The 57,671-nt window shown below is 58.8% G+C and carries 55 protein-coding genes and 1 pseudogene (1 of these 56 running past the window's edge); 15 read left to right on the top strand and 41 right to left on the bottom strand.

Translation table 11 applies throughout. The features are described 5' to 3' along the window. The 6 genes from AC07T0_RS28415 to AC07T0_RS28390 all read left to right on the top strand — a co-directional run. A protein-coding gene (locus AC07T0_RS28415) for a GNAT family N-acetyltransferase (protein WP_495004297.1) crosses the window boundary here: on the top strand, positions 1-24 show its final stretch. 435 nt of this gene lie to the left of the window's left edge; 24 of the gene's 459 nt are visible here — the last part of the coding sequence; the start codon falls outside the window, past its left edge; the stop codon is at positions 22-24. A gap of 289 nt (positions 25-313) precedes the next feature. Continuing rightward, complete coding sequence (locus AC07T0_RS28410) at positions 314-970, top strand: DedA family protein (RefSeq protein WP_495004296.1); 657 nt, start codon at positions 314-316, stop codon at positions 968-970. A gap of 4 nt (positions 971-974) precedes the next feature. Then, positions 975-1,787: a M90 family metallopeptidase gene (locus AC07T0_RS28405; protein WP_495004295.1), complete on the top strand. Its 813-nt coding sequence runs from the start codon at positions 975-977 to the stop codon at positions 1,785-1,787. Positions 1,788-2,078: 291 nt separating this feature from the next. Next, positions 2,079-2,606, top strand: coding sequence for an inorganic diphosphatase (ppa, locus tag AC07T0_RS28400; protein WP_495004294.1), 528 nt, complete (start codon positions 2,079-2,081; stop codon positions 2,604-2,606). Positions 2,607-2,833: 227 nt separating this feature from the next. Next, on the top strand, positions 2,834-3,592 hold the full coding sequence (locus AC07T0_RS28395) for a LexA family transcriptional regulator (RefSeq protein WP_495004293.1): 759 nt from the start codon (positions 2,834-2,836) through the stop codon (positions 3,590-3,592). A 612-nt stretch (positions 3,593-4,204) separates the two neighbouring features. Next, the gene (locus AC07T0_RS28390; protein WP_495004292.1) at positions 4,205-4,420 is read left to right on the top strand and encodes a HoxN/HupN/NixA family nickel/cobalt transporter; all 216 of its coding nucleotides are present in this window, start codon (positions 4,205-4,207) and stop codon (positions 4,418-4,420) included. A 215-nt stretch (positions 4,421-4,635) separates the two neighbouring features. Here AC07T0_RS28390 and AC07T0_RS28385 read toward each other — a convergent pair whose 3' ends face one another. The 10 genes from AC07T0_RS28385 to AC07T0_RS28340 form a co-directional block, all read right to left on the bottom strand. Then, a complete protein-coding gene (locus AC07T0_RS28385) occupies positions 4,636-7,752 on the bottom strand; it encodes an autotransporter domain-containing protein (RefSeq protein WP_495004291.1) in 3,117 nt (1,038 codons plus the stop codon). 40 nt (positions 7,753-7,792) lie between these two features. After that, positions 7,793-8,611, bottom strand: coding sequence for a sulfotransferase family protein (locus tag AC07T0_RS28380; protein WP_495004290.1), 819 nt, complete (start codon positions 8,609-8,611; stop codon positions 7,793-7,795). A 39-nt stretch (positions 8,612-8,650) separates the two neighbouring features. Beyond that, the gene (locus AC07T0_RS28375; RefSeq protein ID WP_495004289.1) at positions 8,651-9,139 is read right to left on the bottom strand and encodes a GNAT family N-acetyltransferase; all 489 of its coding nucleotides are present in this window, start codon (positions 9,137-9,139) and stop codon (positions 8,651-8,653) included. A gap of 21 nt (positions 9,140-9,160) precedes the next feature. Further along, positions 9,161-10,264 carry a hypothetical protein gene (locus AC07T0_RS28370; RefSeq protein ID WP_495004288.1) on the bottom strand — a complete coding sequence of 368 codons (1,104 nt, stop codon included), beginning with the start codon at positions 10,262-10,264 and terminating at the stop codon, positions 9,161-9,163. 621 nt (positions 10,265-10,885) lie between these two features. Next, positions 10,886-11,611, bottom strand: a complete 726-nt coding sequence (locus tag AC07T0_RS28365; RefSeq protein ID WP_495004287.1) for a phosphocholine cytidylyltransferase family protein — start codon at positions 11,609-11,611, stop codon at positions 10,886-10,888. Then, positions 11,608-12,210, bottom strand: coding sequence for a gamma-glutamyl-gamma-aminobutyrate hydrolase family protein (locus tag AC07T0_RS28360; RefSeq protein WP_495004286.1), 603 nt, complete (start codon positions 12,208-12,210; stop codon positions 11,608-11,610). Before AC07T0_RS28360 ends, AC07T0_RS28365 begins: the two co-directional genes overlap by 4 nt. Beyond that, positions 12,207-14,570, bottom strand: a complete 2,364-nt coding sequence (locus AC07T0_RS28355) for a PEP/pyruvate-binding domain-containing protein (RefSeq protein WP_495004285.1) — start codon at positions 14,568-14,570, stop codon at positions 12,207-12,209. Before AC07T0_RS28355 ends, AC07T0_RS28360 begins: the two co-directional genes overlap by 4 nt. Before the next feature lie 77 nt (positions 14,571-14,647). After that, positions 14,648-15,958: an ATP-grasp domain-containing protein gene (locus AC07T0_RS28350; protein ID WP_495004284.1), complete on the bottom strand. Its 1,311-nt coding sequence runs from the start codon at positions 15,956-15,958 to the stop codon at positions 14,648-14,650. A gap of 16 nt (positions 15,959-15,974) precedes the next feature. Next, a complete protein-coding gene (locus AC07T0_RS28345; protein WP_495004283.1) occupies positions 15,975-16,592 on the bottom strand; it encodes a CDP-alcohol phosphatidyltransferase family protein in 618 nt (205 codons plus the stop codon). 34 nt (positions 16,593-16,626) lie between these two features. Further along, entirely contained in the window at positions 16,627-17,928 is a 1,302-nt protein-coding gene (locus AC07T0_RS28340) for an MFS transporter (protein ID WP_495004282.1), read from the bottom strand. A gap of 468 nt (positions 17,929-18,396) precedes the next feature. On the opposite strand from AC07T0_RS28340, the gene AC07T0_RS28335 reads away from it, so the two are divergent. Continuing rightward, on the top strand, positions 18,397-19,827 hold the full coding sequence (locus AC07T0_RS28335) for an aminotransferase-like domain-containing protein (RefSeq protein ID WP_495004281.1): 1,431 nt from the start codon (positions 18,397-18,399) through the stop codon (positions 19,825-19,827). 72 nt (positions 19,828-19,899) lie between these two features. Here AC07T0_RS28335 and AC07T0_RS28330 read toward each other — a convergent pair whose 3' ends face one another. The 10 genes from AC07T0_RS28330 to AC07T0_RS28285 all read right to left on the bottom strand — a co-directional run bounded on the left by AC07T0_RS28330 (position 19,900) and on the right by AC07T0_RS28285 (position 29,285). Further along, positions 19,900-20,700, bottom strand: coding sequence for an N-acyl homoserine lactonase family protein (locus AC07T0_RS28330; RefSeq protein WP_495004280.1), 801 nt, complete (start codon positions 20,698-20,700; stop codon positions 19,900-19,902). Positions 20,701-20,714: 14 nt separating this feature from the next. Further along, positions 20,715-21,683 (bottom strand): diiron oxygenase, encoded by a 969-nt coding sequence (locus AC07T0_RS28325; protein WP_495004279.1) that lies wholly within the window; start codon positions 21,681-21,683, stop codon positions 20,715-20,717. A gap of 66 nt (positions 21,684-21,749) precedes the next feature. Continuing rightward, positions 21,750-22,508 (bottom strand): TauD/TfdA family dioxygenase, encoded by a 759-nt coding sequence (locus tag AC07T0_RS28320; RefSeq protein WP_495004278.1) that lies wholly within the window; start codon positions 22,506-22,508, stop codon positions 21,750-21,752. Between the two features lie 18 nt (positions 22,509-22,526). Then, the gene (locus tag AC07T0_RS28315) at positions 22,527-23,402 is read right to left on the bottom strand and encodes a branched-chain amino acid aminotransferase (protein WP_495004277.1); all 876 of its coding nucleotides are present in this window, start codon (positions 23,400-23,402) and stop codon (positions 22,527-22,529) included. Positions 23,403-23,433: 31 nt separating this feature from the next. Further along, positions 23,434-24,774: a KamA family radical SAM protein gene (locus AC07T0_RS28310; protein ID WP_495004276.1), complete on the bottom strand. Its 1,341-nt coding sequence runs from the start codon at positions 24,772-24,774 to the stop codon at positions 23,434-23,436. A 31-nt stretch (positions 24,775-24,805) separates the two neighbouring features. Then, a complete protein-coding gene (yfcF, locus tag AC07T0_RS28305; RefSeq protein WP_495004275.1) occupies positions 24,806-25,450 on the bottom strand; it encodes a glutathione transferase in 645 nt (214 codons plus the stop codon). A gap of 284 nt (positions 25,451-25,734) precedes the next feature. Continuing rightward, complete coding sequence (locus AC07T0_RS28300; RefSeq protein WP_495004274.1) at positions 25,735-26,220, bottom strand: cupin domain-containing protein; 486 nt, start codon at positions 26,218-26,220, stop codon at positions 25,735-25,737. An 83-nt stretch (positions 26,221-26,303) separates the two neighbouring features. Beyond that, the gene (locus tag AC07T0_RS28295; protein ID WP_495004273.1) at positions 26,304-26,798 is read right to left on the bottom strand and encodes a RidA family protein; all 495 of its coding nucleotides are present in this window, start codon (positions 26,796-26,798) and stop codon (positions 26,304-26,306) included. A gap of 52 nt (positions 26,799-26,850) precedes the next feature. After that, positions 26,851-28,143 (bottom strand): ATP-grasp domain-containing protein, encoded by a 1,293-nt coding sequence (locus tag AC07T0_RS28290; protein WP_495004272.1) that lies wholly within the window; start codon positions 28,141-28,143, stop codon positions 26,851-26,853. Between the two features lie 41 nt (positions 28,144-28,184). Then, the gene (locus tag AC07T0_RS28285) at positions 28,185-29,285 is read right to left on the bottom strand and encodes an MFS transporter (RefSeq protein ID WP_495004271.1); all 1,101 of its coding nucleotides are present in this window, start codon (positions 29,283-29,285) and stop codon (positions 28,185-28,187) included. Between the two features lie 139 nt (positions 29,286-29,424). Between AC07T0_RS28285 and AC07T0_RS28280 the strand changes: the two genes are divergently transcribed. Continuing rightward, complete coding sequence (locus AC07T0_RS28280) at positions 29,425-30,834, top strand: aminotransferase-like domain-containing protein (RefSeq protein ID WP_495004270.1); 1,410 nt, start codon at positions 29,425-29,427, stop codon at positions 30,832-30,834. Between the two features lie 70 nt (positions 30,835-30,904). On the opposite strand, the gene AC07T0_RS28275 is transcribed toward AC07T0_RS28280, so the two are convergent. After that, entirely contained in the window at positions 30,905-31,099 is a 195-nt protein-coding gene (locus tag AC07T0_RS28275) for a transposase (protein WP_495004269.1), read from the bottom strand. A 543-nt stretch (positions 31,100-31,642) separates the two neighbouring features. On the opposite strand from AC07T0_RS28275, the gene AC07T0_RS28270 reads away from it, so the two are divergent. The 5 genes from AC07T0_RS28270 to AC07T0_RS28250 are packed head-to-tail and all read left to right on the top strand — an operon-like array spanning position 31,643 to position 36,026. After that, a complete protein-coding gene (locus AC07T0_RS28270; protein ID WP_495004268.1) occupies positions 31,643-32,590 on the top strand; it encodes an iron-containing redox enzyme family protein in 948 nt (315 codons plus the stop codon). 13 nt (positions 32,591-32,603) lie between these two features. Then, positions 32,604-32,918, top strand: coding sequence for a Rieske 2Fe-2S domain-containing protein (locus AC07T0_RS28265; RefSeq protein ID WP_495004267.1), 315 nt, complete (start codon positions 32,604-32,606; stop codon positions 32,916-32,918). A gap of 8 nt (positions 32,919-32,926) precedes the next feature. Beyond that, positions 32,927-34,108, top strand: a complete 1,182-nt coding sequence (locus AC07T0_RS28260; RefSeq protein WP_495004266.1) for an MFS transporter — start codon at positions 32,927-32,929, stop codon at positions 34,106-34,108. Between the two features lie 12 nt (positions 34,109-34,120). Then, a complete protein-coding gene (locus AC07T0_RS28255) occupies positions 34,121-35,338 on the top strand; it encodes an ATP-grasp domain-containing protein (protein WP_495004265.1) in 1,218 nt (405 codons plus the stop codon). A gap of 4 nt (positions 35,339-35,342) precedes the next feature. Then, the gene (locus tag AC07T0_RS28250; RefSeq protein WP_495004264.1) at positions 35,343-36,026 is read left to right on the top strand and encodes a phenylalanine--tRNA ligase beta subunit-related protein; all 684 of its coding nucleotides are present in this window, start codon (positions 35,343-35,345) and stop codon (positions 36,024-36,026) included. A 50-nt stretch (positions 36,027-36,076) separates the two neighbouring features. Here the strand turns inward: AC07T0_RS28250 and AC07T0_RS28245 are convergent, their stop codons facing one another. From AC07T0_RS28245 to AC07T0_RS28185, 13 genes and pseudogenes are all read right to left on the bottom strand, one after another. Next, positions 36,077-36,484, bottom strand: coding sequence for an Lrp/AsnC family transcriptional regulator (locus AC07T0_RS28245; protein WP_495004263.1), 408 nt, complete (start codon positions 36,482-36,484; stop codon positions 36,077-36,079). Positions 36,485-36,584: 100 nt separating this feature from the next. Beyond that, a complete protein-coding gene (locus AC07T0_RS28240) occupies positions 36,585-37,265 on the bottom strand; it encodes a hypothetical protein (RefSeq protein WP_495004262.1) in 681 nt (226 codons plus the stop codon). Between the two features lie 8 nt (positions 37,266-37,273). Continuing rightward, positions 37,274-37,669 (bottom strand): hypothetical protein, encoded by a 396-nt coding sequence (locus AC07T0_RS28235; protein WP_495004261.1) that lies wholly within the window; start codon positions 37,667-37,669, stop codon positions 37,274-37,276. Next, positions 37,669-38,082, bottom strand: a complete 414-nt coding sequence (locus tag AC07T0_RS28230) for a hypothetical protein (RefSeq protein ID WP_495004260.1) — start codon at positions 38,080-38,082, stop codon at positions 37,669-37,671. Before AC07T0_RS28230 ends, AC07T0_RS28235 begins: the two co-directional genes overlap by 1 nt. Positions 38,083-38,319: 237 nt before the next feature. Then, on the bottom strand, positions 38,320-42,042 hold the full coding sequence (locus AC07T0_RS28225) for an ATP-binding protein (protein WP_495004259.1): 3,723 nt from the start codon (positions 42,040-42,042) through the stop codon (positions 38,320-38,322). A 24-nt stretch (positions 42,043-42,066) separates the two neighbouring features. Beyond that, the gene (locus AC07T0_RS28220; RefSeq protein ID WP_495004258.1) at positions 42,067-43,158 is read right to left on the bottom strand and encodes an ABC transporter substrate-binding protein; all 1,092 of its coding nucleotides are present in this window, start codon (positions 43,156-43,158) and stop codon (positions 42,067-42,069) included. A 185-nt stretch (positions 43,159-43,343) separates the two neighbouring features. Continuing rightward, on the bottom strand, positions 43,344-43,757 hold the full coding sequence (locus AC07T0_RS28215) for a hypothetical protein (RefSeq protein ID WP_495004257.1): 414 nt from the start codon (positions 43,755-43,757) through the stop codon (positions 43,344-43,346). Positions 43,758-43,779: 22 nt separating this feature from the next. Continuing rightward, positions 43,780-44,076 (bottom strand): annotated as a pseudogene (locus AC07T0_RS28210) (DUF1016 N-terminal domain-containing protein); the annotation flags it as partial. Positions 44,077-44,796: 720 nt separating this feature from the next. After that, positions 44,797-44,997 carry a DUF4926 domain-containing protein gene (locus tag AC07T0_RS28205; RefSeq protein WP_495004256.1) on the bottom strand — a complete coding sequence of 67 codons (201 nt, stop codon included), beginning with the start codon at positions 44,995-44,997 and terminating at the stop codon, positions 44,797-44,799. A gap of 10 nt (positions 44,998-45,007) precedes the next feature. Next, on the bottom strand, positions 45,008-45,349 hold the full coding sequence (locus AC07T0_RS28200; protein ID WP_495004301.1) for a DUF6883 domain-containing protein: 342 nt from the start codon (positions 45,347-45,349) through the stop codon (positions 45,008-45,010). 117 nt (positions 45,350-45,466) lie between these two features. Then, the gene (locus tag AC07T0_RS28195) at positions 45,467-45,889 is read right to left on the bottom strand and encodes a hypothetical protein (protein WP_495004255.1); all 423 of its coding nucleotides are present in this window, start codon (positions 45,887-45,889) and stop codon (positions 45,467-45,469) included. Positions 45,890-46,072: 183 nt separating this feature from the next. Then, positions 46,073-46,468 carry a hypothetical protein gene (locus tag AC07T0_RS28190; protein ID WP_495004254.1) on the bottom strand — a complete coding sequence of 132 codons (396 nt, stop codon included), beginning with the start codon at positions 46,466-46,468 and terminating at the stop codon, positions 46,073-46,075. After that, positions 46,465-47,982 carry a polymorphic toxin type 24 domain-containing protein gene (locus AC07T0_RS28185; RefSeq protein WP_495004253.1) on the bottom strand — a complete coding sequence of 506 codons (1,518 nt, stop codon included), beginning with the start codon at positions 47,980-47,982 and terminating at the stop codon, positions 46,465-46,467. The genes AC07T0_RS28190 and AC07T0_RS28185 overlap by 4 nt, the downstream gene beginning before the upstream one ends. Positions 47,983-48,326: 344 nt before the next feature. On the opposite strand from AC07T0_RS28185, the gene AC07T0_RS28180 reads away from it, so the two are divergent. Beyond that, positions 48,327-49,517 carry a GGDEF domain-containing protein gene (locus AC07T0_RS28180; protein WP_495004252.1) on the top strand — a complete coding sequence of 397 codons (1,191 nt, stop codon included), beginning with the start codon at positions 48,327-48,329 and terminating at the stop codon, positions 49,515-49,517. Positions 49,518-49,561: 44 nt separating this feature from the next. Here AC07T0_RS28180 and AC07T0_RS28175 read toward each other — a convergent pair whose 3' ends face one another. The 4 genes from AC07T0_RS28175 to galB form a co-directional block, all read right to left on the bottom strand. After that, entirely contained in the window at positions 49,562-50,821 is a 1,260-nt protein-coding gene (locus AC07T0_RS28175; protein ID WP_495004251.1) for an MFS transporter, read from the bottom strand. 167 nt (positions 50,822-50,988) lie between these two features. Next, on the bottom strand, positions 50,989-52,077 hold the full coding sequence (locus AC07T0_RS28170; protein ID WP_495004250.1) for a 4-oxalomesaconate tautomerase: 1,089 nt from the start codon (positions 52,075-52,077) through the stop codon (positions 50,989-50,991). Positions 52,078-52,079: 2 nt separating this feature from the next. After that, on the bottom strand, positions 52,080-52,793 hold the full coding sequence (locus AC07T0_RS28165) for a 4-carboxy-4-hydroxy-2-oxoadipate aldolase/oxaloacetate decarboxylase (RefSeq protein WP_495004249.1): 714 nt from the start codon (positions 52,791-52,793) through the stop codon (positions 52,080-52,082). Then, positions 52,790-53,527 carry a 4-oxalmesaconate hydratase gene (gene galB, locus AC07T0_RS28160; RefSeq protein ID WP_495004248.1) on the bottom strand — a complete coding sequence of 246 codons (738 nt, stop codon included), beginning with the start codon at positions 53,525-53,527 and terminating at the stop codon, positions 52,790-52,792. Before galB ends, AC07T0_RS28165 begins: the two co-directional genes overlap by 4 nt. Before the next feature lie 142 nt (positions 53,528-53,669). Here galB and AC07T0_RS28155 point away from each other — a divergent pair, with 142 nt between their 5' ends. Beyond that, complete coding sequence (locus tag AC07T0_RS28155; RefSeq protein ID WP_495004247.1) at positions 53,670-54,875, top strand: LysR family transcriptional regulator; 1,206 nt, start codon at positions 53,670-53,672, stop codon at positions 54,873-54,875. On the opposite strand, the gene AC07T0_RS28150 is transcribed toward AC07T0_RS28155, so the two are convergent. Genes AC07T0_RS28150 through fmdA form a run of 3 tightly spaced genes read right to left on the bottom strand, consistent with a single transcriptional unit; the run spans position 54,856 to position 57,527 of the window. Then, positions 54,856-55,908, bottom strand: coding sequence for an aliphatic amidase (locus AC07T0_RS28150; RefSeq protein ID WP_495004246.1), 1,053 nt, complete (start codon positions 55,906-55,908; stop codon positions 54,856-54,858). The genes AC07T0_RS28155 and AC07T0_RS28150 overlap by 20 nt on opposite strands. A gap of 14 nt (positions 55,909-55,922) precedes the next feature. Continuing rightward, the gene (locus AC07T0_RS28145) at positions 55,923-56,267 is read right to left on the bottom strand and encodes an FmdB family zinc ribbon protein (RefSeq protein ID WP_495004245.1); all 345 of its coding nucleotides are present in this window, start codon (positions 56,265-56,267) and stop codon (positions 55,923-55,925) included. Positions 56,268-56,297: 30 nt separating this feature from the next. Then, on the bottom strand, positions 56,298-57,527 hold the full coding sequence (gene fmdA, locus AC07T0_RS28140; RefSeq protein ID WP_495004300.1) for a formamidase: 1,230 nt from the start codon (positions 57,525-57,527) through the stop codon (positions 56,298-56,300). Positions 57,528-57,671: the final 144 nt, after the last annotated feature.

Raw genomic sequence — 57,671 nt, 5'->3', positions numbered from 1 at the left:
GTATTGCCGATCGACGAAAAATGATCAACGCCGGCCCAAAAGGCCCGCAGCCCTTGTAGGAGCTGGCTTGCCAGCGATGACGGCAGTGAATGTTACGTCACCATCGCTGGCAATCGAACATCCATCGACGCTCCTGCATCGCCTTCGCTCGACATTCCCCGCTACAAACTCAGCAGGCAGAAATCTCCCCAACTCTTATAATCCCGCTTTCCCACGGAATGTACGAAAAAACTACATTTCCTGTAGTTAACTACGCATATCTATTTTCCTTGCACAGGTCCGCCGAGCCGGACCGTTCACACAGGTGCCATCCATGGATTTCAACCCGATCGACATAATCCTGCATCTCGATGTCTACCTCGACATGCTGGTGAACAACTACGGGCTCTGGATCTACGCCATCCTGTTCCTGGTGATCTTCTGCGAAACCGGCCTGGTGGTCATGCCATTCCTGCCGGGGGATTCGCTGCTGTTCATCGCCGGCGCGGTGGCCGCGGGCGGTGGCATGGACCCGGTGCTGCTGGCCGGCCTGCTGATGCTGGCGGCGCTTCTCGGCGACAGCACCAACTACATCATCGGCCGAACGGCGGGCGAGAAACTCTTCAGCAACCCGAATTCGAAGATCTTCCGCCGCGACTACCTGCAAAAGACCCACGACTTCTACGACCGCCATGGCGGCAAGACCGTGACCCTGGCGCGCTTCCTGCCGATCCTGCGGACCTTCGCACCGTTCGTCGCCGGCGTTGGCAAAATGCCCTATGCGCGCTTCTTCCTGTTCAGCATCCTTGGCACCGTGCTCTGGGTTGGCGGCCTGGTCACCCTGGGTTACTTCTTCGGCAACGTACCGTTCATCAAGAAAAACCTGTCGCTGCTGGTGGTCGGCATCATCCTGCTGTCGCTGCTGCCGATGATCATCGGCATGGTCCGCAGCCGCTTCGGCAACGCCGCGTCCAAAGCCGGCACCCACTGATCCCGTGTGGTCGCTGAGTGCCTGGCGGCGCCGGCGAACGCTGGCCCGCCATCCGGTTGCCGATGAAACCTGGCAGCGAGTCCGCCAGCGCCTGAGCTTCCTCGACGGACTCAGCGACGCCGAGGATCGCTGGCTGCGGGAACACAGCGTGCTATTCCTCGCTGACAAGCACCTGAGTGCCTTGCCGGGCGTGGAACTGGACCAGGAAAGCCGCCTGCTGCTGGCGGCCCAGGCGCAACTGCCACTGCTGCACCTGGGGGACTTGAACTGGTACCAGGGTTTCCATGAGATCGTCCTTTACCCGGACGACTTCCTCAGTCCCCAGCGCCATCGCGACGCCAGCGGCGTGGAACACGAGTGGGATGCCGAGCACAGTGGCGAAGCCTGGCAACAGGGCCCGATCATCCTGGCGTGGCCCGGGGTACAGGCCAGCGGCGGCTGGGAAGGCTACAACCTGGTGATCCACGAACTGGCGCACAAACTCGACATGCTCAGCGGCAGCGCCAACGGCCTGCCACCGCTGCACGGCGACATGCGCGTGGGCGACTGGGCCAAGGTCATGCAACACGCCTATGACAACCTCAATCGCCAGTTGGACCGCAACCCCAACGCCGACACCGCCATAGACCCTTATGCGGCGGAAAACCCGGCGGAGTTCTTCGCCGTGACCAGCGAGTATTTCTTCAGTGCCCCGGATATCCTGGCCACGACCTACCCACGGGTGTACGAGCAATTGCGCGCGTTCTATCGCCAGGACCCGCTGGCGCGGCTACAGCAACTGCAGGCCCACGACCCGCGGTATAAGACTAAAGACTGACGCCGAAATCCCGGCCGCGGCCCTGCCTCTGCCCTTATGGGAGCGGAGCTTGCCCGCGAAGCTTTTGGCGGTCTTGAGGGCGCCTTCGCGGCGGTACGGCGATCCGACAAGCTCCGCGCCCACAGGCGCCACAGTGATTCACCATCGCAGATCAGCTCGTCGCCCGAGATCCGGCGGCGCCTCCGAGTGTCCGGCGGCCCGTGGCATCGCCCCCGGAATAGGCCTATAATCCCCGCCACTTTTTGGTCAAACCGGCCAAGTTTTCTGATCAACCAACGGGGGCATCGCCCAATGAGCTACAGCAAGATTCCGGCTGGCAAAGACCTGCCGAACGACATCTACGTCGCGATCGAGATTCCGGCCAACCACGCGCCGATCAAATACGAAATCGACAAAGACAGCGATTGCCTGTTCGTTGACCGTTTCATGGCCACCCCGATGTTCTACCCGGCCAACTACGGTTTCATCCCCAACACCCTGGCCGACGATGGCGACCCCCTCGACGTGCTGGTCGTGACCCCATACCCGGTCACCCCTGGCTCGGTGATCCGTGCCCGTCCAGTCGGCATCCTGCACATGACCGACGACGGCGGCGGCGACGCCAAGGTTCTCGCGGTCCCGCACGACAAGCTGTCCCAGCTGTACGTCGACGTGAAGGAATACACCGACCTGCCAGCGCTGCTGCTGGAGCAGATCAAGCACTTCTTCGAGAACTACAAGGATCTCGAGAAAGGCAAATGGGTGAAAATCGAAGGTTGGGGCGATGCCGAAGCCGCCCGTGCCGAAATCATGAAGTCGGTCGCCGCTTACAAGGGCTGATCCGCCGCGCCCTGGCGCGAATTGAAGAACCCCGGCTTGCCGGGGTTTTTTGTGCCTGTTTACCAATAAACAAACAAGAGTTTTAATAAATAAACATAACGACTCAGGTTCAGCTATTTGAGTGTAGGAATCCTGAACGACACCAATCGGTTCGTGTGCGAACCGGGAGAATTTTTGAACACCTCGTTTATTTAAACAGGTGTAGCACGCCAGTAAACTCTGTGTTCATGAATACATCAGGCGATCGCTTAAGGGCCCTCCTGCGGGAGTGCCATCTATCCGCTTCGGACTTCGCTGCCAACCGGCAAGTGACGCCGCAGCACGTCAACAACTGGTTCAAGCGCGGCATTCCCATGGCGCGGCTGGACGAGATAGCCGAGCTTTTGTGTGTCAACAGCCGCTGGCTGCGCACCGGCGAAGGGCCCAAACACCCTGGCAGCTCGACCAACGAGACGGAGGCTGAACGCGAATTGCTGCCCACTCACGATCAGGAGCCTTACTCCTCTCGCGACGACCTGGCGGCCACCGAACGCAACGACGTGCAAGTGCCGTTGTACAAGGAGACCCCCGCAGCCCCCGGTTCGAGCCAGACCCAGGTGGCGGTCATACCCGGGCGCAAGGTGCGCCTGCCCTATCGTATCCTGCAGGCCATGGGGGTCGGCCCGGACCAGGCCATCTGCGCGCCCATGACGGGTAACAGCATGGCGGAAAAGATCCAGGACGGCTCCACCATTGCCATCGACCGCAGCCTGACCCAGGTGGTGGACGGCGAAATCTACGCGCTGGAGCACGACGGCATGTTGCGGGTGAAATATGTCTACCGCCTGCCGGCGGGGGCCTTGCGGCTGCGCAGCCACAACAGTGCCGAGTATCCGGATGAAGTGTTCACCGCGGAGCAGATCGAGGAACAGAACGTTCGGATACTGGGTTGGGTGTTCTGGTGGTCGACGCTGAACAAGCGGCGGCCCCCGGTGCCGTCGAAATAGGGGACAAGATCCCCTCTTGTCTGAAAACGACAGCTCTGGTGTGTGGTTTTCGCTGGGAATCTGTCGTAAATGCCGGTATCCTGCGCGGCACATTTGGGCAGCGTCCTGCTTGCAGCAGGCCAGATTGCCCACGACACGGCGCGAGACAACTGCGCTGCGTCCCACAACCAGATTTGCTCTGGATGTACGTTTTGAAGGCGAGTGAGGCTTACCAAAAATAAGCCAATCCCGTCCCCGAGAAGCCGGCCACAAGCCGGCTTTTTAATTGTCCAAAATAATCCTGTCCCATCCGAAAATTCTGCCGATAGCCTAGCTATTCCGGGGGCTTCAGGCATTCCCCTGTCCGATGGTGTTCAACACCATTTGACCTCATCCGACGATGAAGTGGGGGGGACAGATGGAGGGCGTTATCAGTACCTCGGTTTCCGCCTTGTTCCTTTTCGTCATCGCACTGATGAACCTGATTATTTTGAGGTCGATTTATAAGGCATGACGCCACGTCAGGCAGGGTGGTGTTTATGTCGAGGATGACTTTGACCTGCTACTGGCGGATCGTGGTTTTCTTGCGAGGATTTTCCGGCCATTGTTCGCTTGATCACTCGAAGCTGGCACATGTTTCCCTTGGGCTTCCTGTTCGGGTTGGGCTTCGATACCGCCACTGAAATTGCTCTGTTGGGCATCTCCGCTAGCCAGACCTCCCAAGGATTGTCGCCATGGGGAATCATGGTATTTCCGGTTCTTTTCAGTGCAGGTATATCGCTGGTCGAGAGAGTTCAGGCGCTTAGTGGCAGCATCAATTTAACGGGGTGTTGGTGTCCGGTTTTGTAGGGGCAAGTCCAGGCTAATAGGTAAATTATTTCGAGAACAGCACACTAGCGTCCCCATAAAGACGGGTGGGGGAATAGAGCGGCGCATCCGCTTCGGAACCGAGAAAACGAAAGGCCCCTGGAGTCTCTCGACTTCAGGGGCCTTTTGCGTATCACCGGATGACTGCACACGGGAACATCAAGCCCCCGTGGTCGGCCTCCCTGCCTACCCGACCTTTAGAAGGCCCAGCGTGCTTGGGCAGAAGCAGTCTGGTTGACGAAGTGGCTGCGCTCCTCCACGTCATAACGCACGGCCAGTTGCAGTTGGCCGTTGACCGCGTAGCTCAACTCGGTGCCACCGCGAGCCAGCCAGCGCTGCGGACTGCCGGAGTAAGTGGTGAAGACCGTTCCCGGCGCACCAGCAAAGCTGCTGGTCAGCGAGTCACGACTCGCCAGCAAGTCATAACCGACGCCCAGCTTGCCACTCAAAGTCAGCTGTTGCGTGAGGTCATGGGCCAGCTTGCCATCCACACCGAGAATGAACTGATCGGTGCTGCGACTCTTGACCTGCAGGTCCAGCTCATCGGCACCTTTCTCGTTGTAGGCCTCATCCTTGATCCAGGTGTAGTCCGCCCGTACCGAGGGGGTGAAGCGCGTGGCAGGCGTCAGGCTGAAGGTCCGATCCAGGGCAACGCCGGCATGGGCGGTCCAGGAATCATAGTTGGATTTGGCTTGCAGCCCGGCGAAGTCGAGGTTGCGCTTGCCATCGTTGTGGTTCTGGCCGCCATCGAGCTGAAAACTCAGGTCGGTGGTGTCGTCCAGGTGATACGCACCGTAGCCCACCAATTGATAGACGTCGGTGGTCAGCTGTTGACGGGCGGTGTCACCACTGTTGTGAGTGTCCGCCTTGGCGTAGATGAAGGCGGTACCCAGCATCCAGCGATCATTGAGGCTGGCATCGAGACCGAAGGCCATACCGCCCACACTGGAGTTGACCCCGGCAACGCCATCGTGGCTTTCCTGGTTGGCCCAGGAGCCGAACGGCTTGATCCAGAGGTGCCGCTCAGTCACGCTCTCGCCGGAAGACAGGCCGCTGTCGCCGGAAGACTGGCCGCCAAGGACCGATTCGCTGCGCGCCTGCACCACGCCGTTGATACTGCTCAATGCAGTCCGTGCCGCCGTGGTGGATCCCCCGGTCATCAGCGGCAGGACTTCGCTGGCGGCCCTGGACACTTCGCCCTGGGTACTGAGCGCGACAAAGTGGCTGGCCAACTTGCCATTTGGATCGTTGGCAATGATCTGGTCCAAGGCTGCCGCTGCACCTAGGGCCGGAGAATTGCCGAGGGCCTGGACGCTGCCTTGAACGGTGTTGGCGCTGCCAGAGGTACCGCTGGCAAGCACATTCAGGTCGACGCTGCTGCTGTTATAGGTCGGCGTGAAGTCGAACAACAGGCTGTTATCGGTGACATGGCTGAACTGGCCAGTGACCGTGCCGGTCGCACTGATCACGTGGGTCAACTGATTACCGGCGGCCAGGGTATCGCCACTTTTGACGTCGACGTTCAAGGTGCCGGCCAGGGCGACGTTGCCATTGACGCTGAGCTTGCTGTACTGCGATGAACTAAGGGCGCTGACCTGCAACGTGCCACTGCTGCTCTGGCTGAAGGTGTTCCCCACTGACAGCGTGGAAAAAGGCGTGGCCGCACTACCAATCACCAGCGCACCGGCGTTGCTCACCCCCCCGGCGATCGAAGCGTCACTCGTGTTGAGCGTGGCACCGCTGGCGACAGCCACCGAACCCAGCAGGCTCGCGCCACTGGCCATGACCAGGGTGCCGTTGTTGACGGCCCAATTCTGGCCATAGGTGTCAGTGCCTGTCAGAGTCCAGGTGCTGTTGCCGATTTTCTCGAAGCTGCCGAAGCCCTGATACTGCTGCATCGGGCTCCCTTGAGGGCCGGTCGAAGCGAGGTCGAACGTGGTGGAACCGGTGTTGCTGTCGCCGCCAAGGGCCAGTACATCGCTGCCACCGCTGGAGCTGACTACATTGCCATTGATCACCGAACCGGCAGCGAGAGTCAGCTGGTTACCACCACCACTGAGCTCGATCGCATTGGCCCGGGCGCCACTGCCGCCATTGGCAAAACCACCAGAAATGGTTCCGGCGTTGAAGACCGTCGAGTTGCCCGTCACCACCACACCCGCGCCACCTGCTCCCGCGAAGCCGGCAACACCGTTGGCGCCCGCGCCCCCGGCCGCGCCGGCGTGAACAAAGCCCCCACCTCCCGCACCGCCTGCGCCACCCACGCCCGCAGCACCGGCGATACCACCGTTACCGCCTTGAATCGTGCCGGTGTTGATCACCTGAATGTTGAAACCGCTGATGCCGGCACCACCCACCCCGCCATTACCGCCGTTCCCACCACGACCACCATTGCCACCGCTACCACCATATTTACCGGAAGTGCTGCCGGCCCCACCCTGACCGCCTGTGGCACCGGTGGCACCGGTGGCACCATTGCCGCCGGTGATGCTGGCGTTATTGGTAACGGTAAAGAAACTGCCTGAAATGCCGTCCCCACCGGCCGAGCCGGCGCCTCCGTTCGCTCCAGCCCCGCCGGTGCCACCGGAGCCCCCGGAGTTACCGGGAGCTAAAACGGTGGACCCGCCAACCCCCCCATTGCCACCGTTGCCGGGGACACTGGCAACACCTTGACCACCGGTGAGGGTCGCATTGTTGGTCAGCGTAAAAAAGCTCCCGCTGACGGCTGCCGAAGCATTGTTCGGGGTGGAGTATTGGCCGGTGGAGCCCGTGCCGCCGACGCCGCCGGTACCCGAGCTGACGTTCGAGCCGGCTGAACCCGTGACTCCCGGATGCGATGGGCCGCCGCTCCCCGCAGCGCCGGTAAACTGCCCCGCGATCGCGGTGGTGATGGTCCCACCACTCGCCCCGCTCAACCCCAGAGAGCCGTTGTTCCCCACCAGATTGGCACCGGTGACGGTCAGGGGAGCAGTCACTGTCAGCGTCGTTAGCCCACTGTTGATCGTGGCATCCGAACCGAGGTTGATCGTGTTGACGGAAGGGTCCACCCGCAACGTCCCACCGATGGACAATTGCTCGCGCAAGGAACCCGTACCGGAATCGGCATTGGAAGTGATGTTGATGGGCGCACCTGCCCAGGCCGACGAGGCAATGCCCAGCGACAGCAGTGCCAGCGGCCAGACCGCTGCTTTACCGCGCCCCACCGCCAGGCGTGTGCCCGAACCACCACAGCTCTTTGACTTGGCGGCCTCGGAAACGACTTGCAGCGCTCCCAGGCCGCTGTTCCAGACCAATCGATAAATCCCCTTGTTCATCTCGTGCGCTCCAATGGTTTGATTTTTTTATGGGGGTTCTTCAAAGAATCCTGACCCCTTGAGTGTTGTGTTGAGGGTGTTGCCAGAAAGCGTCGTTGATAAACCGCGCGAACACATCGGGCGGCAGCAGCGTCGGCCGGGGGACGGCCTGTACGCTCGGCCGCACATCGTGCAGCCCTGGAGTACCGGCCCGCCGGTCGAACTCCTGCGCCTCGAACTGGACGTTATGCAGGTCGTGACTGAAAGCCGGCTCGCCAATGAAGTCGTAAATGCCGTCGAGCACCGCTTGCGGGTCGCTGACCAGGCTCTCGTAACGCACCAGCAGCAAGCTGGCGGCGTGCTCGCCATAAAAAGCCTGCTTGAGGGCGTTGTAGGGATAACCGAGCATGCCCTCGGCATTCGCCAGAGCATCGGCGCGGCTATAGACCGTGCCACCGGCGTGGAAATTGAAAATCGCCGAGGGCGAAAGGCGGTTGTTCTGGACCAGGCGCTCGATACTGTCGATGATCCAGGGCACGTCGCGCACGCAGGCAATCACCTTGCTGGCGGGGAACAGGCTTTTGAGCAAGGCCATGCGCGAACACCAGGCACGGTTGCTGTCGAAGATCACCGGCGCGGAAAATTCGTCACCGTAGAACTGCTCGAACAGCCCACGCAGAATGCGTTCACGCTGCTGATCGGAGATGAACAGTGAATACTCGTTCTTGCCGCTCATGCCATTGAGCAGGTCATCGACCAGGCCTGCCACAGGGCTGCTCATGTGCGCATGAAAACGCGGATTCTGGCGCAACAGGGCCGACAGCAAGGTCGAGCCGGAACGGGGCAGGCCGGAAATGAAATGCAGACTGCGCTCAGCCATAGACTGGGTTCCTGGTGAAGTAGGTGATAACGCTCTGGCTCATGACAGGAACAGCCGATGCCAGACACTTTGACCGCTCTCATCGATACCCAGGTGCTGGAACCCGGCGCGCTGGATCACACGGATACCAGCGGCGGTCTCCAGCTTCGGATTCTCGACAATGATCATCATCCCCACGGGCGCCTGAGCGTCGCCGGCATAGGCCAGCGCCAGTTGCTCGTAGGTATGGGTAAACAACCTGGGAGCCAGGCCAACGTCGCGGTGGTCCTCACGAATGAAGGTGCGATAGAACCAATAGAGCGCCCCGGCGCCGGGAGAGGCGCAATACACCGAGCTGACCCCAACGATCCGCCCCTCGGGGTCCAGGACCACACACGTCACCTCGAAGGTTCTGCGCCAGGCCTCGGCGGGATCGGGTATCGCGCCGGTTGCGCCCCAGAACGCGATGAGTTCGCTGCGCATCTGGGCAGTGACCTGCCCCCATACCCAGACGATCCGGTGATTTTTGAATGAGCTGATGGCCGACATGGCAGCTTCTCGTGTTGAAGGTCAGAGTGAAGGTTGGCTGCCATTGCCCGGGTAAGGCGTGCGCAGGCGAGTGTCGTTGAGGAACAGCTCGCACCACAGGCGCCATAGCTTGATCAGTCGTTGCTGACCACCCTCCTGGCGCAGATCCCGAGTGGCCCGGGCCAGAACGCTGGCAAAGGACTGGGCGTAGAGCCGGCAGCTGCTGCAATCGATGTTCGGCGTGCAGCATTTACCGGTGCTCTGGCTCAGGTCGGTGTTGTAGTGGCGCAGCGAGGGGGTCAGCAGTACGCCACAATCGCGGGTCACGGCGCCCGCACCCTGGGCATCGGGATACAGGCCCGCCGGGTCGTGAATCAGCGCATTGAAATCATCGTCATACAGAATCCGCTGCCCCGGTTGTTGCAGCAGCAGCCCGATACTGTCCCGGGCACGCAGGAGATCGTCGGTGCTCAGGACCAGGTTGTCGGCGGCGGTGCTGGTGATGTGGTATTGATCGGCGCCGGCTCCGCTGTCGATAAAGTCCAGGTACTTGCTGGTCGGGCTGTAGTGATTGAAGGTCAGGGCCAGACCGTTGTCCGCGCAGAGCTGGGCGATATACGGAATATCGTCGAGGTTGCGTGCGGTCAGGGTGAAGACGAAGACCGCCCTGGGGTCATTGCGATAGTTTCTGATCTGCTTGCTCATGGTGTCGGCACCGCGCAGTTCGCGGCTGCGCTCGGGGTTGCCCCAGAGCGACACATGCACGCGATAGTCGATCTCGGCACTCAAGCGCTTGATGCCGTTGGTGAACACCACGCCGTAAGGAATGTGCCGGCTGGCAATGAGCAACTTGTTCTCCGCCAGCGACGGCTCCGCCCCGCCGAAATAGCCGTAGCGCACGCCTCGTGCGCCTTCGTCGGCGAAGAACCGCTCGATGCTCTGCAGGTCCTTCACATCCTTGTGCCCAAGATAGTCATCGCCTGAAAAGAAAAGACACCCTTCGCAGGTCAGGTTGCAGATCGAGGTGATGTCGTACTGGCTCGGACGAAGAGGCAACACTTCCTGGCGCAAGAGCCTCCAGAATTCGCTATCACTCAGCGATCGGGCACCTGATTGCTGCCCACGAGCAACGTCAAGGACGGCCATGCGGATGGCTCCAGCAATAATTCAAAGAGGTTGGGGCGACGACTCTGGGGGCCAGAGTCCGCGACAATCCGCCTGGAGGAAGCGGCAAAGTCAAAGTAATGGCGAAATAATGCCTAATTGACATCAGCCTGCCAACCTTTATATGTGTGTTTCATAATGTTTCTGCTGGAAGGCTGTGTTTCACTGAAAATCGGCACATAACGCCATTAATACGCCGATTCTCTCGCACTTTTATTCGCCAAAAAACTGACGGAAGTTCCATTGCCGCCAGCGCGGACGTCAGGGCCAGGCTTAATACGGTCAGGCGACCTGCTGTCGATGGCTGCCGATGCCTGGATTTGCGTAGGGTCGTGCGATGCGTGCAGTGCATTTTTTTCTTCCCCGGCTCATTGCTGCTAAATGAGCATTAAATTCGCCGAGCATATTTGATCCGCTTTCACAGGCTTGACCGTGTGTCCAAGTTTCCAAACTATATTTTTACAACACGATCACGGAGGGAATGGCTGGAGGGGACGGAGGGAAGATTGCGCCCATGCTGGGCGCACAGCAAAAAGCCCCGCTCTTCTCTCGAAGGCGGGGCTTTTTTGGGCCTGGATGTTCAGCGTCGCTAAACCCTGGCAATCACAGCTGTGGATAAATCCGCTCATACAGTGCCACATCGCAAGGGCAATCGATCTCACCCCAGGGCTGGTTCGTCGGTGTCCCCCCGACCGGCACACCCGCCTCGATCAGCAATGAAAACAATGACGTCATATCGATTTGATCGCGCTGCTCGGCACTCAATCCGCCCAACTGCGCATTGAGTGCCTGCCAGCCCGAAGGTGTCAGTTTGAACAGCCCCATATACTGCCCCTGAATCTGTTCCAGAGTCTGGGCACGATGGCCAATCTCGCAGATCCGCTCGTTATCGATAGAAAAGCGTTCCATGTCCTCCAACGGCTGATCGAAACGCTGCTTCCAAAGCGCTACCGCCTGTGGGTCGTAACCCAGGTCAATGTCGTTACCGCTGGCCATCAGCGCACCGACCAGTTCGGGCGAATAGAAAATATCGCCATAGCTCACCACACAGGGCTGGGAGTCGAGCCATTCGTGGGCCGCGCTCAGCGACTGATGGATGCCCGTGGTACTCCAGAGCGGGTTGATGAACAGCCGATCGGCATAAGGCGCCAGCATTTCGCTGCGATAGCCGGCGACGATACCGACTTCACTGATACCAGCGGCACGCAAGGTGCGCACGGTTCGCTCGATCAACGGCACCCCGTTGAACTCCACCAGCGCTTTGGGTCGTTGATCGGTCAGCGCCCCCAAACGACTGCCACGGCCAGCGGCGAGAATAATTGCCTTCATTGTGAAACTCCATAAACCTGCCGGACCAGTGAAAGGTCGGCGCTCTCCAAATGTTCGTTGCGTTCAGGGTGCCACATCACAGCGGTGTGGCCTGCCTCTGGGTTACTGACCGCCTCGATGACGCCGTCCTCACCCATCCCATCGATTTCATAGCCGGGTGGAACGGCACGAAAACCGTAATCGTGAAACGAGTTGACCCGGCGGACCTCGCCCCGATAGCGAATGTCGTGAACCCCCACATGCTCGGTGACCGGCTCCAGGATGGCCCCTGCCCGTGTGAGCATGACCTGCATGCCGCGACAGACGCCCAATGCCGGAAGGCACCGTTGCTGTGCCCACATCAGCAACAGGGCTTCGGTGTCATCCCGGCAATCGGCGACACCCGACAACGCCTGACAACTGCCGCCACCGGTCAACAGCACACCGCTCGGCCGCAGTTGCTCAAGCAGGCCTGCGGCAACCTCGGGGTTGTTCGGCAGGTAGACCGGTTGCACGCCGCAACGCGCGAGAAAAGTGCTCCAGCGTTGGTCGATTGCATCTCTCCACTCGCTGCGCCCGGTATCGAACAGCCGAAGCATGGTCACCGCAACCAGGGTCACGCCAACACCTGAATACGGCGCTCGGCACAATCAAGAATCAACCGTTTGCTCGCCAGCAGGCTGCGGAATTTCACCTCGCCGACCCCGATAGCGGCCGGAATGGCGAACTCTCGGGCGCGAATCGACATGTGGGAATTCTCGCCACCGTAAGCCGTAATGAACCCAGCAATGCGACGGGTGAAAATCCAGTCGAAGCCCGGGTCGGCATTCTCGATCAGTACGATGCAACCCTCGATGTCGTGCTTGCTCGCTTCCTCTGCCCGCAACACCGCCACTGGCGCTTCGGTGGCGCTGCGGGTGATGAAGTTGGGGTTACAAGACTCGATTGCATGGGACAGCAGGTCATCGGGCTTACAGACGATGACCGGCGTGCGTATGCCCTGAGTCGATTGCCAGCGCGCCCGGTTACTGACGATTTTGTGGTGAATCGCCTCCAGCCGGACCTCCTCCAGGTTGCCGAGAAAATCACCGAGTCTGGAAAAACTCAGTTCTTCGCCGCTCAACTGGTGACTCTCGCCCCAATTCGTGAGCGCCTGAAGCGCCTGGGAAACGAACGCGCCATACAAGTATTTGACCTTCTCCCGAGCCGCTACGGCCGCATCCAGGAACTTAAAAAAATGCTCGGCCGAGACTCGCAGGTGACACTCGTCGAAGGCTTGCTGGACAGCGTTTTTGATTTCGCGGCTGATTACCCGCGGGCCATCGTCGCGATGGGCGCGTTGCGGCGGCGTAGTCCAGTCGAAGTAAGCGTCGGGGGTCTCGTCATAACGCGCCACTCGCAGGTCGTAAGTGCCAGGGCGCACGTGGCCATGCAGACGCAGGAACGCTTCTTTATGGAGGATGCGGAAATCGTCGGCCATCTTGCGCCCGACGGTATGCACACCGCCGATCAGCGAATCGGTAAAACCTGCCGGGATCCGCTGCAGACTCTCCAGTGACTTGATCACTGCCGTCGCGACAAACGCAGCGCGGGCGACACCGGAGAACACTTCGCCGACGACCTTGGCATCGGCGAGAGCATGGCGCAAACCCTGCAGAGGATCTTCGCGGTGGTTGTTGCCACGGGCCAGCCGCTCGACCTTTTGCTCGATGCGCGGCAGTCGCGTCAGGTCCGAAAAAAACGGCCCGTCCGCCGAAATGATGTGCTCGGTGACGCTTTTCAACTCCGCCAGGTAGAGCTCGCGCTGAGCAACGTTCAGCCCTTTGAAGGCTGGAATGTCATCTGCCGGCAGGATCGCCAGTTGCGGGGTAAAACAGGTAGGAATGATCGAGAACTCAATCTTGTCATGCAGCGCCTGATGGGCAGCCAGGTGTTCGCAGCATTGGGTGACCACCGAGTTGACGATCGTCAGTGGCAGCGCTGCGGGAATGAACGACTCCACGCTGTAAGGAATGCAGATATAAGGTGAGCCGCTGAACTGATGCATCAACGGCTTGTTGCGCATATCGCGGTAACCGTAGCGGAACCGCGCGGATGCCCAGTTCACATCGGTGATCAGCTCCTTGTAGAGCGAGTACGCCAGGGGCCGCGGCTTCACGCCGATCATCTCGGCGGGATTCCAGTCAGGCATCAGCCCCAGAAAGGCGTTGAAACTGTGCTCGGGTTGCCGGGTCTTTCTGGCCAACCTTTCGAGCAGTGCCACTTCGCAATCGAGCACCGCGCGCAGGGCGAAGTCTGACTGCGCGTCGATTTTTTCCACGCCCTGCCCCGTCATCGGCCGAACCTGAAACAGCAACGGACCGTCCTCGGTGATGGCGAACTCGATGTCCAATGCATCACGTTCTGTCAGGCACTCGACTTCCGCGAGCAAGGCGAACAGCCCTTTGAGTGCCGCCGGTTCGGAACCGGCCGCAGACTTGATCGCCACAAACGAGTGAACGATGCCGGTCCCCGCCGTGACGCCATCAGTGCCGTGCCCGGGCACATAATCCACCACGTAATATGGCAGACCGGTTTCCGGGTCACGGGTCATCGCCACGCCCGAGGCCTGCACGCCGGTGGCCATGCTCTGAATCAGCACTTCATCGAAATCGCTGGCCTGCCCGTAAGAGCCGATTACCTGTTCGATGGCTTGCTTCAACGCCACCGGCCCGCGTACATCGGCGACCGAGTCGTACATCCCGGCACCCGATGTGCCGTCCTGATCCTCGGACAGGCTACTGGAGCGCACGATCATCGGATGATCGCCAAAGCGCTTTTCACAGTAATCCAGGATAGCCTGGGGTTTGCTGCGCCAGTTTCTGACCGTGAATCGGTGCAACGGCAGCACGCGGCCGGTCTTCAGAAACGGGGCCAGGCTTTCCAGAGTTCCGGCCTTCCCGGAAAACTCGAAGGGACTGGCGAGCGTCATTGACTGCATGTCGTCTTCCATTGTTAGAGGTAATTACATTCCCTTGTGGGCAGCGATGACCACCAGGCACCCGGCATGAAATCGGCTTAATCCAGCTCAGGGCCGGTGTACTTCGCCAGTTCGTTGCCGTACAGCAGCGACAGTTCAGCCAGGAAGCTGTTGCCCTTTTTCGCCGCCGCGTAAGGGCAGCTATCGAGCACGATCACGTGGCCAATGGTCCCGATATTGCCGGTGTAGACGCTCACCTGCTGACCCGGAACGACGTGCGCGGTGCAGAACTCGATCTGGTATTTGTCCAGCAGCGGTTGCAGCGTGCACGGGTCGTAACTGTCGGCGATCCGGCCACCATGGCGCGATGCGACGGTGACCACGGTGCCTGCGGTTTCAATCAAGGAGTCGTCGACCTTGATCTTCTCGCCCAGGTGCAGACGGATGAGCATTTCGAACGGATCGATGCCAGTCAGCATCCGGTACATTTGTGGCGCGACACTGCCCATCATGCGGGCGTTGATCTCCACCAGGCAGGGTCCTTTTTCGTCCCGCAGCAACTCGACGTGATAGAGCCCGATATCCAGCTTCAAGGCACTGAAGACCTGCTGAACATAGGCTTTGATTTCATCGCGTGCGGTGTTGTCGAGACCCGATGGCATGGTCGCCGTCATCTCGAGAATTTCGTTGTAGTCGGCACGGAAACGAATGGTGGTGGCATAACACGACACCACGCCGTCCTGAACGATGACTTCGGCCGAATGCAGCGTACCGTTGACGTATTGTTCGACCAGGTAATCGCGGCTGACCAATGCATCGATCATCGGATCGGAATCGGCACGGGCCTGGCGAATGGTCTCGACGAATGCATCGAAATCACGCTGAGTGAAGCAGATCGCAGAAAACTGCTTGGAGAACCCGCGGGTCGGCTTGACCACAAACGGCAGTGCCAACTGAGGCGCGATGCCTTCGGCCAACTGGCTCTCGCTCAAGACCTGAAAGTCAGGCGAGCGCACATTGTTCGCGCGCAGGGCTTCGCGCAGACGACTTTTGTACACCGCGCCACAGAGGTTTTCGTAGCTCGGATAGCGAGTACCGAGGAACTCGGCCTCCCGGGCCACGGCGACGATTGCGGCTTCGGACGTGGAGATCAGCGCGTCGATTTTTCGACTGGCGTTGAGCTCTGCCAGCACGTTATGAAACTCGTCGCCTTCCAGTGAGTCGACGCGGATGTATTCGTCCACATGTTTGAGGTACGGCTCGATTTTCGAGTGATCGCCTTTGACCGAAATCGTCAGGAACGAGGTATCGCGTTGATGAATAAAAGTGACATGACACCCCAGGCGCTTGGCAGCTTCGAAGGCCAGCAGGCCGCTGACTGTGCTATCGACCAAAACGACATGTTTCATAGAACGCTCCGTGTAGTTATGAGTGGTAGAGGAGAAAACTGCTCAGGGAAAACGCAATTGCAATGAAGGCAACGGTGGGGATGGCCTTGAACTTGGGCAGCTTAAGGTTCGTCACTTGCAGCACCGCGATCAGAAATGTCAGAAACAGCACGTCATGGGGGGCGACTTTGCCGGCCGCAATGGCCTGGAACGCCAGCGCAAACAGTAAGCCGGAATAGGTCGTCGGCAGCCCGCGATAACCGACCGGCGCATTGGGGTCGTTGAGAGCGAAGACAGTCAGACGCAAGACGCCGGACAGCACCAGTGCGCCGGCCGCGATGACCGCCAGGGAAGAAGGAAACAAGAGCACCAGGATGAGCGCCGGGGCGACACTGAAGTTCAGCAGGTCGGCAAAGCTGTCCAGGTGTTTGCCAAAGGCGCGGCGTGGCGCATTACCCGCCAGATAAGTTCTTGCAATATGCCCATCGACAAAGTCGAGTATGGCGGCCAGACAAATAACACTGGCGGCATAAGAAAGACTGCCCCGTTGCGCTGCGACAACCGCCACGAAGGACAAGAGTATATTTAATATTGTAACCCAGTTAGCCAGATCCAAAAAACGAACGAACGGAAACACCGGCGCTATATAACGCATAGGTCATGACTTCCTTGTCAGATGTAAAACTTGATTAAATAGTTTGCTCGACAGGTTTCAAAACAAACGAAAAGAGCGTACTTGCCACCCCATAAACGGCAGCAAACACCGCACTGGTCCACAACAGGCCAACTTGCTCAACCAGTAATGAACCCAATAATATGGTGACCATCATGCCGACATAAACACCGGCATATTGAACAGACGCCACCAGCGGCATGGCATTCGCTGGTGTATTGAGCACCACATCGGACTGCAGTTTGAAAAAAGCCAGTTCGAAGAAAAAGATATAGAAAAAGTAGGCGACGTAACTGGAGATCAACCCGCCGCCGTAAGCCGCGGTGATCATGAACAACGCACTGGCCGTGGCCATGGACGCTGGCGCCAGTCGGTGGCCACGCTTGTTCAGCTTGTAGTACAGAATCGCACCGGCCAGGGCGGCGATGCTATTGACTGCTTGTAGGAGCCCAACATATCCCTCGGACAATCCCAGCACGTGAGCCGGCAGGATAATCCGCGAGACGTTGAAAAAACCCTGATAAACGCTGACGAAAATAATGAAACTCCAGAAGCTGCGGCGCAGTTCGGGGTTGGCTTTCATCAGGTTGGAAAAAGTCGCGATCAGCGCCAGAGGCTGCGCGACAGAGGGCGCTGCCGGCCGCTCGACCCTGGGCAGCAGGAAGGCGGCGAGCGCGGCGATAGCGAGCAGTACGGCGGTGATCGCCAAGGCCTGCCATGGCATCATCTCGCCTTTGACCAGGCCCATGGTCGCTCCAGCAATACCGCCAGCGATGAACTGCGCCGTCAGTGTCAGGGGAACGGTAGATTCGACGTTTTGCGAATTGAAGTAACACTTGATCGCGACGATGCGACCCACACGCTGCAACGCATCTAGAGTGCCGATGGCAATACCACCGACAATGGCAAACAGAACAACACTGGGAAGAAACGAATACACAATCACTACCACCAGCAGAGCCAGGGCATTGGACAACAGCAACAAGGTGCGCGGGGAAACCCGGTCGGCCACTCGATAGATCTGCCCTACACATAAAACAGGCAACACCATTGGCGAAAACAGCACGACCTGAGAATACAGCAGATTGCCGGTTTCTTTATAGGTGTAATAAGACAGGTATATATAACTCAGCGTGGATGCACATATAGCACAAAGATTGACGATCCAGATGAGGACCGTAAGGTTTTTGGACGAATATGAAATACGCATATGATCCTTCACCGAGTAGCTTCCTTTTAACCACTCGCACGTTATCGTAAAAAAAAATTCCTGGCAATATTTTTTAACAAAAATGTCACATACTTCTGAGCGAATCATGCCTCGCACTATTTCAGTGCAAGCTTTGCACTTCAACATCACCGCACCGTGACGAAGTTAGCGCCAGAAACACCCGGTCAGATAAAGAATTATCAGTATTTATGATTATTGAATAACCGTCCGTTAAACAGCCTGGCGAGGTTGCACCAATAAAACTTGAGACCGTATCAGTGCAACCTTTCCGAACATCGGGTTGCACCCTCTTCCTTCGCAGCACACAAAACCCTTCCCCTTTGCGTCATCGCCACCCCCCGCGAGACGGTTGCAAAGCGCCATCTCCTGCGGCAATCAATGCCTCCAATCCTCTTGAGTAACCGCGAGCTTGCCCATGCAACGGTGACGTAATGGCGCCGCCTCGATCGGCGCCACACAACCTTTCCCTAACCCTTAGCACCACGGGTCCGCCTGCAGGGAGCGTCAACTCACTTTCCAGTCCGAGACGTCAGTGGTGCGATTGCTGAGGTCATCATGAACGCTCCCCCCCTTTACCGTCAGTTAGCCAAGCACTACCTCGACGCAATCCGCAGCGGTACCTTGAAAACCGGTGAACGCTTTCCCTCCATTCGCCTGATGATGGAGAAACACGCCGTCAGCTTGTCGACTGCGGTGCAGGTTTGCCGGCAACTCGAGGACTACGGTGTTCTGGAAGCTCGCCCACGCTCCGGAAACTTCATTCGCCAGCCCGACATGCTACCCAAACCAACTCCGACCGCACCTCCCCCGCCCCTTGATACAGGCGTTTACGTCGGCATTCACGAACAGGTGTCATCGGTGCTCAAGGCCAGCCAGCGCGCCTCGATCAAAGTCAATTTCGCCAGTGCCTACAGCGCGCCCGAACTCTATCCGTTGAAAATTCTGCAGACCCATATGCTCAAGGCGTTGCGCCAGGATCAACATTTGCTAGGAGCGCCCGGCTCTGCCTGCGGCAATACTGCTTTGCGCAATATCCTTGCCCGACGAGCGCTGACCACCAAGGCCAACCTGACAGCGGACAGGATCGTTATCACCAACGGCGCCACCGAAGCGATCAACCTGGCCTTGCGGGCCGTGACCCAGCCGGGCGATACCGTGGCAGTGGAGTCGCCGACCTTTTACGGGCTGCTGCAAATTCTCGAAAGCCTGAACCTGCAAGTGCTGGAAGTCCCCGCCACGGCTCACGCCGGAATCAATCTGTTCGCCCTCGAACAACTGTTGCAGGGCCCCGAGCGGATACAGGCGCTGATCGTCATTCCCAACCTGCACAACCCGCTGGGCAGCATCATGCCCGATGCCAACAAGGCGCGGCTGGTGCAACTGTGCGCCGAGCACGACACGGTGCTGATCGAAGACGACACCTATGGCGACCTGGTCGATACCGAGCAGCCGCTGTCCACGCTCAAACACTGGGATCACACCGATAACCTGATCTATTGCGCATCGCTGAACAAAACCCTCGCCCCCGGCATTCGTCTGGGCTGGATCAGCGCAGGGAAATGGCACGATCGGGTAGAAATGCTCAAACACACCCAGTCCCGGGGATGCGAGGCGTTGTCACAATTGGCGGTCAGCGCGTTCATGAAGACGCCGTCCTATGAACGTTACCTGCGAAGATTGAGGAAAACTCTGACTCAACAACGGCAACAGATGAGCGCCGCAATCACTCGTTATTTCCCTGAAGGCACCTGCGTGACCAACCCGCAGGGCGGCACGTTGTTGTGGGTGGAACTGCCTAGCCAGCATTCATCCATGGCGTTTTTCCATGAGGCATTAAAGGCCGGTATCCAGATATCCCCCGGCGATATCTTTTCGAATGCCAAGCGCTTCAACCATTTCGTACGCATCGGCTGCGGCGCACCCTATTCACCGCGCATAGATGAAGCAGTCGCGACATTAGGTCGACTGCTCAAAAGACAGGGCTAAACACACCTTTTGTAGCAGCTGCCGAGCCCGCGAGCCTGCGTTCGGCAGCTGCTACACCATTGAACGTAGCCTTCAGAGGGGGTTTTCGTGGAGGCAGATGATGTGCGGATCGTCATGCCAATGAGGGAAACGCTGGGCGATCTGCGGGTCGTGGCCGGGAATCACGTGGTCCTCACCGTCGGCCAGGCTGTCGATCAGGCTGAACGCCTCAAGGGTCTGTGCCAGATCATCGAGAATCGGGAATGGACTGCGCTGGCGTATGTTGGCCCACAAGTGCGCGGCATCCGAGGCCAGAACGATCCAGCCGCGCTGGGTCGCGACCCGCACCACCTGACTGCCGGGGGTATGGCCGCCCACAGGGTGCAAGGTCACGCCGGGGATCACCTCGACGCTACCGTTATGCAAGCGCAACCGACCTTCGAACAACGGTGGCAGCGCCGACATCACGTCCTCGACCTCGTAGGTTTTGTTCAGCGTGCGATGGGCCATTTTCGGCCCGGTGCAAAAGCGCAGCTCCGCCTCCTGCAAATGCACCGTGGCCATCGGAAACAACCCAAGATTGCCCGCGTGATCCCAATGCAAATGGGTAAGGATCAGGTTGTCGATCTCCCCCGGATCGATGTCCAGTTGGCGCAATGAGTCTTCCGGCAGGCGATACATCTGGCGGTTGCGCCGATCCGCCGTGGCCGGTTGAAAACAGGTGTCGACCACCACCACATGCTGATCATTGCGAATGACCCAGAAATAGTAGTCCAGCGGCATGGACGCCGCAGGATCACCGCAACAGGCGTCGTAAAGAAAATTCTCCCGGGCGGTGCGTTGGGCGTTGGCGCCGACACGAATGGCGAATACTTCGTACACAGGAACGGACATGGGCATCTCCTGAATCAGGCCGGCTGTGCGACAGCGGTGGTTTTGAGTGTCGGACAGAAGTCAAAATCGATGTCATCGATAATGCCCAGATCCTGTGCCAGCCGATGCAGCCCGCTGTAGTCGCGCATGATCGTCGCGTTTTTACTGCTTTCCCGAGTATCGGCAATAATCAGCGCGGCATTCTCGACCCCCAGCTGCGTCAGAATCGCCTCCCACATCGAGTAGTCCTGAGCGACAAAAGCACTCAGTGCGATCGACAAAGTGCGAGTGAAAAATTCCCGCTGAGTCGCCAGCATATTCCCGTACATGACCTTGGCCACCTCGGCGAGGACTTTGCTGTGGGCATACTCGTCGCGGTTATGCAGTTCGGCCACTCGGCGGTTTTGCGGTTGAATGCTCTGGTCATCAGCGAGCAGGTCCAGATAAGCGTTGACGCTGATCTCCGCGATCACCGCGAAGGTGATCGCCGCCAGATCCCGCTGCCAGGGTTCTGCCAGTTTTTCACGCAGGGCCGCCAGCCGCAAATAAGTCACCGATGGAGGCAAATCCAGTTCCTGCTTGAGGCCACGCTGCGCCTTGGTCCGCTCGATGGCCCGCAGATGCAAGAGCGTGTGGTAGTGCTCGTCGATCAGCATCTGCTGCATGGCTTCACGGTAATGCCAGTTGTCCTTGCCCAGGTATTGATTGGCGATGACGCTCAACGCCGGGTTCACTACGTGTTCTTCAGCGGTCACCGTGCGCAGGTTGTAGCCGATCCAGCCCCAGGTCAGCACCGCGCTCTTGAGTTCATCGCTCAGCGCCTGGAATTTGGGGTGATGGAAAAACGGCACCATGCTTTGCGGATAATCCGCACGCGCCGGGTCAAACACTTCGCTGATCCCGGCCTTGTCCGGTGCACAGACCGTGGCTCGTTTGGCCCACGCCTGATTCAGGCGTATCACCAGTTGATGATCGACCTTGGCAATCTCGATTGCTGTTTGCATGATTCGCTACCTGTAGGATGCGTACCCGCTGAGGGGTACACCAATGGATAAAGGACGACGGATAGATCAGGCCAGCCAGTAGCGGGTCAGGTTACGCGCCGGATCACTGTATCGACTGCGAGCATGGATCATTCGCCAGTTGTCCCAGATCAGCATGCAGCCATCGGGGATCAGCACCGGCGTGTTGTGCCGCACAAAATAGTCCTCGCCCAGTGCCGCAAATCTGGCCAGCGGCGATGAACTGTTTTCGACCTGCGACTGACGCAAATCGTCCTTCGATGGATTCACATCGCCATAGTGGAACTGGTTGTAGCTGAAGCGGAAAATGTCGCCGTCCTCCGTAGGTGTCAGGATGTACTCCTCGACCCTGCGCTGCGCAGCCTCGCCAGGTTTGGCGGTGGCGACGAACTCTACCGGGGTGTCGTTGATCCATTGCCGCAACTGCGGGTCGGCACTCTCCAGGTAGGAGAGAAACTCGAGCCCGTCCACCAACCCCGTATGCCCGCCACCACACGTGGCCTGTCGATGGCAATGTAACGCCAGATAACGCGGCGGCGGCCCATAGACTGGCGCTTCGGTGTGTGGGCCGATGCCGTTCATGCTCTGGGAGTAAGGCAGGTCTTCGTACCCCGGCTTTCGGGTGATGGCGAAAGCGGTCTGCCCATTGAATTGCGGTATGACCGGGCCGAACGCGTGCAGCGTGCCTTCGACATCGTCGGCGAACTCGTCCGGCGTCAGCACCGTCCAGCCATGCACCGACAATTCTTCATGGCGGTGGGCCAATGAAACGTAAGGTCGAGACGTAACAATCCCTTGATCTGACATGGTGAAATTCCTGGCTGTTTATCCGGCGTTTACGGTTGAGGTGTAAGCTGCAATGAATTCGCTGCACGCGGGGCCCGGTCGATAGAGCTGTTCATCGATGCTGCGCACGGGTGTGATTTCGGCGGCGGTGCCAGTCAGAAAACACTCATCGAAGTCGCCGAGCTCAGCAGGAACAATGGTTCTTTCGAGCACTTGGTAATCCAGCGTCTTGGCCAGTTCGATGACAGTCTGGCGGGTGATGCCGTTGAGGAAACAATTCGGCACCGGGGTGTGCAACGTCCGACCTTTGACGAAGAACACGTTGGCACTGGTGGCTTCCGCGACGTTGCCGCGCCAGTCGAGCATCAAGGCATCGTGGTAACCGTTGTTTTCAGCGTCATGCTTGCTGAGCGTGGCAATCATGTAATGCCCGGAAGCCTTGGCTTCGAAGGGGCTGCTGGCCGGCGGCGGACGGCGCCAGGTGGCGGTTTTCAATCGGATCCCGGCCATATGCGCCGCCGGATCGAAATAGCTCGGCCATTGCCAGCAGGCGATTGCCACATGGACGGTGTTGTAGCGAGCCGAGGTGGAAATCATTTCACTGCCGCGCCAGGCCACTGGACGCAGGTAGCCGTCGACGACGTTGTTGCGCTGCAACAGCTCATGGCTGGCCTGTTCCAGTTCGGCGAGTTCATAGGGAATGACGAAGTCCATCAACTTCGCCGATCTATACAGGCGTTCGCTGTGTTCGCGCAGTTTGAAAATCTTGCCGTTATAGACGCGCTCGCCTTCATACACGGTGCTTGCGTAATGCAGGCCATGGGTCAGCACATGCAGCCGTGCCTGTGACCACTCAACGAACTCGCCGTCGAGCCAGATAAAACCTTCACGCTGATCAAACGGGATACCGCTCATGCCATTACCTCCGCAAATTTGATGAAAGTTCCTACGCAGTCGCGAGGACGACCGGTATCAACCTGAGGGCCGTCACGGGCTCCGCCTGAAAGAAGAACGAGCGCTCGCCGAACGCCGGCAGCAACTCGTCGAACCAGGTCGCCTGGGGATCGAAGCGCGCGTAGAAGGTGCGCAACACCCATTGCGGATCACGAGCCTGGAGGAACTGCAGCACAAAGACTTTTTCCCCGGCGACGGTTTCGATGCCGTTGATCAACACCTTTCCATAGAAGGTGCTCATGGACGGCCCGCGAACCGTGCGCGCCAGCCCGGACACCGTGCGATAGGCCGCCTGGAAGATCTCGAATGCCCGAGCCAGCGGCATCGCGAAGTAGTGGCTGGGGCCGGTATCGCGCTCGATGAACATGTAATAGGGAATGGCCCCGAGCCGGACGCCTTCGGTCCAGAGCGCGGCCCAATCGGCAGGGCTTTCGTTGATGTGCCGAATCAGCGGCGCCTGTATGCGCAGGGTCGCCCCGGTGGCGCGAATGCGTTCGATGGCACGACGAGCGATGTCCTGTTTGATCTCCACCGGGTGGTTGTAGTGGCCCATGATCGACAGGTTTTTCCCCATCGCAACGATCCGCTGAAACAGCTCCAGCAGCGCGGGCGCATCCTTGTCGGTGACAAACCGTTGCGGCCAGTACGCCACCGATTTGGTGCCGATGCGGATGCTTTTCAGGTGGGGCAGTTCCAGTAACGGCTCGATGTAAGCGGCCAGGGAACGGGTGTTCATGATCATCGGATCGCCGCCGGTGATCAGCACATCGGTGACCTCGGTGTGCACCCGCAGGTAACTCAACAGCTCCTGGGACTCACGAGCATTGAACTTGAGTTCTTCCTCGCCGATGAACTGCGCCCAGCGGAAACAGAAGGTGCAATAGGCGTGACAGGTCTGACCCGCCCCTGGGAAAAACAGCACGGTCTCCCGGTACTTGTGCTGTATGCCCGACAGGATTTTTCCGTCGAGGGTGACGCCGTTGTGCGTCAGCTGCCCCGCCGGATGAGGGTTCATGCGCAGCCAGATGGCCTCGATCCGCCGCTTGATGGCGGCGGCATCATCCTGCTCGATCAGCTGCTTGAGGGACTCGTATTCGTCCGCCAGCAGCATGTCCTTGTGGGGAAAGGTCATCCGGAAAATCGGATCGTCCGGTATGTTGTCCCAGTCGATCAACGTCCCCAGTACATAGTCGTTGGTGCGAAACGGCATGACCTTGGCAACCACGGTCATGGCTTCCTGCAACGCTGGCGTCAGTTTCTGCCAGTACGGCGTCTCACGAATGGTGCGTGAGTTATAGGGTTTGTATCTTTCCTGCTCCGACATTCCCTTCATGGCAGCGCTCCTGCTGATTTCTTGTCGTTTTTTATTGAATGGCTGGCGCTGCGCGCGCTATATCCATCCATGCTCGGACACTGTCGCGATCCCATTGCCGACGGACATAGGCAGCAAGACGCACGGGGACCTCATCACCATTGGCGACCAGGCGGTTGAGCATGATTGCCAGGTCGGTATCGGCAATGCTCCATTCGCCGAACAAATGATCGGCGCCCTCTTCCAGCAACTGATCGGCCACAAAAAACAATCGATCTACGGCAGCCAGGGCATCACCGGACAGTGGATTGTCTTTCTTGCCGAAATAAATAAGGTCTGCCGGGCGCTCTTTGCGAATGACCAGCAGATCGCTGCGCAACCAGGCCTGTAATTGACGAGCCCGCGCTCGGCTCTTGATATCCAGGGGTAATAACTTTTTATGACCCGCGGAGATTTCATCCAGGTACTCGGCAATGGCCGAAGATTCCGACAAGGCAAAATCGTCGTGAACTAACGTGGGGATTTTGCAGGTCAGCGAGAGATCACGATACGTCGTTTTATAGTTCTCTCGACTTTTCAAATCCAGTGTAATCAACTCGAATGAAAGTTGTTTTTCCTTGAGCGCAACAAAGACCGACATGGCGAACGCACTGACACAGTCCGCACCAACATAAAGTTTCAGCTTCCGGTTTTCCATAGAACACTCCACCTCATTAACCGCGCGAACTCGCGCCACTGAAATCCGTGTTGTTTTTTAGTTAACGCGCAACGGAAGTGATCGTAGTTAGTTCACCATTAGTTGAATAGATACAGAATTCTGCTGTTTCTATCGATACAGAAAGTCAGCATTTGCAAACGGTTCTATGCGCGCAATCGCACCGAAAACCGGGCGAGCGCGTGGAGAGGAAGGCGAGTTCGGGAGGGGGTCGATAAAAAAAGGGAATAAACAGACGTTTACTCCCTGGGTAAAACGAGGATAGATCAGGGTTGGGCGGTGATCAGCCCGTGACTGTCGGCAAAGTTCGAGAGCAGTGCCATTTGCGGCATGTTGCTCATGTTCAGCATCGCCAACTGCTCGTCGCTACTGGTGTTGACGAAGCCGTGTTTAGTCCAGGCTGGCACCAGCAGCACGTCGCCGCTACTGACGCTCGCTTCATCGGCATCACCCAGCGTCAACGTGCCGTTTCCGGACTGAATGACAAACAGATGCCACCAGGAATGGGAATGCCCATTAAGCACCGCACCGGGGGCCAACCATTGCATGGCAACCGCCATACCGGGCGTCACTTCACAACCGTCAATGCTCTTGTCGTGGGCCAGCGTAACGATATCGACTTCGCTGTCATCAGGGGTTCGGCGCATGTCCGCCAGTTCAGTTCCTTTCCACACCCGTGGACTTACCGGGCGGTGGTGCAAACTCTGGCGAAAATCCTTATATGAAAAAAACGCACCTTGAACGTTATCCATTGCGAATCTCTTCTCATTCTGCACACTTGAGCGGCCGAACCTTATGGCAACGGTTCAGCACTGTAAAGCCGTACCGTTTGCTCTTATAACGCCGATGGGAGCAGGACAGCGATCATCTCCAGTTCTATCGCCGCGTTTTTCGGCAATTGATAAACCCCGACGGTTGTTCGGGTATGTTTACCGGCATCTCCCAGCACATGACTGAATACATCCGATGCGCCATTCGCCACCTCACTCAAATCAACAAAATCCGCCGTAGACTTCACATAGACGGTTATACGAAGCAGCGACTTTATTTTATCCAGCGAACCGATCGCATCAACGATCAACGCCAGTCCGCGCATCGCACTGATACGGGCTGCCGCTTGCGCATCCGTGAGGCTGAGCTCCAGGCCCACTCGGCCGGGATACTGAACCTTGCCATTCATTAGCGGCACCAGACCACTGACATACAGTTCATCGTGATGCCGAATCAGCGGCGCGTAATGCCCACCGGCGGTGTTCTCGCCATAAATGTCATGGCCGAGTTCTTTTGCCAGGGCGATGAAGCGTTCGTCACGAGTCATTCGCTCAATCATTTGCTCAATCCTCTGTATAACCAGTAGCTCGAAAAACGCCGATCACGGTGGATCACCCCATGACGCTCAAAGCAGGCTCGATGGCCGATGCAACGCCGGCGACCTTGATTCGTGACTCGATCGCCTCTGCCAGACGCAGCAGGTTGTCGCTGAGTTGCGCGTAGTCCTCGCTGAACAACACGATGTGGCCGATAAACGAGGTGTTGTCCTGCACCAGCGCCGTGACCGAATCACCGACCTGCTTGGCATACACCGCCTCCACCAGTTCGATGTTCATTTCAAGGGCCAGTGATTCAACGTCCGGCGCTGTACGCAGAGTGCCGCCGAACGGCGCCCTGAGCAGGCGAATGCCGCAATAACCACGAGCGACCGGATCATGGTGTTCGGTCTTGCCCTCCACGGCCCATCTGACCCAGCGCTCCCACGGGTCGAAATCGACGAACGCCCGCCGGGCCAGATCCCAGATGTGCATGCCGCCGGGGCGCATGTTGGTTTCCACCGCCGAAGTCAGGCCGTCGGCGCGCATGAAAATCTCGTTGTGATAGGCGCCGTTATCCAGCGAGACCAGCCCGGACATGTGCCGACCGGCCGCCGCCAGTCGAGCCTGGACGTCCGCCGCCAACGGGGCGGGCACGACTTGCTGGATTTCTGCGCGGTAGGCGCCTTCGGTGGTGGTCTTTTCGGTGACCCAGGTACTGCCGGCTACGTAATCCCAGCTGTATTCCAGAGCGCTCTGGATCAACTCTTCAAGGACAATCCCGCCTTCGCTATAAGGTTTGAGCGCCTGCCAGGCTTCCTCGCACTCGGACACCTGATGGATGACCCGACAACCTCTGCTGGCGCCTTCGCAAGCGGGTTTGATAAAGGCTTTGCCGCCCAGTTCGACAACCCGCTGGCGCAGTTCGGCAAGGCTCTCGATGCGCGCGCAAAACACCGGGCGGTAATCTTCCGGCGAGGCGCTGGCAACGGCTTCCAGCTGGCGAAAAATCTGCTTATCCAACCCCGCCCGCGCCTCGCCAAGAGTAATGCCGGGCAGCCTGAAATGCGTGGCCAGCGCTGCGCCGAGCAACACTCCTCGGTCGGAAAAGGGCAGCACGCCGATCAGGTTCCAGCCATCAGCACTGAGGAAGTCAGCCACCAGATCGACGGAGTCTGCAACGTCTGCCATTGCCAGCGAGGTGGTGCAGACGTGATCCGCCACATGACGGTCCTCGGGCTGAATCTGCTCGACCAGAAGGATGATTCGGGCGTCGTAGAGCGTCTTGCAGAGGTCGCGCAGCTTCTGGATATCGTGAACCCGATTGCCGTTGTACCCGACCACTACTACGCATGAAGTCTTACTCATGAAACCCCCGACCAGTGAAATGAAAAACGGACCGCGACGAATCAGTCGTGCAGAGACGCATTGGACTTACGGTTGAGGTAGTACCAGGCCAGAATCCCGCCGGCGCCGATCAAGGCCAGTACCACTGCGTTGTAGGGCAGCGGCGCGACCCGCATGATCAGCACCGTCAGCCCGGCACCGACGCCGAGGGACACTTCCTTGACGAACATGTTGTTCTGCTTGACCGAGAAGTAATCGAGGTAGCTGAACGCGCACTCGGCGATGGACAGCAGCGCCACCCAGATCAGCGCACCGGCGAGGGTTTCCACGTGGAAGGCAGCGGGCGACGACAGTACCGCAAAGCCGCCGACGATGATCCCGATCACGGTGACCACTTTGAAGCGTCCGGTGCGCTCGATCAGATTCATCACCGGCACCTGGGCGAACACCACCACGGCGCTGTTGAGGATCAGCATCAGGCCATACCAGGCCGGCAATTCACCGGTCTTGAGCAGGATCGCTTGCGGCAGGATCGAGAACACACCAAACAGCTTGATGCCCATGATGATGCCGGCGATCACCCACGGCAGCTTGTTGCGCCAGCCGCTGCCGTCCTGGATGGCGGCACGAGGGGCGACCGGTGGAACGGTGAACGTTGCGCCCATGGCGATGGGCAGGCACATCAGCACAAAACCTGCGGCGCCGAGAAAAAACAGGGCCGGGGTCAACAAGGGTGACAGCAGGATCAAACCCGCCACCAGGCTGCCCATGTTCATCGCGACTCGGTTGTAGGCCGCGCCTTCTTTGGTCTGAGCCGCTTCACTCTTGATCAAGTAACCGGCGATGGCGATGCCGTAGGCAAACAACGCCGCAGCGAACATCACCAGGCCCTGGTTACTGGTCACCGCGAGCAACACCAGCCCGAGGGTTGCGCACAGCAAGGTGACGCTCAGGGATCGGCGTCCCAGCACCAACAATGTCAACGGCAGCAGCAGCAATAAGGCCCGATAACCCAGAGCCAGGATGCTGTTGGTGGCGGTATCGAGCCAGACGTTGGCCTTGCCCAGCACCGCAAACAGCGACACAGCGGTGATGATTCGAATAATGAACAGGCGAACGTTAATCGCAGGTTTTGCTACCGCGGCCGTTGTTTCAACACTCATGCAACACCTCATGAACCCGGTGATTGACCGATCGGCAATCAGGAAAGTCTGTAAGGCGATGGTAGAGAGAGACGCTTGTCCTGATCAGAGCAAGTTCGTATAGAATCCAACGAACTTTACTGCCGGAGTGACCAGTAAAATGCAGGTTCAGCGCGCAGTTATCGCCGCCATCGAGTTCCAGCCTGGAGCGCCGCTGGTACAGCAAATCGTCGATCAGTTGTCTGTGGCAATCAGCCTGGGCAGCCTGCCCCACGGTGCCAAGTTGCCGCCGATTCGCGAACTCTCGGAACTGATGAACGTGGGTAAATCCACGGTGGTCGACGCCTTCGACCGATTGCGGGCCAAGGGGCTGGTGGTTTCACGGCAGGGCTCGGGACATTACGTTCACCGCAGCAGCGCCCAGGAGCCCATCGCTGCCGCCCCCGACCTGCAACCTCAGGACACCCTCAGCGTGGTTCGCCGTGCGCTACTGCTGGACAACGGCGCGCTGCGCCCCGGTTGCGGATTTCTGCCCTCCTCTTGGCTGCCCGGCGAAGAACTGCTCAAAGCCGTGCGCGGCACCCTTCGCGCGACGACGCTGCGCATGGGCGAATACAGCATGGCCGGCGGTTACCTGCCGCTGCGCGAGGCGTTGCGGGTAAAGCTGTCGACCTTCGGCATCGACGTGCCGGTGGGGCAAATCATCACCACTGCCAACACCATGCAGGCCATCGACCTACTGATGCGCCTGTTGATCAAACCCGGTGACACGGTGCTGCTCGATGATCCGTGTTATTTCAACCTGCACGCCAACCTGGCGTTGCACGGCGCCAAGGTCATCACCATTGCGCGGGACTGCGAAGGCATGGACCTGGATGCTTTCGAACAATTGCTGATCGCTCATCGTCCTGTGCTCTACCTGACCAACAGCACCCTGCACAATCCCACCGGTCATTCATTTTCCCCGGCCCAGGTCTATCGCTTGCTGGAGCTGAGTCACCGCTACGGCTTCCATATTCTGGAAGACGACCTGTATTGCGACATCCAGCAAAAACGCACCCCGCGCCTGGCCGCGAGCGGTCTGGACAATGTCAGTTACGTCTCCGGCTTCTCCAAGACCCTGACCGCCAACAGCCGGGTCAGCTATACGGTGCTGTCACCACAACTCGCGGCGCGGATGGTGGCGCTGAAAATGAGCTGCGGGGGCGTGACCTCGGAACTGGCGGAGCAGATCACCTGCACCATGCTCAGCGACGGACGCTATACCAAACACGCTCGGCGCACGGTAGATCGGCTGTATGAGTCCAGCAGTCGCGTGGCGAGCTGGCTGGTGGCGGCAGGCTGCTCGGTGTCTTCTCTTCCGGGTGAAGGTCTGTTCATTTGGACTCGCCTGCCCGAAGGATTGCACGCCGAAACCCTGGCCAGAAAAGGCCTGGAAAATGATCTGGTACTGGCCCCTGGTACCTTGCTCAGCAAAGCAACGGATGCCAGCCATTTCCTGCGCTTCAACGTCGCCCACAGCGATAACACACAGGTTCGCGACAGGTTTTTCCGGTTGCTCGATAGCTAAGCCCCTGCGCCACAGCGATCCCCAAGGTACGCGGCGGCTGCGACATGGATCTCGCCTCGCCAATACGACCCTATAATCGGCATAGGGGGCGGCATTCATAGGCCGCTCCCCTGCCACACCACCCGGCATGCGGGTCCGCAGTTCGCGGTAGATCATCGATATTAAGATCACGACAAACCGGTGAAACGCTCAGGCGCTGATCCTTGATCATCTTCACGACTTGCAGCTTGAAGCTGTCGTCGAATGTTCTGCGTTTGTCGGTCATGAAAAACTCCTCGATAGATGCATTTTCCACCTATCGAGGTGTCCGGGGGAATTAGACCACTACAAAACTGTCCGAGCGGACAGCTACAGTCGCCGGTCGAAAGGCCCGCCAAGCGCATCCAACAAAAACCGACGAGCCTGTGTAGCTGCCGCCCCGGCAGAAATCAACCAGCCCACCGATAAAGAAAACTCCACCTATGCGTTTAGTAAATTTCACTACATGCGCGCACAATTTTTAATCTGTCTTTAGAAAAACCAAAGCTATAGCATCTGGCTATCAAACAACTCCATGGAAAGGCACCACTTATGTTATGGACAACTAAGCTTTCAGACGACTCGACAAGCTTTATCTTAAGTTCGGATGCCGAAGCGCTGACCCACTACTGTCGCGCCCATGCCTTTGCTCAACCTCGCACGTTCTATACAACTAGCCCGTATCAGCGACCTTCCAGGCCGCAGGACGTCAATGAATCAATCATCAGCACCGGCCTGACCAGCGATCAGCTTGCAAACAGCCAACATCTATTGGCACAGCGAGTCCTTCGTGGCCCATACCGATAAGGTATTGGATGACGTTGCCCAGTCCGAATCCAAACTCTATGAGGTGCTGACCACCAGCCGTCAGCCAGAACGTGCGGCCAGGTTTTTCATGGCTCAATGCGCAGGCGACTTTCTCAGTGAAGCCTCGGCCATGGCCCGCAATGTGCTGGGCAACGCCGGTGTTTACACCAGCGAACTGTTCAAGATCCTGATTGACGAGTACGGCTACGGCATCGACAAAAAAAAGCACAGCAGCATTTTTGAAGGCATGCTCAAGGACCTGGGCATGTCGCATCACGTGCACCACTATTGGCAGTTCTATACCCCCAGCTCGCTATCGCTCACCAACTATTTCCACTACGTTTCGGCGAACCATGGCGAGCTGTTCCGGTATATCGGCGCCATGTACTACACCGAAGCCACGCTGGCCCTGACGACCAAGCATCAGTCCCGCGCCATCAAGACCATCTTCAACGGCACGGTGTCCACCGAATACTTCGATGAACATTCACACATCGATGTCCATCACGGAAGAATGGCCCTCCAGCGCCTGATCATTCCCATGATCGAGCAATTCGGTAACAAGATAATCCCCGACCTAATTCGCGGTTTTGAAGAGTTCAAGCTGCTTCAGGAGATCGCCGACGAAGAACTCTATGCCCATATCAAATGGCATGACGAGATGGACGAACATCGTGCTCAGGCCGCGGCCCTCCAGGGCCGCAAGCCGGTGGACCTGACCATTACCGAATCCGAACATGAACTGTCGGTATTACACACCCACCCGAATGATGAGTTGTTCTGGGTCGAGTCGGGCGAGCTGGATTTTATCGCCAGCCCCGATTTGACCATTCGCCTCAAGGCCGGAGAAGGCGTCGTGATTCCCAAAGGGATGATTCATGGCACGTACGTCACCAGCAAGTCCTGCACTTACACCGTCACGGCCATTTGAGTAAGCCAGCCCAATGAAAGCCATCAGCCTGAGCATCAGCCACGCCAACTATGTAGCCGTGGAAGAGAAAACCTACTTTCTCAAGCGCCACGCTTATTCAACCCAACTATTGCCAACGGCTTGCCCCCATCGAGGTGGCCCGTTGCACATGGGCGAAGTGAGCAGTGACGGACAGAGTGTGATCTGCCCGTGGCACGACAACGCTTACAAGGTGTGCAACCTGGAAAAGAAGTCCCTGCCCACCGTCCGTGTCAGAAACCGGATCAGTACCGTCGTGGGTGACACCGACCGGTGTGTGCCTTTACTTAAACTCTCTCGCTACGATTGATGGATCTCATGACTAATAAATCAACACTTGCGGCGTTCTACTCGATCGTAACCCTCTTTACCGGCCTGGACATGGCGATCGTCATTGCCATGGTCTGGTTTGGCCTGGAGACCACCGGTTCGACGTTCCTGGTCGGTGCGACCTTGTGCGTGGCGACGGTGGTGCCTTATTTGTGCGAACAGTACATCGGCAAGTTTTTCACCATTGAACTGAGCATGAAACGGCTGCTGTACATTCGCCTGACAGCATTCGCCGCGGTCCTGGGCCTTTCGTTTACCGACGCCGCCCTGCTGCCGATCGGCTTCCTGGCCATTGCCTTTGTGGTGGGTGTCACTGACTACTTCACCGTCAGTACCCTGGAATCAAAAAACACCAAGCTGGTGCTCGCCGGCCTGACCAACAGCGACACCTCGTCGCGACTGATGCAAACCTCCATCCAGCTCGGCGCTTTCGGCGGCGCCCTGCTGGGCGGGGTGATTGTGGATAGGTTCTCGGTCAACCAAACCCTACAAATCATCAGCCTGGGCGCGATCCTCTCCCTGGTGGCCATGCTCTTTATCGCCGCGACACCCACTGCCGACATGCACGAACAAGCGGCAGACATCAACACCGCACAGCCACTGCACCTGCCGCGCAACCTGTACATCCTGATCATCGTACTGAGCATGATCGGTTTCCATATCGGCGCGTTCAACAGCCTGGTGCCGATCGTTTTTCAAAAGCTCAATGAGTGGAACGCGACCCTGTTTGGCATCGCCAGCGGCCTCGCCGGCCTGGGGGCATTCAGCGCGGCGGTGTTGCCACGTATCAAGCTCAATAGCTACAGCGTCGTCTTGCTGGTAATCCTGGCCGACGTGGCGATCGTCTATTTCCAGAACCTCTACATGATGATGGCGGCCGCCTTTCTGCTGGGCTTCTGTATCAACAGCCTGCGGATCCAGCTGCGTAAAACCCTGATTGAGTCCGCGCCTAACGCTCGGATAGCCGACGTCATCGCCACCAAAAGCTCGCTCTACTACCTGCTGGTCAGTGGCTCGGCGCCGATGATTCTGACGTTCTTTACCACAGCAGGATTCCTCGGGCTCGAAGGGGCACGCCTGTTGATGATCGTCTCCGCCGCCCTGTTGGCAGTTGCCGTACTGGCCTGGAATCTCACACCCGCTGTCACGGCCACCGCCACCGCTGAATAAGGAGTACAAGACTTGAAAACCGTACTGATTGTTGACCCGTTCTCCACGGGCAAACTTTACGCCCCTTTGCTCAAGGCCCAGGGCGTGCGTTGCATTGCCGTGATCTCCACGCCCGATTTGCCCGAGCACTTCAGTAATGACCTGGTCAGGGAAAACTTCCAGGAGGTTCACTACTGGGAGGAAAGCCTGCTGACCACCCTGGCGAATCTGCAACCAAGCGCGGTGATCGCCGGGTGTGAAACGGCGATTTACCTCACCGATTACCTGACGGAAATTCTCGATATCCCGGGCAATAGCCGAATCACCAGCGACCTTCGTCGCCACAAGTTTTCCATGCAACAGGCCCTGAAAAAACACCAGCTGGCAAACATTGCCTCACAGCTGTTGAGTTCGCCGAGCCGCATTGCGCAAGTGGTGGCCTCGCTGGATCCCACCGCCACCTACGTGGTCAAGCCGCTGAATTCGGCAGCCACCGAGGGCGTGGTGTTTGCCCAAGGCAAGAATGAAGTAGAAGCCGCGCTGAACAACGCGGCCTGGCAGCAAAAGAATGACCTGGGAGAAATCAACCTCGGCTTTATCGTGCAGCCGTTCGTATCGGGCCCGGAGTACGTCGTCGATATGGTCGCGTTTGCGGGAACGTACATTATTGCCTCGGTGTGCAAATACACCAAGATTCAGAAAAACGGCAGCATGTTTGTCTACGAAAGCCTGGACACCCTCGATCCCCAGGCACCGGACCTGCAACCCCTGATCGACTATGCCCGCCAAGCGGCAGCGGCCTTGAGCATCAAGGTCGGCCCGATTCACATGGAAATCATCTGGTCCGATGCCGGTCCGGTGATGATTGAAGCCGGTGGACGGTTGCACGGCGGCATCGCGCCGCAGCTGTTTCAACAGGTGTACCAGCCCGACTTGCTGTCGCTGGCCATTGATTGCTATCTGGAACGCCCACGCCCCCAGGCTGATGCTGTCAGCCAAACCAGCCATGGCCGGATCGGCTTCTTCTGCTCCGACCAAAGCCGCACCTTCCGCGCGCCGGCGCCGCAGGTATTGCAGAGCGCGGTTGAGGATGTTGCCTATTGCGGTCACCGGTACTTCATCAGCCCAGGCGACACCACCCCGATCACCATCGACTTCGCCACCTGCCCGGGCCTGTTCTGGTTGCAGCATCCCTCGACCCTGCAACTGGACATCAGTACCGACCATCTACGCAAAAAATTATGGTGTTGAATTTATGAAAAGTCGCTTGATCATAAGAAAGTCCGCCAGTGACCTGGGCATCAAGAATGCCTGCGCCGCCGTGATCGAAGACATTACGGTGTCTGATGATCAGAGTTTCGTGGACGTCCTGCAAAACAACTTGAATCACGTGGCCTCCCACCTGAACGAGCTGGACTCGAACATCATTTACGACGGCTTTGCCAAGCAGCTTAAAAAGCTCGGTTATGAAAACACCGTCAGTGCCAACGAAAAACTGCTCCGGCGCTTCATCGCCAAAGGCGTCCATCCCATCAACAATATCGTGGATGCCTACAATGCCGTAGCGATTCGGCATGGGGTCAGCATCGGCGTGCACACCTATCATCAGCAGGATGATATTTACGTCATGCGCTCGGAGAAACCCAGGGCTTTCCGCCCGCTCTTCGCCAAGAAGGACGTCACGATTCCCGTCGGGGATATCGTCTATACCTGCGGTGACGTGCCTTTGGCGAGCATCGGCAAAGTAGACGCCGATGCCCATGATTCCAGGCTGACGAAAGAGTCGTCAAACCTGCTGGTGGTGGTATTGGGACATGACGACACGCCGTTCGAGTTCAATCAGGCGGTGATTGAAGAACTGGTCGACACCCTTCGCCAGAGAATGCCAGCCTTGAGTCATTACTTTCTCGAAACCGTACATGATCTGGAATGCGGCTAACCTCAGGGAACATGTAGCCGCCGCCGCGGACCTCGGCGGCGGCTGCATTTCTAGCGCCAGGCCTTCAGTACGGGGTTTACCACCACTTCACTCACATGTTCGATCTTCAGCAGGTTTTCCTTGAAAACCATCAGTTCTTCAAAATTCCTGTATTTAATGTCGAGCATCATGTCTACATCGCCAAACAGCGAATAGGCGTGAACCACCTCGCGATACTGATAGATCTTCGGAAACACCAGATGGCAACTACTGCCATTGAGCTTCAACATCAAAAACGCTGATTGCTGTGCTTCATCATCCTCAGCAACACTGATGGTAAAGCCCAGAATAATGCCCTTATCGATCAGCTTTTGAACGCGCGACTCCACAGCGGTTCTAGACTTGTGAACTTGTCGCGCCAGCTGCGCCAGGCTGACCCTGGAGTCATCCTTCAACGCAGCAATTATCAGTTCATCCACCTTGTCCACTCTGCCGCCCCCACATTTATCTTTTCTATAGCAGACATTCATTACCGATCACACATACCATTGGCCGCACTGGCTAGCACGGCCCCAAAGGTCAGACTGGTGGCTTTACCATGGACTTGAAGGTAACCAACCGCTCAACGTCGCAGATTTTACCCCGTGGGGAACACCGAGGTGAGCTTAAATCCGTTCGTTTGACTGCTGCTGACGTGGTGAAGTGACCGCAGGCACTTGGGCCGGCCGTTTTCGGTGTTCCATCACCGCAGCAGCTTCCGACGGAATTGTTCGACGGCCTGCCTGCTACAAAAGCCTGTTGAAACCTTGGCCAGAAAGCAGCGCCCCAATTCTTCAGCTTACCCACATAGCCCTGTTTTTCAGGAAACCGGGAAATACTCCTCGCCTCCCAGTCGGACTCATGGAAAGACGGTACGCTGTTGGACTTAATCCCCTCCAACTCAGGGCTGAACCAATAGTTGGCTTCAAGCAGCCCCCATTTTTCCGCACGAAAGAACCTCACCACCATGAAGTCCTGCGGATAAGTCACGCCTTTCGCCGTCATACCCCCGGCCAGTAGCGGAAGCGGAGCTGCCGGGTTGCGCTGCGGTCGATAATCCACCTGCTCCGCAAGGGCATGCGGTGCATTTAGATTCGTCGCCCCTATGGCTGGTGGGAAAAACACCACCACCACCGAGAGAAACGTCGCAGCCATCAAACAGGTACGCCACCAGGGCGCACGCGCCCATAGCGACTTGAACACGGTTTTGCCATCGCTCAAAACTGGATTCATAGTTCGGGCTTCGCGATAACGTGACCATCAACCGAGAGCAATACCACCTTCGTGTGGCCCTGTTCTCGAGCATCGATCAGCGTGTCGGCCATTGACTCTTCAACCGCTCGTACCAGATCACGTGACGATGCACCGCTTCCCAGCCGTTGCTGACGACGCATCATGTCGACGAGGATATCCGAGTCGATACCACCAACCGCGACATCCAGCCCATAGCCCTGGATCATGGCTTCGATTTCAAGCGCCGTGACACGGGCGACATCCTGTCCGTAGTGAGCGACATCAGCGCTGTTGGGGTGATGCTGTATCCAGAGTTGCGCGACAACTACAAGCGCCATCACAACAAACGCAACCGGGCCTAATCGGATCGCCAACGAGCTCAGCCAGCGCATCAGTTGACCTTGACGTTCAAGGTGAGTGTCTGGCCGACGCTCATGATCGGCACGCCACCTGACCCCAAACCGACGGTGATGCCACCACCGTCGCCATCCTGGACACCAGTGAGGGTTATTTTTCCATCGGCGGGAACGGGTATCGCAAAGGTGATGCCCTGCCTGGTCAACACGATCGTCCTCAAATAACCAGCACTCTGGATACGCACGGCATCGCCGTCCTCCACATCGGAGTCCCATAAGGTGACCCAGGCAAAACGGATGGCCGGCTGAGTGGCAGGAGACGGCATAGCACTGCTGCTGGCCACTGTGCCGCGCGGCGCCTGCTGCATATCGGCTGACGGCGTAGCCGCGGGCAGGTGCAGGGTAAGTTCCTTCGCCAGCGCTGCAGTTGCCGCCGGGCTGAGATGCATACTCTCCAGTGCCGCGGACACATCAGCGGCGGGAACAATAGCCAGCGGCAATACGCCTAGCGCGTTGAAGGCCGCAAGGCGAGCCTGTTGCTCGACACTGCTGTGCGAGTCTCACTGAGCCTTTTTCGAATAACGTTTTTTAAATAAGCCTTGGCTCGGAAAACGCTCGAGTGCCACGCCATGCAAAACTTGATTCACCGCCAGCGTGGCACGCTGCTGGGTGGTGTGGATGCGGCCTTACTCATCCTGCGCGGCATCAACGGGAATATCGAGGGTGAAGGTTGCGCCCTGTCCAGCCCCGTCGCTGTGCACAGCCAAGCTACCGCCCATTTCCTGCGCGGCTAGCGCGCAGCTGTGCAGGCCGAAACCGTGTCCGTTCTTACGCGTGGTGAAGCCATGCGAGAAAATGCGAGTCAGGTTTTCCGGCGTAATCCCGTCGCCGTTGTCGGCCACCGTGATGCGCAATACTGGCCCGTCGGCGAGGACGGCGCCGAGCGTGATACTCGGGCTGCGATCAACCACGCCGTCCAATGCCTGCTTGGCGTTGCGGATCAAGTTCAGCAGAATCTGCAGTATCCGATGCCGGTCCAGCGGCAGCAGGGGCAAGTCGGCAACGTCCTTGACCACCGTCACCTCGTGGCGCGCCAGTGATCCGGCATTCATGCGCAAGGCATCATCGATTAATTCCTCGACCGGCACTGTCTCGACGACATTGACGTTACCGGCATGGGACTGCTGGGCAGCGACGATGCTCTTGATATGGTTGATGCCCTTGGTAAGCTGCTCCAGCTCTTCGATGATGCCCTGCTGCTCCGCCGTCACCACCACTGCCAGTTTGAGCAGGTATTCGGGCAACATCTTTCCTTTCTGGTCGCCGGTGAGAAAATCGCTCAGGTCATGGACGTGTTCGTTCATCAGATGAGCCACCCTGGTCAGTCCCTGCGTCTTGGAGGCGCGCATCTGGCTACTGATCACATCGGCCGAGACATTCACGCTGTTGAGCACGTTGCCGATGTTGTGCAGCACATTATTGGCGATCTCGGCCATGCCAGCCTGACGGGATTTTGCATGCAGTTCGGTTTGTATCTGGCTCATGCGTAGCGCCGCGCGTATGCGAGCCTTGAACTCCAGCGGCGAGAACGGTTTGGCGATATAGTCGTCGGCGCCGCTCTCCAGCCCGGAGACGCTGGCCTCGCTGCCGCCGCGGGCGGTCAACAGGATCACGGGTAAATGGGCGAAACCGGCGCTGGACTTGATTCTGGCGGTCAGACCAAAGCCGTCGAGCTTCGGCATCATCACATCCGAGACGACGACATCGATGGAGCGACGCTGCAGGAGTGCCCAGGCCTGCTCTCCATCCGCCGCAGTGGTGACGACGTAGTCGTTGTGCAAAAGCTCGCTGAGGTAGCTGAGCATTTCCGGACTGTCGTCTACCAGCAGTACTCGGGATCGCAAGACCTGTTCCGGATGCTGCTCGTCGCCTGTAGCCTCGTCCGTCGAAGGTCGCTCGTTGCTACTGCCGGGGTGGCCGTCGTCGAAACGCAGGTGGCGTTGCTCGGTACTGCTCGTCGTGCTCGGTGATGATCGCTCGTGCAGATTGCCGGCTTCGGCCGGCACGGTGTTTTGCTCTGCCCCCAGCGGAAGTCGAACAAAGAAGCACGAACCCCGTCCAGGCTCGCTGTTGACGCCGACCTCACCGCCCATCAGTTCAGCCAGATCCTTGACCAGGGCGAGACCGATGCCTGTGCCGCTGTAGTGGCGCGTGGCCGAGTTGTCGATCTGGGAAAAACGCTGGAACAGCAGCGGTAGTTTGTCAGGCGCAATGCCAATGCCCGAGTCCTGCACCACGAGTTCAAAGCGCTCGCCATCGAGCGGGGTCACCACCAGGTGCACGGTGCCGCCAGCGGGCGTGAACTTGATGGCATTGCTCACCAGGTTGAGAAGAATCTTCTCGAAGTGCCGGGGGTCCAGGAACACCGTGCCGAGCGCGGGATCGATGTACCAGGTCAAGGTGCAGCCTTTGGCCTCGGCCACCATGGCGGCATCGTCGGCCAGCGCGCCAACCGTCTTGTTCAAGTCAACTGGCGCCGGACACAACTCAAACTTGCCCGCTTCGGCCTTGGAGAAGTCGAGAATGTCGTTCACTCGGTTCAGCAAGCGCAGCGCGTTACGCTGGACCCGGTCGAGTTGCGCATGCCAGTCCGTCGGCGGCGTGCTCGCCGCCGTGAGCTGCTCCAGGGGGGCGAGAATGAGGGTCAGGGGGGTGCGCAGTTCGTGGCTGACCGTGGCGACGAAATCGCTCTTTGCCTGGTTCGCCGCCTCGGCCTGGTTGCGCGCCTGAATGAGTTCGACGGCCTGCGCTTCCAGTACCTCGGTCTGCTGGTGCAGCGTGTCGGTCCGTTCGGCGACCATTCTTTCCAAAGAGGCCTGGACCTGCTGTCGTTCGGCTTCGGCCTCGGCCTCCAGCACCCGGATACGCAGGGCATTCTCCTGGAACACCCGGACGGCGCGGGTCATGATCCCAATCTCGTCGCCGCGTTCGGCGCTGGCGATCTCGGCGTTCAGGTCGCCGGCTGCAAGCCGGCGCATGACCGAGGCCAGGACCACGATGGGTTGCGCGACAAACCGCGACGTGCTCCAGGCAATGGCGCCGGCCAGCAGGATGGCGACAGTGCCTGCGATCACCGTCGCCAGCATGCCGCGATCATTGTGGACCACTGCGTCGGAGCGCGCTTCGCCAGCGAAGCCCGCGACCAGTTGGCCGGCACTTCGTGCCTCGTTGCGCACCTGATCGCGCGCGGCGCTCAAAGAGTTGCTCGCCTGATGGAACTTGACGAATGCTGCCCGGTAGCCAGCAATCTGGTCGTAGACCGAGAGGGGCGCGGCTTGGGTTTGCAATCCTCCGGGCGAGGGGAGAACGCGGGAGAGACGGGAGAGCTCATCGAGGAGGTTGCCTACGGAGCCAGCGACCTCGGCCGATGGTGACAGGCGGAACGACAGGGTCTGCGCCTCCAGGGTGGCGACGCGCTCGGCGAAACGCTTGGACAACGCGGAGGCATTGTGCAGCAAACCGGTTGCGGCCTGAATGTCGTTTGCGTCATGGGCCACGTGCTGGCTCGCTTCGCCCACCCTCGCCTCGAGGCGCTCGAGCGTATCCCCGACAACGGCGAGATGCTGCAAGGTCTCGCTTCCCCGCAGCTTGGGTGCCTCGTCAAGGTGCTCGACCGCCAGCCTGGCCGCGGCGACCGCAGCGGCCAACTGGTCGAGGGTCTCTCCCGCCTGCGGCGCGTCCATCACCTCACGCAATTGCTCGACAACGGGCGGGAGAGCCGCGCAGGCGTCGCGCGCCCCGGTGGCGGCGGCCCCATCACCGGTCGCTAACACCTTGGCCACATTGGCAATGACAATCCGTTCGCCATTGCGCAGGATATCCAGGATGCGATGGGCGCTTTCGATGTTGCTCACCTGCGCCTCGTGGTCGGCAATGCGGGAGTCAAGCCCCTTCAGCCCATCGGCGATGCCCTGTTCGACGAGGATCGTCGCCTCTCGCATCCGGCCATAATGGTCGGTCATGTTCTCCGTTTCGCCATCCATGGTCAGGGTCGCCGCCCGCAAGGTGGCGATCGCTTCGGCAAGTCTCTCCAGGCTGCCCTTGAGCGATTCCGCCTCCGTCGCCGGAATGGTGGTGAGACCGGCGATCGCGGTCGCCACCATGGCTTCGGCCTGGGACAGGCTTTCCTGGTCACGGCTGGCGATAAAATTTTCCACCCGCCCGGTGGCCGCGTTGACCGAGACCAGGATCTCTGCGGAATGGCTGGCGGAATCCACCGCACGTTCCATGCCCCGCAACCCGTAGAGGTCCACCAGCGATACCGTCAGCATCAGGAACACCAGTGCGGCGACCGCCAGCCCGATCCTGACGGCAATAGGCCTGTCCCTGGCGGGTTTGAATGCCAACATGGAGCCTCGCCTCCTCACTCCCCGCTACGGCGTCGCAACCTTCGGCAGAGGCGGCGTATGGTTGATGGCGGCGTCGATCATCGCCACGACGGCGGCTTGGCTGTAGGAGGGATTGGCGGCGGCGCCCACCGGCATAGTGGCGAGCCAGGTATCCAGGTCTTTCGCATCGATGCGTACCAGCGGCACCTCGACGAACTTCGGCACCTGCTTGCCCGCCAGAATCTGCTGGGCTACCCAGAAACCCACCTGGGAGACGCTCGGGGAGGCAGAAACCGACACGGTCTCATAGCCATTGGCATCGCGTTCCTGTTTCCACAGGGCGAGTTCGTCCTGACGGTTGCCCATCACGATGATCGGCAAGGTGCGTCCCGCCGCCTTGAACGCCAGGGCCGCGCCATAACCGTCACCGCCCTGAGTAGCGACGGCATCGATGCTCGGCAGCGACGGCAGCGCCAGCGCCACCTCCTTGTGTGCGACGGAAGCAGTCCAGTTCCCGTACACGGTCTTGGCGAACTTCAGCCCCGGGTAGTCGCCAGCAGCCTTGTGAATACCGTCGCTGATGTTTTGATCGGTGGCATCGCCGGCAATACCGCGGATCTCCAGCAGCGTGCCGTTCCCCTTGAGGCGCTCGGCGATATAGTCCATTTCCACGCGGCCCATAGCGGACCAGTCGTAGTCCACCGTATAGACGCAGCGTTCGGTCACCAGGCTGGCCATGACGACCACCACGATGCCGGCGTTACAGGCATCCTGGATCACCCCATTGAGGGCGGTGTCGGATGCGGCCAGGATGACAATGGCGTTGACGCCCTGGACGATCAGATCCTGGATATGCGCCGCCTGCTCCGACGCCGAGTTGTTGGCGCTGACCACCGGTGCATCCTGGATCAAGCCATCCTTTTTGGCTGTGGCCGCAACCTCCTGCCAGTTGCGCACCATCACCTTGCGAAAATCGCTGCCCGCGTAGGAGTTGCTGAAGGCGATGCGTTTGCTTGCGGTAGGGCCATTGGCGATGCCGCCGTCGGCAGCCTGGGCCGTAATGGCGACAACCATCGCCAGCCCGGTCAGGCCGCCGACGAAGCGACGCAAGATTTTCTCGATCGATTTAGCGTTCATGCTGTTCTCCATCGGGCTTGGGATTTACCACCGGCACCTGCCGGCAGCCTCGAGCGACTGCTGGATCCGGTTTGAAGCCGGTCGCTCTCGATCACTAGAGTTGCAGCGTCAGCGGGGGATCGCACGATGTGACTAACCATTACCATCAATAATGGTGCCGCCTGCTGGCCGGATCCCGGGAGGCGCTATCGATAAAGGCAATGGGGTATAGCTGGATATGAAGCGCTAAATACATACGGACTCCTTCCTGGACGGCCGACAACTGGAAAAAGTGCAGTGTTTACATTAGCGCTGAGCATAGTCTCAACGCTCCCGCCGCGTGGGAAAAATGACGTCAACCTGGATTCTTTCCGCAAATAGTCGATGGCCCGTGTACCGAAGTGCCTGGCGTTGAGCGACAGGAAGACGTGACTATTTTTCTCGCTGACTACCAGCGAATACGGGCTGACGCCGGGCAGCTCGATCCCGTCCGTGGCGGCTTCAAGGGAAATCCTGGCCATGACTTTGTGCTCGGATTTAGTCGAAATCAGCATCAGGAACGGCGGCTCGTCGGCATTGTTGGCGACAATCACAATATGGGCCTTCGGATCGGAGGCCATCTCGTCAACTCGGAATTTTTTCCGGTGAAATCAGCGACTCACGGGCAAGATCGGAGTGCGGTTTGGGCAGGAGACTCTCGACGTTACTGACAGCCTTGCCACTGCGCTCCAGCAGACCACTCTCGATCTGCATCACCAGAATATTGCGCGACCAGTTGTGCTCGATGGCCTTGGCGGCATACCAGCGGCGTGCTCCGGGACCGGGTAGCTTGTCCAGCAGCACCAGGTTATGACCCCAGGGCAATTGTGCAGCAGCCTGTTGCACAAATTCCGCGTCCGGCCACGCCTCGGCAAATACGCACATGTACTTGAGGTTGCGTGCCCGGGGTGGCAGGTGTATCGCTCATGCCTTTATCTCTCGCGTTTTTTGGGTTCAGCCTTCGCGGTGTATACCGCCACTTTCATGACTCAGGCCTTACACAAAGTGACATAGACCTCACCAAGCTCCTCCTAGAATAAAACCTTTGAAATAAACCCCGATTCGGGAAACTCTCGAGCTAGCGTGGCATTCCAACAATCACTGATAACATTTGAAAGTGCGCCCGCCTCCTCATAGGACATGTCCTCGAAGAGAGCCGTAATCTCCACTAAATTTAGCCAGCTGGCGATTTCCGAGCTTATCTGCCCCTGAGCAACGCACTCTTGATAGCGATCACTATCAAAATTTCCCTCCACAAAAAAACTTCCCTCTTTCAAAACAATTGTCGGATGGAATAGCCTGCTAAAAAAAGGTAAAAATCACTACTTATGACACCCGTCTTCCTCACCATATAAAGGTATTCAAACTTCGAAAGACCTCGACCTCCATTAGCCATTAGAAAAGCCGAATAGCCTTGACTATTATCTTGATCGCCACCCCCATGGGTTATCTCAAACTTTAACATTACAGACTCCTTTAGCGCTCAAGGGAGTTCCCTCACTCATATACTCCCACCATACAGCGATAGCTAGAAGATGCCTTACAACGACATCAACACAGCCCTACGATTCCGCAAATCAATGAATTGGGGATTCCCCCCCCAATCAATTCGCCACTCAATCAGGACTCCAAGTACAGGGCAACTTCCTCAGAACGCAACGCAATCTGAACAACGGTTTCCCCCTTATTGTTTGAAAACTCAACCTCATATACCAACTCAGGTTTTGGAAACTCATAAATCACGGTCCCTACAGCCCCCCTGAGCAGGCCATACTCCGGACAATCCACAAGAAGCTTAACAACATCTAGTAACTTCAGCACAAGCCCGACCTCATCGTACAAAAAGAGTAGTTAACACCGGAGCATCCGCTCCCTTTATATAAATCCACCCAGTGCGAACAACTCCATTTCTTTTTGGACCAACAACTGGGATATCCACTGTAAAACGAGAGCCATGACTATCAACCTTGCCAACAATTGACTCTTGCGTCAAAACACCTTTCTTTAGCTGCTTCAGTAGATCGTCTGCATGCTCCACTGTGAAGCCGAGAACCGACTCAAACACACGAGCTTTATTACCACCTGTCGGATGAGCTGGATTCAATGCATAACTTGTAAGCTTTCTCTTATCAATAATTGCTCGGCTAGCACCTCGTAGAACACCCGCGCTTATAGGCGCTACGCCAACTTTAGGCTTCAGCGTCTTGGGGCGCTCAAGCTCAACAATCTGCGCCCCAGCGCCCTTCCCTTCTGCCCTTCCCGCCTTTTTGATTCTAGCGTTCTTGAGGCTTTAGCCGAGCCGCTTCAGCCCAGTGCCAAAACGTTGCGTCAATGCCAGGTTGCGCACCGACGCCGCGCCTTTCGCCGCCAAACCAGCACCACCGCTATGCATGACCAACAGCGCAATCAGCACAATCTCGAAAGCCACCGCGCCGCTGAACTCGGCGATCTCTTCGCGGTTCTGGGCTTTTACATAGTCGACGGCAAATCGCGCCAGCAGATCCCGACTCGGTCCGTCCTCCATCACGAAGCACGCCGTTTCGTAGCTTTCGGCCAGTTGCTCACGGGTGATCATGCTTGGGTCGAAGCCCAGCGCCTCTACCAGTTCGCGATGCTGCTCCTGGGAAAAATTGTCGCGAAAGGAAGCGATCCAACTGCCGCCATTGGAGGCGTCAGCGTTCCAGGCGGCCACCACGACATTGGAAAAGGTCACAAACGAGTTGAGCAGATCACCCTATTCTTTGAGGCTTTTAGCCAGTCCCCAAGCACCATAAAGCGCGCCCTTGCCAATCGCCAGATGGGTATAATTCGTCAAAGCAGCTGTCCGTCCGAACTCACTTAGACTTTCAACCATAAAAACATAGCAGTCACCTCTCCCCTCACAAATTCATCAGCATCAAATTGAAACTAGGCTCCCGGGAAGAATATCAACTCCATCTTCGAGCTCACGATAATCAGCAGCGTAACTTACCCCGCCCGCATTAATTAGCAAAAACTCTAAACCGGCAGGCAATTTTACCCTATGAGGTTCAAACATGACCTCCGTTCCAAAGTAGCTCGCCACATGCAACCCCAAAGAAAGTTCATCAAACTCATCCACGCCCCCATTCCAACTCAAAAAAGCGGCCCTACGAAAACCTTCAGAATACTCAAAACAGTGCAGAAAAAAAATGCTTTTCTTATTGGGCCGTTCCATCGTACTCACGGCACAATTAAAGAAGTCATCAAAGCACTTTACAATACCAGACACATCAACATCTTTCTTGATCAGAACATTCAGCGTCTGTGTCACTTCACACCTCCAGCATCCAACACATCAAACAATTTAGACATCACACTAGCCTCCTCAGCAGTCAGGCCACCGCTTCGAACCACGAACCCCATATAGTTCTCAGCACCCACACGCCCCTTCTTTTTGGCTTCCACCAAAACCTTATATTGTTGAGCGTTAAGGCTCATTGTTCCGGGCCCACTGATCGGATGGATTGAGTCCTTATGCCTTCCGTAAACTCGCCCTGAAGACGTCTTGAATGTTTCGCCGTTTCGAATACTTTCTCCATTGAGATGAATCTCTTTCAAATCTCTGAGTATAATCTCACGAGGAACGGTATATATCGTGTTACCAGCAGCCTTTGCGCTTGACACCTTGTTCACGAAATGGCGCTGACTCAAGGTCAAATGCGACCAATCCTTCAGTACAGTAGCGACTAATGCCGCATTGGAAACTTCCTTCGGGCGCTCAACCTCGACAACCTGAGCCCCAGCGCCCTTCCCTTCTGCCCTTCCCGCCTTTTTGATTCTAGCGTTCTTGAGGCTTTGGCCGAGCCGTTTCAGCCCAGTGCCCAAACGTTGCGTCAATGCGAAGTTGCGCACCGGCGCCGTAGCTTTCGCCGCCACACCAGCAGCACCGCTATACATGACCAACAGCGCGATCAGCACAATCTCGAAAACTACCGCCCCCGTGAACTCAGCAATCTCTTCGCGGTTCTGGGCTTTCACATAATCGAGGACAAATCGCGCCAACAGGTCCCGACTCGGCCCGTCCTCCATCACGAAGCACGCCGTTTCGTAGCTTTCGGCCAGTTGCTCACGGGTGATCATGCTTGGGTCGAAGCCCAGCGCCTCTACCAGTTCGCGATGCTGCTCCTGGGAAAAATTGTCGCGAAAGGAAGCGATCCAACTGCCGCCATCGGAGGCGTCAGCGTTCCAGGCGGCCACCACGACATTGGAAAAGGTAACGAAGGGGTTGAGCAGATCACCATATTCCTTGAGGCTTTTAACCAGTCCCCAAGCGCCATAAAGCGCCCCTTTGCCAATCGCCAGATGGGTATAGAACGCGTTGACGACAGCACTGCGGTCCTCCTGAATAGCCTCCAACGCTGCCGCTTCGGCACGCTCCGCATCAAGGATCGCCTCCAGCGCGGCCCGCACCTCGGCACGGCTGCGGACCACCAGTTCTTCAACGTCGACGTCCCCCAGCATCTGCGCCTGATAAGGCCCGTCGGGAATGCTGCCGACAAATCGGCTGTACTCATCCAACCGAGTCCGAATGGGATCGCCACTGGCCGGGGTAAGCACGCAAGGCAGATCACACCCCAGACCTTCGCCGTTATCCCAGACAAACTTCAAACCGACATGGCAGGTGCTCGGCGGAACCTCGCGCTCAATGGTCCGCTTTGCCTGGCTGTAGAAGTCGCCGTTATAGGCCGGCGGAGGCGTCGCGCGGCGCTCGGAATTGCGTGGAGGTAAAGGAATACACGGGCCGGGTGTGGGCGAATAATTGCCCCTGGAGTCGTAATGGCCCACGGTTAACGAGATCCCTGTTTCAACGGTCGTTCGCTCCTTCGAGAAGGACCGACAAAAACAGAAAACCCACTATCCGGCCCAGTCATCGAAGCTTACGGTCGAGGCCAAAAGGAAGTGACCGCATTGGATGCCAGACAACTCAACGCTATCTGTAGGACCTTGTCCGGCAACCCGATTCAACAAGCAGGCAACCCCACAGAGATACCGCTACAATCCCGCCGAGTGATTGCCCAAACGGCTCACTAACGTGCCAATTCCTGCTTTCCACCTCGCGGTGTTCCCTGGCACCCACCGCCGCCGCCCCGGGCTATTCCCGGTTGCTGGCTGAACAGGGTTGCCCGAACATGACACTGCTGCACATCCCCACCCTGCTGCTGGTCTCGGTCTTCATCTTCTGCCTGATGGGGCTGCTGAGCCTGCACGCCTGGATGCGCGAAACCCGCGAACGCTGCCTCGCCTACCTGGGCAGCATGATGTTGCTGGCGTCCCTCGGCATCCTGCTGGTGAGCTTGCGTGGCCTGGGCGTCGACTTTGTGCCGCTGGTGGTGGGCAACGTGGTCCTGTTGCTCAGCGCCGCCATGAACTGGACCGCCATGCGCGTGTTTGCCGGACGCTCGCCTTCAGTGCCGGGCATGCTCGCAGGCGCGACGACCTGGCTAACGTTGTGCCTGGTGCCAACCTTCTTCGAATCGCTGACATTGCGGGTAGCCGCCTACTCGGCGCTGGCAGCCGGCTACGGCGGGCTGACCCTGCTGGAGTTCTGGCGTAGCCGGCACAGCCTCGAAGCGTCCTATCTGCCCGCGTTGACCCTGACGGCGCTGAATACCCTGTTCTACTGCGTGCGGATCTTTACCGATACCGGCATCGGCCTGGAGCAGGCACAAGCGGGTAGCGGCAAAGGTGTGCCGTTCTTCTCCTTCATGCTGTTCGAATCCATGGTCTACATAGTTGGAATCGGCTACGTGACCCTGGCCATGGTCAAGGAGCGTGCCGAACGTCAGCTCAAGGCCGCGGCCTACAGCGATCCGCTGACCGGCATCGGCAACCGGCGGTCATTCATGCTCAAGAGTGAAAAACTGCTGGCCGACTGCGAACGTCGCGCAGTGGCGGCAGCGCTCCTGCTCTGCGACCTGGATCACTTCAAGCGCCTGAACGACACCTTCGGCCATGCCGTGGGTGATCAGGCACTGATCGCCTTCGGCCGGGTCACGACACAGATCCTCCGTCCGGCAGATGTATTCGGGCGCATTGGCGGCGAAGAGTTTGCCTGTGTGCTGGGCGATAGCGATGAAACCAGCGCGCTGGAAGTGGCTGAGCGTATTCGCGCCGCGTTTGCCGGGCTGACGCTGCTGGAGCCCGGCTTTCTCGGCGTGAGTATCGGCCTGGTGACCACCGGGGAATCGGGGTACGAGCTTTCGCGATTGCTGTCGGTGGCGGATGAGGCGCTCTATGGCGCCAAAGGGAAAGGTCGCAATCGGGTGGAGGTGGCTGGAAAGCTGGCCGATCTGACCCAGGCCGCCCCTCCCGCCACCTGAAACCCTCACCTGGCGCTCGGGATGCGCAAAGTGGCTGATCCCCCCTAATGCCGAACCACCCAGGATGCGTCCGTCGGAGTGTCACTGGCAGTACTGGAATCCAGCGCATCCAGGTCCACACCGGTGGCATCAGGCAGGCAGAGCGCGGCGATAAAGCCGATGGCGTAAGAACCAATGGCGAACAAGCCCATGGCGATACCGAGGGGCATGTGACCCGAGGCGAAACCGACAGCCGCCGGCATGATGGAACCAAATCCACGTCCGAAGCTGGTGCAGAACCCGGCGCCGTTGGCGCGAATCCGGGTGGGGTACAGTTCCGAAAACGCCAGCGGCAAGCCTGACGCCAACCCACCTTGAAACGCCCCCAACAGCAGCCCGAGGCCGAGCAGGACCGACAGGTCGATGTGGGCGAACATATAGATCGAGACGACGATCGCCTGGCAGACGAGGAACAGCATGAAGGTTTTGCCACGGCCGATCTTGTCGCTGATCAAGCCGTAAATGAACGGCCCCAGCAACGAACCCACGATATTCACCGCCAGATAACCTGAGGTCGAGGCGATGGGCAGACCTAATGTCATGCGCATGTAGGTCGGCAACCAGGTGATCATGATGTAGGCACCACCGAAAATACCGCTCGCCAACACCGTGCTGATCAACGTCACGCGGCGATGTTCCGCGGTAAAGATGCTACGAATATCCATTTTTCTGTGCTGGCTGCTCACCTTGGCGAACGTGTCGGACTCCGGCACCAGACGACGGATGAACCAGACCAGCAACGCCGGCAACAGCCCGATCGCGAAAAAAGCCCGCCAGGCGATGTCTTCAGGCAGAAAGTAGAAGACCACCGGCATGGCGGCCAGCGAGATGGCATAACCGAGGGCATAACCACTCTGGACCGATGCCGCGACACGGCCACGCAAGGCGGGTTTAATCGCCTCGCTGATCAACACCGCGCCCACCACCGCTTCGCCGCCGTAGCCGACTCCCTGCAGAAACCGCACCGGCAGGAATGCCCAGAAGCTGCTGCAAAACGCTGCCATGAAGGTAAAGGTCGCGACCCACAAAACCGTGCCTTGCATCACCTTGATCCGGCCGTAGCGGTCAGCCAGCATCCCCGCCCCCCAGCCGCCGACCGCGCTGCCAATCAGCGCCACGGAACCGAGCATGCCCGCATCGGATTTGCTCAGACTCAGCACCGTCAGCAGGACGGGCATCATCAAGGCGTAGATGGTCGAGTCCATGGAGTCGAGGGTAAAGCCACCGAAGCATGCCCAATAGGTACGCCTCTCTTTCGGGGTCAAATCCGAATACCAGCCTAATCGCATACATCACCTGTGTTGTTTTTATAGGGTGTAAATCTTCCACTCATCCTAACTGCCACAGGCGATTCGCTCGGCTCGAAAAACTTAACGACGTATCGCTTTTATTTATATCTATTTATCCAGTGGTCAACATGAACGGTCGCACTTCAATCGACCGACGTGCCGTTCCATACGGCGCGAGGTATGCAAACCTGACCGTCAAATAACAGCCGCGCGGTACGCAATAGTCCGCAACGGGTAACGGCACCGTTCTCCAGGGTCAAGGCCACCGTGAACTCGCCAATGGGATGTTCCACCGACACCTGGATAGGCTCGTCCGTGGCCAGCCGTGCCAGCCCCTGGGCGACAGAACCTTCAATCAGGCAGGCGGAAGCGACACTCACCGCGGCGAAGACCCCGATGGAGGCATGGCAGCGATGAGGAATAAACGTGCGACTGCTGATTGCGCCGCCGGCGACAGGCGCGGCGATCAGGCACATCTTGGGCACGCTGCGATGGCTGACGTCCCCCAGATTCATCAACGGCCCCGCCTGCAGGCGAATGGACTCAATCGACAGCTTGAGCGCCTCGTCCGCCTCCAATTGCTCGCGAGGCTCGTATCCGGTGAGCCCCAGGTCGGCCGCACGGATCAGAACCACCGGCATGCCGTTGTCGATGCAGGTCACCTCAACACCGTCGAAGCGATCCAGCGCCTGCCCTGTAGGCAATAACGCCCCGCAACTGGCGCCCGCGATATCGTCGAACTCCACCACGATCGGTGCTGCCGTACCGGGCACGCCGTCGATGTGAACCTGACCGTCGTAGCGAACTTCACCGCCGGGAGTCTGGACCACCACCGTGGCGGTTTGCCCGGTGTTTTCCATATAAATCCGCACACGGGTGACGTCGCCCGTCACCTTGACCAGCCCCCGCTCCAGGGCGAAAGGACCGACCCCGGCCAGGATATTGCCGCAATTCTGACCGTAGTCGACCCGCGGCAGGCCCACCTCGACCTGGGCGAACAAATAGTCGACGTCGACGTTCGCCCGCGTGGAGCGCGCGATGATCGCCACTTTGCTGCTCAGGCTGTCCGCGCCGCCCATGCCATCGATTTGCCGGGCATCAGGGGAACCCATGGCCGCCAACAACACCTGATCGAGCAGACCTCGCTCCGAGGGCAGATCCTCCCTCAGGAAATACGCGCCTTTAGAGGTGCCACCGCGCATCATCAAGCAAGGTATGCGGGTCTGGGCCATGTTCAGTCTTCCAGTTGATCAAGACTCTCAAGGTATATCAGGCCCTTCTGCGCCAAGCGAGGACGCATGTCATAGATGTCCAGGCCCAACTCACCGTTGGCCAGTCGCAAGCGCTTTTGCTCCTCCAGATCGGCGCGTTTACGGCTGCTGGCGATAACGGCCGGCAGCGCCTCGCGACGAACAATCACCACACCATCATCGTCAGCCAGGACGACATCGCCGGGATTGACCAACTGACCGGCGCACACCACGGGGATATTCACCGAACCGAGGGTTTCCTTGATCGTGCCTTGGGCATGCACAGCCCTGGACCATACCGCGAAACCCATCTCACGCAGGGTCCTGGTGTCGCGAACACCGGCTTCCAGCACCAGGCCGCGGACGCCACGGGCCTGCAATGAAGTGGCGAGCAAATCGCCGAAATAGCCATCGCTGCACGGCGAGCTCGGCGCAACCACCAGGATGTCACCGGGCTGGCATTGCTCGACCGCGACGTGAAACATCCAGTTATCGCCCGGGGCGACCAACACCGTGATGGCGGAGCCGCTGATGCAGCAGTCCTGCTGGATCGGCCGAATGAACGGCGCCAGCAGGCCCTTGCGCCCCTGGGCTTCATGAACCGTGGCGACACCGTAGCGCTGGAGCTCATCAATCAACGCCGCATCGGCCCGAGGTATGTTGCGGACCACGACACCGGTTCTGCCGATTGCGTTCATCCCAGATTCTCCGTCACCCGCGGGAAGAGGCTCTGGTAGCCCTCGGCATAGACGATATCCTTGCTCGCGGTGATGCCGATATTGCGCTTGGCCTGCACGCCGCGCTGCTGGGCGACACGCGTGTAGTATTCCCAGAGATGTTCCTGGCCGGCCATGCACTGAATGGCGGCGTACTTCTTGTCCCAGACGTCGGTGATGTTCAACAACACATCCGGCTTCCAGTCACATTGTTCGGGCTGATGCGGTTCGAAGCTGTACACCGGCGGCGCGCCGACGATTTTCTCGCCCGGTTTGTAGCCTTCTGCCTGGGCAATGATTCGGGCTTCCTGAGTCAGGTTCATCGCCAGCGGGTGGTCGTAGTTATACGGGTCTTTCAGGGAATGGCTGAGGACGAACTCCGGCTGGACCCGACGAAACACATCGGCCAGGCGAAACAGGGTTTCCTTATCCGCGCGCATCGGATAATCGCCGATATCAAAAAACTCGATCGTCGCGCCAAGAATGTCAGCGGCGGCCTGGGCCTCTTCGCGGCGCGCGGCCTTGACCTTGTCTTCGTTCATTTCGCCCTTTCGCCAGAGCTTGGCCGACTCACCCCGTTCGCCAAATGAAAGGCAGACGATATGCACCTGGTAACCCTGACTGGCGTGCAACGCGATCGAACCGCCCGCCCGCCAGACGAAGTCGGCGGAGTGGGCGCTCACCACAAGGGCGGTTTTTGCGACAGTGGTCGTCATGTTGGATAGGACTCGCGGTTTTATTTATACCGATGCTGGCATGGATATCCGTGGGCGAGTCATGCGTTCAATTGTTCCTGATATACTTTTTATTTATCGGCTCTTGATGAACGGTCGTCAGCCGCAGCGGGAGAGCAGTTGAATGTCATCGCCTGAACTAGCGCATCTGATGCAAATCCGCGCCTTTGTCAGGGTTGCCGAACACGGCAGCGTGTCAAAGGCAGCCGAGGTGTTGCTGCGTGCGCAATCCGTGGTGACCCGCTCGATTCGCGACCTTGAGCTGCGCCTGGACAATCCGCTGTTCGAACGGCACGCCAGCGGCATGTTGCTGACACCCTATGGCAAATGCATCCTGGCCAGAGCCCGGCGCATCCTGGCTGAGCTGGAGGGCATTCCGGCGTTGCTTGGACAGCCATCGCAACCTTTCCATGAGCCGCTTTATTTGCTGAACACCCGCCGCTTGGAGGTGTTCGTAAAACTCTGCGAAACCCAGCACATGCAGACCGTCGCCAACGCCTTTCAATTAACTCAGCCCGCGATCAGCGCCGCATTGAAGGTGCTTGAGGGAGGCACCGGGAAAGTGCTTTTCGAACGCACCGCCCGCGGGTTGATGCCCACCCGCGCCAGCAGCGAAATCCTCTATCCGATTCGCCGGGCACTCAACGAGCTGCGCCATCTGGATGCCGACATCGCGGCCCTCAAGGGATCGTTGCAAGGCGTCGTCCGCGTAGGCGCGCTGCCGCTGGGGCGCACGCGGATATTGCCGGAAGCGATCGTGCGCTTGCTGGCCGAGCACCCTGGCGTGCAGGTTTCGACCAATGAAAGCCCGTTCAACCTGCTGGCGCTGGAACTGCGCGCCGGCGACCTCGACTTTGTATTCGGTGCTCTGCGTTCCGCCGACTATGCCAGCGACCTGCACGGCGAGGAGTTGTTGACCGAGGCCATGGTGATTCTGGTGCGTCGCGACCATCCCCTGCTGGGCCGAGCGGTGACGCCCGAGGATCTGGCCCAGGCCCGGTGGATTTTGCCCCGCGCCAATAGCCCCGCCCGGAGGCTGCTGGATGCGCATTTCAACCAGATAGACAGCCAGGCCCCGCTGCCCATGGTAGAAACCGGCGACCTGGCGATCATCCGCGGCTTGCTGATGCGTTCGGACATGTTGGCGGTGGTGTCTGAACACCAGCTGGAGCACGAAATCGCCTCGGGGGATTTTCAACAATTACCGGTGCCGCTGGGCGACACCGGGCGACCGATAGGGCTGATCTACCGGACCAACGGTCTCAACTCGCCGGCGGCCGAAGCGCTGATCAAGCATATTCGGGCGGTTGTCACACAGGGGAGTCCGTAGTTCGCTCTTTACCACCATGGGGCAACTGCCCCACCGGACAATCAGCCACCCCCACCGTGCGCCGGGTAATGCCCTCCACATTCTCCCGGGCCTTCTCTGCATCCAGAACCCAGGTGCGATAGAACTCGAACGGGCAGTCGGCAATGCCCTTGTCGCCATCACCGGAATCGTAGATGCCGGTATAACCACGGTGCAGCAGCTTGAACAGATGGTTCTGCGACTGATCGTTGGCCCGTGCATCGCGGATCTGCGAGATCGACAGTTGGGCGTACTGGATGCCCATTTCCTCCTCGCCACATTCGCCCAGGGTGCGGCCGTCGAAACCGATGATCGCCGAGTGCCCGAAATACGAATACACCCCATCGAAACCGGCGGCGTTGGCCACCGCGACATAGCAGTTGTTAGCCCAGGCCATGCTCTTGGACATCTGCACCTGCTGCTCCTTGGCCGGGTACATATAGCCCTGGCAGCGGACGATCAGCTCCGCGCCCTTCATCGCACAATCGCGCCAGATCTCCGGATAGTTGCCGTCGTCGCAGATGATCAGGCTGATCTTCATGCCCTTGGGGCCATCGCAGACATAGGTGCGATCACCGGGGTACCAACCCTCGATGGGACACCAGGGGATGCACTTGCGATAACGCTGGACGATCTGCCCCTGATTGTCGATCAGCACCAGGGTGTTATAGGGCGCCTTGTGCGGGTGTTCCTCGTGGCGCTCGCCGGTCAGGGAAAACACACCCCAGGTATTGGTCTCGCGACAGGCCGCGGAGAAGATCGCGGTTTCTTCGCCAGGAATCGTCGCGGCGGTAGCCATCATTTCATCATGGTCATAGAGGATGCCCATGGTGCTGTACTCGGGGAACACCACCAGGTCCATGCCCGGCAACCCCTGCCTCATGCCCTTGATCACCTCGGCGATCTTGCGGGCATTGTCGATGACCTCGGCCTTGCTGTGCAGGCGCGGCATCTTGTAGTTCACGACAGCAACACCGACGGTGTCCGGGCTGCTGGAAATATCACCATGGCGCATGAAGAAAACCTCTGTCAGTGGCTGATCATCCAGGGCCGTGGCCCGGTTTTGCTCTTGAGTCCCAGGGGGTTGGCCTTGCTCGGCGCCACCGGTTTGCTCGGCGCGCAACAACCGCAGCCTGCGGGATGGCGCCGTTGCTGGTACTCGGCAATGGTCTGCGGTGCATGAGCGCTACGCTCGTTGGTCGCGATGGCCTGGCGCTGACTGCTGGACAGGCAGTTCAAGGCCGGCGCCGAGAGCTGCAAGCCACCGCCCGCGCCACCGCAATAGGGGCACTGGCAAGGTTCATGGCGCTGGTTCATGGGTCGCAGCATGGTGAAGGTGCCGCAGGCCTGGCACGGGTATTCGTAGGTCGGCATGGTGTGTCCTCCCGGAATGTCGATGGCGCCTTACAGATCGTGGGCGATGGGCAGGTCGATGCTGCCGTCCAGGTGCTTGATCGGGCCGTTGGCGTTGGGGTTGATATCGAAGTCGAAGATCTCGGTCGGTAGCCACAAGGTCGCGCAGGCATTGGGGATATCCACCACACCGCTGATATGGCCCTGCACCGGTGCCGATCCCAGCAGGGCATAACCCTGGGCCGGGGAGTAGCCGAACTTGGTCAGGTAGTTGATCGCATTGAGACAGGCCTGGCGGTAGGCGATGTTGACGTCGAGGTAGTGCTGCTGGCCGCTCTCGTCCACCGAGATGCCTTCGAAGATCAGGTAGTTCTTGTAGTTCGGGGTGATCGGGCTTGGCTTGAATACCGGGTTCTTGATCCCGTACTTGGCCATGCCGCCCTTGATTAGTTCGACCTTCATGTGCACCCAGCCGGCCATCTCGATGGCGCCGCAAAAGGTGATCTCGCCGTCGCCCTGGCTGAAGTGCAGATCGCCCACCGACAAGCCGGCGCCGTTGACGTAGACCGGGAAGAAAATCTTCGAGCCGCGGGACAGGTCCTTGATATCGCAGTTACCGCCATGCTCACGTGGCGGCACGGTGCGGGCGCCGGTGGCGGCGGCGTCATCGCGGGCCTGGCCCTTGAGTCGGCCCATGTGCGCGGTGGCGGCCAGCGGCGCGTTGGCCAGGGGCGGCACGCGGGTCGGGTTGGTGTCGATCAGTTCCTGTTCGCGGCGGTTCCAGTCGGCGAGCATCACCGGATCCGGCAGGCAGCCGATCAGGCCGGGGTGGATCAAGCCGGCAAAGTTGACCCCGGGGATGTGCCGCGAGCGGGTGAACATGCCTTTGAAATCCCAGATGGCTTTTTGTGCACTGGGGAAGTGGTCGGTGAGGAAGCCGCCGCCGTTCTGCCGCGAGAAGAAACCGTTGAAGCCCCACTGGGAATCGGCCTTGGCGCCGATGTCCAGCAGATCGACTACCAGCAGGTCGCCTGGTTCGGCGCCGTGCACACCGACCGGGCCGGAGAGGTAGTGCACGGTGGAGAGGTCGATATCGCGTACGTCGGAAGCGTCATCGTTGTTCTTGATCGCCCCGGCGGTCCAGTCGTAGGTTTCGAGAATGAAGTCATCTCCCGGTTTGACCCAGCAGGCCATCGGGATGTCTGGATGCCAGCGGTTGTGAATCTGTTCGTTCTCGGTGGCGGGCTGGTTGAGGTCGACTTTGATCAAGGTATCGGTCATGGCAAAGCTCCTGGACAGTAGGGATGTACAGCGTTGCTGGCAGTCTCGAATGGCGGCGCGAATCGGCCAATACGTCGGATGACGTAGCGCCCTGTGGGAGCCCGGCTTGCCGGCGATGGCGATCTCAAGACCGCTATCGCCGGC

The sequence above is a fragment of the Pseudomonas sp. GW821-FHT04D07 genome, from assembly GCF_059420225.1.
This window is presented reverse-complemented; position numbering and strand designations above follow the sequence as displayed.

Bases quoted from the DNA above. Each gene is read 5' to 3' on its own strand.
- AC07T0_RS28225 (WP_495004259.1), bottom strand. From the start codon at position 42,042: ATGTTGGCATTCAAACCCGCCAGGGACAGGCCTATTGCCGTCAGGATC.
- AC07T0_RS28165 (WP_495004249.1), bottom strand. From the start codon at position 52,793: ATGAACGCAATCGGCAGAACCGGTGTCGTGGTCCGCAACATACCTCGG.
- AC07T0_RS28265 (WP_495004267.1), top strand. From the start codon at position 32,604: ATGAAAGCCATCAGCCTGAGCATCAGCCACGCCAACTATGTAGCCGTG.
- AC07T0_RS28375 (WP_495004289.1), bottom strand. From the start codon at position 9,139: ATGTCGGCCATCAGCTCATTCAAAAATCACCGGATCGTCTGGGTATGG.
- AC07T0_RS28250 (WP_495004264.1), top strand. From the start codon at position 35,343: ATGAAAAGTCGCTTGATCATAAGAAAGTCCGCCAGTGACCTGGGCATC.
- galB (WP_495004248.1), bottom strand. From the start codon at position 53,527: ATGACGACCACTGTCGCAAAAACCGCCCTTGTGGTGAGCGCCCACTCC.
- AC07T0_RS28215 (WP_495004257.1), bottom strand. From the start codon at position 43,757: ATGGCCTCCGATCCGAAGGCCCATATTGTGATTGTCGCCAACAATGCC.
- AC07T0_RS28180 (WP_495004252.1), top strand. From the start codon at position 48,327: ATGACACTGCTGCACATCCCCACCCTGCTGCTGGTCTCGGTCTTCATC.
- AC07T0_RS28290 (WP_495004272.1), bottom strand. From the start codon at position 28,143: ATGAGTAAGACTTCATGCGTAGTAGTGGTCGGGTACAACGGCAATCGG.
- AC07T0_RS28330 (WP_495004280.1), bottom strand. From the start codon at position 20,700: ATGTCCGTTCCTGTGTACGAAGTATTCGCCATTCGTGTCGGCGCCAAC.
- AC07T0_RS28150 (WP_495004246.1), bottom strand. From the start codon at position 55,908: ATGCGCCATGGTGATATTTCCAGCAGCCCGGACACCGTCGGTGTTGCT.
- AC07T0_RS28320 (WP_495004278.1), bottom strand. From the start codon at position 22,508: ATGTCAGATCAAGGGATTGTTACGTCTCGACCTTACGTTTCATTGGCC.
- AC07T0_RS28355 (WP_495004285.1), bottom strand. From the start codon at position 14,570: ATGCAGTCAATGACGCTCGCCAGTCCCTTCGAGTTTTCCGGGAAGGCC.
- AC07T0_RS28235 (WP_495004261.1), bottom strand. From the start codon at position 37,669: ATGCGCTGGCTGAGCTCGTTGGCGATCCGATTAGGCCCGGTTGCGTTT.
- AC07T0_RS28410 (WP_495004296.1), top strand. From the start codon at position 314: ATGGATTTCAACCCGATCGACATAATCCTGCATCTCGATGTCTACCTC.
- AC07T0_RS28380 (WP_495004290.1), bottom strand. From the start codon at position 8,611: ATGGCTGAGCGCAGTCTGCATTTCATTTCCGGCCTGCCCCGTTCCGGC.
- AC07T0_RS28260 (WP_495004266.1), top strand. From the start codon at position 32,927: ATGACTAATAAATCAACACTTGCGGCGTTCTACTCGATCGTAACCCTC.
- AC07T0_RS28325 (WP_495004279.1), bottom strand. From the start codon at position 21,683: ATGCAAACAGCAATCGAGATTGCCAAGGTCGATCATCAACTGGTGATA.
- AC07T0_RS28390 (WP_495004292.1), top strand. From the start codon at position 4,205: ATGTTTCCCTTGGGCTTCCTGTTCGGGTTGGGCTTCGATACCGCCACT.
- AC07T0_RS28340 (WP_495004282.1), bottom strand. From the start codon at position 17,928: ATGATTCGCTCAGAAGTATGTGACATTTTTGTTAAAAAATATTGCCAG.
- AC07T0_RS28345 (WP_495004283.1), bottom strand. From the start codon at position 16,592: ATGCGTTATATAGCGCCGGTGTTTCCGTTCGTTCGTTTTTTGGATCTG.
- AC07T0_RS28295 (WP_495004273.1), bottom strand. From the start codon at position 26,798: ATGATTGAGCGAATGACTCGTGACGAACGCTTCATCGCCCTGGCAAAA.
- AC07T0_RS28155 (WP_495004247.1), top strand. From the start codon at position 53,670: ATGTCATCGCCTGAACTAGCGCATCTGATGCAAATCCGCGCCTTTGTC.
- AC07T0_RS28385 (WP_495004291.1), bottom strand. From the start codon at position 7,752: ATGAACAAGGGGATTTATCGATTGGTCTGGAACAGCGGCCTGGGAGCG.
- AC07T0_RS28285 (WP_495004271.1), bottom strand. From the start codon at position 29,285: ATGAGTGTTGAAACAACGGCCGCGGTAGCAAAACCTGCGATTAACGTT.
- AC07T0_RS28170 (WP_495004250.1), bottom strand. From the start codon at position 52,077: ATGGCCCAGACCCGCATACCTTGCTTGATGATGCGCGGTGGCACCTCT.
- fmdA (WP_495004300.1), bottom strand. From the start codon at position 57,527: ATGACCGATACCTTGATCAAAGTCGACCTCAACCAGCCCGCCACCGAG.
- AC07T0_RS28275 (WP_495004269.1), bottom strand. From the start codon at position 31,099: ATGACCGACAAACGCAGAACATTCGACGACAGCTTCAAGCTGCAAGTC.
- AC07T0_RS28230 (WP_495004260.1), bottom strand. From the start codon at position 38,082: ATGCATCTCAGCCCGGCGGCAACTGCAGCGCTGGCGAAGGAACTTACC.
- AC07T0_RS28350 (WP_495004284.1), bottom strand. From the start codon at position 15,958: ATGAAACATGTCGTTTTGGTCGATAGCACAGTCAGCGGCCTGCTGGCC.
- ppa (WP_495004294.1), top strand. From the start codon at position 2,079: ATGAGCTACAGCAAGATTCCGGCTGGCAAAGACCTGCCGAACGACATC.
- AC07T0_RS28310 (WP_495004276.1), bottom strand. From the start codon at position 24,774: ATGAAGGGAATGTCGGAGCAGGAAAGATACAAACCCTATAACTCACGC.
- AC07T0_RS28335 (WP_495004281.1), top strand. From the start codon at position 18,397: ATGAACGCTCCCCCCCTTTACCGTCAGTTAGCCAAGCACTACCTCGAC.
- AC07T0_RS28395 (WP_495004293.1), top strand. From the start codon at position 2,834: ATGAATACATCAGGCGATCGCTTAAGGGCCCTCCTGCGGGAGTGCCAT.
- AC07T0_RS28370 (WP_495004288.1), bottom strand. From the start codon at position 10,264: ATGGCCGTCCTTGACGTTGCTCGTGGGCAGCAATCAGGTGCCCGATCG.
- AC07T0_RS28220 (WP_495004258.1), bottom strand. From the start codon at position 43,158: ATGAACGCTAAATCGATCGAGAAAATCTTGCGTCGCTTCGTCGGCGGC.
- AC07T0_RS28365 (WP_495004287.1), bottom strand. From the start codon at position 11,611: ATGAAGGCAATTATTCTCGCCGCTGGCCGTGGCAGTCGTTTGGGGGCG.
- AC07T0_RS28145 (WP_495004245.1), bottom strand. From the start codon at position 56,267: ATGCCGACCTACGAATACCCGTGCCAGGCCTGCGGCACCTTCACCATG.
- AC07T0_RS28315 (WP_495004277.1), bottom strand. From the start codon at position 23,402: ATGAGCGGTATCCCGTTTGATCAGCGTGAAGGTTTTATCTGGCTCGAC.
- AC07T0_RS28300 (WP_495004274.1), bottom strand. From the start codon at position 26,220: ATGGATAACGTTCAAGGTGCGTTTTTTTCATATAAGGATTTTCGCCAG.
- yfcF (WP_495004275.1), bottom strand. From the start codon at position 25,450: ATGGAAAACCGGAAGCTGAAACTTTATGTTGGTGCGGACTGTGTCAGT.
- AC07T0_RS28280 (WP_495004270.1), top strand. From the start codon at position 29,425: ATGCAGGTTCAGCGCGCAGTTATCGCCGCCATCGAGTTCCAGCCTGGA.